The organism is Guptibacillus hwajinpoensis (genome assembly GCF_020524165.1).
Taxonomy (GTDB): Bacteria; Bacillota; Bacilli; order Bacillales; family Guptibacillaceae; genus Guptibacillus; species Guptibacillus hwajinpoensis_D.
On record NZ_JAIVKU010000003.1, the window covers coordinates 403,701 to 461,371 of the forward strand.

At 39.8% G+C, this 57,671-nt stretch carries 53 protein-coding genes (1 of these 53 only partly in view); 27 read left to right on the forward strand and 26 right to left on the reverse strand.

Features of this window, described 5'->3' with window-relative positions; translation table 11 throughout:
- Positions 1-14: 14 nt before the first annotated feature.
- The 3 genes from LC090_RS05290 to LC090_RS05300 are packed head-to-tail and all read left to right on the forward strand — an operon-like array spanning position 15 to position 3,215.
- On the forward strand, positions 15-1,040 hold the full coding sequence (locus LC090_RS05290; protein WP_226655933.1) for a LacI family DNA-binding transcriptional regulator: 1,026 nt from the start codon (positions 15-17) through the stop codon (positions 1,038-1,040).
- 36 nt (positions 1,041-1,076) lie between these two features.
- Complete coding sequence (locus tag LC090_RS05295; RefSeq protein ID WP_226655936.1) at positions 1,077-1,673, forward strand: YesL family protein; 597 nt, start codon at positions 1,077-1,079, stop codon at positions 1,671-1,673.
- Positions 1,674-1,715: 42 nt separating this feature from the next.
- Positions 1,716-3,215 (forward strand): glycoside hydrolase family 32 protein, encoded by a 1,500-nt coding sequence (locus LC090_RS05300; RefSeq protein WP_226655938.1) that lies wholly within the window; start codon positions 1,716-1,718, stop codon positions 3,213-3,215.
- A gap of 116 nt (positions 3,216-3,331) precedes the next feature.
- Here LC090_RS05300 and LC090_RS05305 read toward each other — a convergent pair whose 3' ends face one another.
- Positions 3,332-3,748 (reverse strand): cbb3-type cytochrome c oxidase subunit I, encoded by a 417-nt coding sequence (locus LC090_RS05305; protein ID WP_226655940.1) that lies wholly within the window; start codon positions 3,746-3,748, stop codon positions 3,332-3,334.
- 211 nt (positions 3,749-3,959) lie between these two features.
- Between LC090_RS05305 and rpiA the strand changes: the two genes are divergently transcribed.
- Entirely contained in the window at positions 3,960-4,625 is a 666-nt protein-coding gene (gene rpiA, locus LC090_RS05310; RefSeq protein ID WP_226655943.1) for a ribose 5-phosphate isomerase A, read from the forward strand.
- A 57-nt stretch (positions 4,626-4,682) separates the two neighbouring features.
- Here rpiA and LC090_RS05315 read toward each other — a convergent pair whose 3' ends face one another.
- On the reverse strand, positions 4,683-5,012 hold the full coding sequence (locus tag LC090_RS05315) for a winged helix-turn-helix transcriptional regulator (RefSeq protein ID WP_226655945.1): 330 nt from the start codon (positions 5,010-5,012) through the stop codon (positions 4,683-4,685).
- Positions 5,013-5,142: 130 nt separating this feature from the next.
- Between LC090_RS05315 and LC090_RS05320 the strand changes: the two genes are divergently transcribed.
- Together LC090_RS05320 and LC090_RS05325 are read left to right on the forward strand one after the other, a co-directional pair.
- Positions 5,143-5,637: a lactoylglutathione lyase family protein gene (locus LC090_RS05320; protein WP_226655947.1), complete on the forward strand. Its 495-nt coding sequence runs from the start codon at positions 5,143-5,145 to the stop codon at positions 5,635-5,637.
- A gap of 128 nt (positions 5,638-5,765) precedes the next feature.
- On the forward strand, positions 5,766-7,019 hold the full coding sequence (locus tag LC090_RS05325; protein ID WP_226655950.1) for a VWA domain-containing protein: 1,254 nt from the start codon (positions 5,766-5,768) through the stop codon (positions 7,017-7,019).
- 75 nt (positions 7,020-7,094) lie between these two features.
- Here the strand turns inward: LC090_RS05325 and LC090_RS05330 are convergent, their stop codons facing one another.
- The 6 genes from LC090_RS05330 to LC090_RS05355 form a co-directional block, all read right to left on the reverse strand.
- Positions 7,095-8,303, reverse strand: a complete 1,209-nt coding sequence (locus tag LC090_RS05330; protein WP_226655951.1) for a PLP-dependent aminotransferase family protein — start codon at positions 8,301-8,303, stop codon at positions 7,095-7,097.
- 135 nt (positions 8,304-8,438) lie between these two features.
- Entirely contained in the window at positions 8,439-9,830 is a 1,392-nt protein-coding gene (locus LC090_RS05335; protein WP_226655954.1) for a vWA domain-containing protein, read from the reverse strand.
- Between the two features lie 34 nt (positions 9,831-9,864).
- Complete coding sequence (locus LC090_RS05340; protein ID WP_226655956.1) at positions 9,865-10,284, reverse strand: hypothetical protein; 420 nt, start codon at positions 10,282-10,284, stop codon at positions 9,865-9,867.
- A gap of 48 nt (positions 10,285-10,332) precedes the next feature.
- Positions 10,333-10,842, reverse strand: a complete 510-nt coding sequence (locus LC090_RS05345; RefSeq protein WP_226655959.1) for a membrane lipoprotein lipid attachment site-containing protein — start codon at positions 10,840-10,842, stop codon at positions 10,333-10,335.
- A 33-nt stretch (positions 10,843-10,875) separates the two neighbouring features.
- Positions 10,876-12,960, reverse strand: a complete 2,085-nt coding sequence (locus LC090_RS05350; protein ID WP_226655961.1) for a T7SS effector LXG polymorphic toxin — start codon at positions 12,958-12,960, stop codon at positions 10,876-10,878.
- Between the two features lie 269 nt (positions 12,961-13,229).
- Positions 13,230-14,888 carry a M4 family metallopeptidase gene (locus tag LC090_RS05355; protein WP_226655963.1) on the reverse strand — a complete coding sequence of 553 codons (1,659 nt, stop codon included), beginning with the start codon at positions 14,886-14,888 and terminating at the stop codon, positions 13,230-13,232.
- 235 nt (positions 14,889-15,123) lie between these two features.
- Between LC090_RS05355 and LC090_RS05360 the strand changes: the two genes are divergently transcribed.
- Entirely contained in the window at positions 15,124-16,146 is a 1,023-nt protein-coding gene (locus tag LC090_RS05360; RefSeq protein ID WP_226656599.1) for a serine hydrolase domain-containing protein, read from the forward strand.
- Positions 16,147-16,202: 56 nt separating this feature from the next.
- Here LC090_RS05360 and essA read toward each other — a convergent pair whose 3' ends face one another.
- The 6 genes from essA to LC090_RS05390 are packed head-to-tail and all read right to left on the reverse strand — an operon-like array spanning position 16,203 to position 26,052.
- On the reverse strand, positions 16,203-16,682 hold the full coding sequence (essA, locus tag LC090_RS05365) for a type VII secretion protein EssA (RefSeq protein ID WP_226655966.1): 480 nt from the start codon (positions 16,680-16,682) through the stop codon (positions 16,203-16,205).
- Positions 16,672-19,719, reverse strand: coding sequence for a type VII secretion protein EsaA (esaA, locus tag LC090_RS05370; RefSeq protein ID WP_226655969.1), 3,048 nt, complete (start codon positions 19,717-19,719; stop codon positions 16,672-16,674). Before esaA ends, essA begins: the two co-directional genes overlap by 11 nt.
- Positions 19,716-24,170, reverse strand: coding sequence for a type VII secretion protein EssC (essC, locus tag LC090_RS05375; protein ID WP_226655971.1), 4,455 nt, complete (start codon positions 24,168-24,170; stop codon positions 19,716-19,718). Before essC ends, esaA begins: the two co-directional genes overlap by 4 nt.
- Before the next feature lie 15 nt (positions 24,171-24,185).
- Positions 24,186-25,445 carry a type VII secretion protein EssB gene (gene essB / locus LC090_RS05380; RefSeq protein WP_226655974.1) on the reverse strand — a complete coding sequence of 420 codons (1,260 nt, stop codon included), beginning with the start codon at positions 25,443-25,445 and terminating at the stop codon, positions 24,186-24,188.
- A 14-nt stretch (positions 25,446-25,459) separates the two neighbouring features.
- Complete coding sequence (locus tag LC090_RS05385; RefSeq protein WP_226655975.1) at positions 25,460-25,702, reverse strand: EsaB/YukD family protein; 243 nt, start codon at positions 25,700-25,702, stop codon at positions 25,460-25,462.
- Positions 25,703-25,758: 56 nt separating this feature from the next.
- On the reverse strand, positions 25,759-26,052 hold the full coding sequence (locus LC090_RS05390; RefSeq protein WP_226655977.1) for a WXG100 family type VII secretion target: 294 nt from the start codon (positions 26,050-26,052) through the stop codon (positions 25,759-25,761).
- Positions 26,053-26,475: 423 nt separating this feature from the next.
- Here LC090_RS05390 and LC090_RS05395 point away from each other — a divergent pair, with 423 nt between their 5' ends.
- Positions 26,476-27,348, forward strand: coding sequence for a pirin family protein (locus LC090_RS05395; RefSeq protein WP_226655980.1), 873 nt, complete (start codon positions 26,476-26,478; stop codon positions 27,346-27,348).
- 63 nt (positions 27,349-27,411) lie between these two features.
- Here the strand turns inward: LC090_RS05395 and LC090_RS05400 are convergent, their stop codons facing one another.
- Together LC090_RS05400 and LC090_RS05405 are read right to left on the reverse strand one after the other, a co-directional pair.
- Positions 27,412-28,038 carry an FMN-dependent NADH-azoreductase gene (locus LC090_RS05400; RefSeq protein ID WP_226655983.1) on the reverse strand — a complete coding sequence of 209 codons (627 nt, stop codon included), beginning with the start codon at positions 28,036-28,038 and terminating at the stop codon, positions 27,412-27,414.
- A 58-nt stretch (positions 28,039-28,096) separates the two neighbouring features.
- Positions 28,097-28,531 (reverse strand): MarR family winged helix-turn-helix transcriptional regulator, encoded by a 435-nt coding sequence (locus LC090_RS05405; RefSeq protein WP_226655985.1) that lies wholly within the window; start codon positions 28,529-28,531, stop codon positions 28,097-28,099.
- 246 nt (positions 28,532-28,777) lie between these two features.
- On the opposite strand from LC090_RS05405, the gene LC090_RS05410 reads away from it, so the two are divergent.
- The 3 genes from LC090_RS05410 (at position 28,778) to LC090_RS05420 (ending at position 31,865) form a co-directional block, all read left to right on the forward strand.
- Entirely contained in the window at positions 28,778-30,328 is a 1,551-nt protein-coding gene (locus tag LC090_RS05410) for a sodium:solute symporter family protein (protein WP_226655987.1), read from the forward strand.
- Positions 30,309-30,539 (forward strand): hypothetical protein, encoded by a 231-nt coding sequence (locus LC090_RS05415; RefSeq protein WP_226655990.1) that lies wholly within the window; start codon positions 30,309-30,311, stop codon positions 30,537-30,539. Before LC090_RS05410 ends, LC090_RS05415 begins: the two co-directional genes overlap by 20 nt.
- 165 nt (positions 30,540-30,704) lie before the next feature.
- Positions 30,705-31,865, forward strand: a complete 1,161-nt coding sequence (locus LC090_RS05420) for a TerD domain-containing protein (RefSeq protein WP_226655993.1) — start codon at positions 30,705-30,707, stop codon at positions 31,863-31,865.
- A 48-nt stretch (positions 31,866-31,913) separates the two neighbouring features.
- On the opposite strand, the gene LC090_RS05425 is transcribed toward LC090_RS05420, so the two are convergent.
- Complete coding sequence (locus tag LC090_RS05425) at positions 31,914-32,816, reverse strand: EamA family transporter (RefSeq protein WP_226656602.1); 903 nt, start codon at positions 32,814-32,816, stop codon at positions 31,914-31,916.
- A 425-nt stretch (positions 32,817-33,241) separates the two neighbouring features.
- Between LC090_RS05425 and LC090_RS05430 the strand changes: the two genes are divergently transcribed.
- From LC090_RS05430 to LC090_RS05455, 6 genes are all read left to right on the forward strand, one after another.
- Positions 33,242-34,636 carry a cytochrome ubiquinol oxidase subunit I gene (locus LC090_RS05430; protein WP_226655996.1) on the forward strand — a complete coding sequence of 465 codons (1,395 nt, stop codon included), beginning with the start codon at positions 33,242-33,244 and terminating at the stop codon, positions 34,634-34,636.
- Complete coding sequence (gene cydB, locus LC090_RS05435; protein ID WP_226655999.1) at positions 34,633-35,646, forward strand: cytochrome d ubiquinol oxidase subunit II; 1,014 nt, start codon at positions 34,633-34,635, stop codon at positions 35,644-35,646. Before LC090_RS05430 ends, cydB begins: the two co-directional genes overlap by 4 nt.
- Positions 35,646-37,364 carry a thiol reductant ABC exporter subunit CydD gene (gene cydD / locus LC090_RS05440; protein WP_226656002.1) on the forward strand — a complete coding sequence of 573 codons (1,719 nt, stop codon included), beginning with the start codon at positions 35,646-35,648 and terminating at the stop codon, positions 37,362-37,364. The genes cydB and cydD overlap by 1 nt, the downstream gene beginning before the upstream one ends.
- Positions 37,364-39,115: a thiol reductant ABC exporter subunit CydC gene (gene cydC / locus LC090_RS05445; RefSeq protein WP_226656603.1), complete on the forward strand. Its 1,752-nt coding sequence runs from the start codon at positions 37,364-37,366 to the stop codon at positions 39,113-39,115. Before cydD ends, cydC begins: the two co-directional genes overlap by 1 nt.
- Before the next feature lie 312 nt (positions 39,116-39,427).
- Positions 39,428-40,366 (forward strand): peptidoglycan-binding protein, encoded by a 939-nt coding sequence (locus tag LC090_RS05450; RefSeq protein WP_226656005.1) that lies wholly within the window; start codon positions 39,428-39,430, stop codon positions 40,364-40,366.
- 236 nt (positions 40,367-40,602) lie between these two features.
- Positions 40,603-41,229 (forward strand): YczE/YyaS/YitT family protein, encoded by a 627-nt coding sequence (locus tag LC090_RS05455; protein ID WP_226656604.1) that lies wholly within the window; start codon positions 40,603-40,605, stop codon positions 41,227-41,229.
- Between the two features lie 31 nt (positions 41,230-41,260).
- Here the strand turns inward: LC090_RS05455 and LC090_RS05460 are convergent, their stop codons facing one another.
- From LC090_RS05460 to proB, 4 genes are all read right to left on the reverse strand, one after another.
- A complete protein-coding gene (locus LC090_RS05460; protein WP_226656008.1) occupies positions 41,261-42,601 on the reverse strand; it encodes a DUF2252 domain-containing protein in 1,341 nt (446 codons plus the stop codon).
- A gap of 192 nt (positions 42,602-42,793) precedes the next feature.
- Positions 42,794-43,903 (reverse strand): NADH:flavin oxidoreductase, encoded by a 1,110-nt coding sequence (locus tag LC090_RS05465; RefSeq protein ID WP_226656011.1) that lies wholly within the window; start codon positions 43,901-43,903, stop codon positions 42,794-42,796.
- 163 nt (positions 43,904-44,066) lie between these two features.
- The gene (locus LC090_RS05470; protein WP_226656014.1) at positions 44,067-45,332 is read right to left on the reverse strand and encodes a glutamate-5-semialdehyde dehydrogenase; all 1,266 of its coding nucleotides are present in this window, start codon (positions 45,330-45,332) and stop codon (positions 44,067-44,069) included.
- A 34-nt stretch (positions 45,333-45,366) separates the two neighbouring features.
- Positions 45,367-46,509 (reverse strand): glutamate 5-kinase, encoded by a 1,143-nt coding sequence (proB, locus tag LC090_RS05475; RefSeq protein ID WP_226656017.1) that lies wholly within the window; start codon positions 46,507-46,509, stop codon positions 45,367-45,369.
- Positions 46,510-46,927: 418 nt separating this feature from the next.
- On the opposite strand from proB, the gene LC090_RS05480 reads away from it, so the two are divergent.
- A complete protein-coding gene (locus LC090_RS05480; protein ID WP_226656020.1) occupies positions 46,928-47,488 on the forward strand; it encodes a methyltransferase family protein in 561 nt (186 codons plus the stop codon).
- A gap of 111 nt (positions 47,489-47,599) precedes the next feature.
- Positions 47,600-48,892 (forward strand): DUF2254 domain-containing protein, encoded by a 1,293-nt coding sequence (locus tag LC090_RS05485; protein ID WP_226656025.1) that lies wholly within the window; start codon positions 47,600-47,602, stop codon positions 48,890-48,892.
- A gap of 33 nt (positions 48,893-48,925) precedes the next feature.
- Here LC090_RS05485 and LC090_RS05490 read toward each other — a convergent pair whose 3' ends face one another.
- Both LC090_RS05490 and LC090_RS05495 read right to left on the reverse strand, forming a co-directional pair.
- Positions 48,926-49,531 (reverse strand): hypothetical protein, encoded by a 606-nt coding sequence (locus LC090_RS05490; RefSeq protein ID WP_226656028.1) that lies wholly within the window; start codon positions 49,529-49,531, stop codon positions 48,926-48,928.
- Between the two features lie 12 nt (positions 49,532-49,543).
- Positions 49,544-50,074 (reverse strand): sigma-70 family RNA polymerase sigma factor, encoded by a 531-nt coding sequence (locus LC090_RS05495; protein ID WP_226656030.1) that lies wholly within the window; start codon positions 50,072-50,074, stop codon positions 49,544-49,546.
- A 300-nt stretch (positions 50,075-50,374) separates the two neighbouring features.
- On the opposite strand from LC090_RS05495, the gene LC090_RS05500 reads away from it, so the two are divergent.
- The 4 genes from LC090_RS05500 to LC090_RS05515 all read left to right on the forward strand — a co-directional run bounded on the left by LC090_RS05500 (position 50,375) and on the right by LC090_RS05515 (position 53,270).
- Entirely contained in the window at positions 50,375-51,565 is a 1,191-nt protein-coding gene (locus tag LC090_RS05500) for a DUF418 domain-containing protein (RefSeq protein ID WP_226656032.1), read from the forward strand.
- Entirely contained in the window at positions 51,552-52,106 is a 555-nt protein-coding gene (locus LC090_RS05505; protein WP_226656034.1) for an HD domain-containing protein, read from the forward strand. Before LC090_RS05500 ends, LC090_RS05505 begins: the two co-directional genes overlap by 14 nt.
- Positions 52,107-52,200: 94 nt before the next feature.
- The gene (locus tag LC090_RS05510) at positions 52,201-52,635 is read left to right on the forward strand and encodes a DUF948 domain-containing protein (RefSeq protein WP_226656605.1); all 435 of its coding nucleotides are present in this window, start codon (positions 52,201-52,203) and stop codon (positions 52,633-52,635) included.
- A gap of 2 nt (positions 52,636-52,637) precedes the next feature.
- Positions 52,638-53,270, forward strand: a complete 633-nt coding sequence (locus LC090_RS05515; protein WP_226656037.1) for a YtxH domain-containing protein — start codon at positions 52,638-52,640, stop codon at positions 53,268-53,270.
- A gap of 94 nt (positions 53,271-53,364) precedes the next feature.
- On the opposite strand, the gene LC090_RS21890 is transcribed toward LC090_RS05515, so the two are convergent.
- The gene (locus LC090_RS21890) at positions 53,365-53,493 is read right to left on the reverse strand and encodes a hypothetical protein (RefSeq protein ID WP_255461919.1); all 129 of its coding nucleotides are present in this window, start codon (positions 53,491-53,493) and stop codon (positions 53,365-53,367) included.
- A 283-nt stretch (positions 53,494-53,776) separates the two neighbouring features.
- Here LC090_RS21890 and LC090_RS05520 point away from each other — a divergent pair, with 283 nt between their 5' ends.
- On the forward strand, positions 53,777-54,163 hold the full coding sequence (locus tag LC090_RS05520; protein WP_226656039.1) for a response regulator: 387 nt from the start codon (positions 53,777-53,779) through the stop codon (positions 54,161-54,163).
- Between the two features lie 106 nt (positions 54,164-54,269).
- Positions 54,270-55,061: a TIGR00266 family protein gene (locus LC090_RS05525; RefSeq protein WP_226656041.1), complete on the forward strand. Its 792-nt coding sequence runs from the start codon at positions 54,270-54,272 to the stop codon at positions 55,059-55,061.
- A 74-nt stretch (positions 55,062-55,135) separates the two neighbouring features.
- On the opposite strand, the gene LC090_RS05530 is transcribed toward LC090_RS05525, so the two are convergent.
- Entirely contained in the window at positions 55,136-56,257 is a 1,122-nt protein-coding gene (locus LC090_RS05530) for a DEAD/DEAH box helicase (RefSeq protein ID WP_226656043.1), read from the reverse strand.
- A 219-nt stretch (positions 56,258-56,476) separates the two neighbouring features.
- Between LC090_RS05530 and LC090_RS05535 the strand changes: the two genes are divergently transcribed.
- Positions 56,477-56,725, forward strand: coding sequence for a hypothetical protein (locus tag LC090_RS05535; RefSeq protein ID WP_226656045.1), 249 nt, complete (start codon positions 56,477-56,479; stop codon positions 56,723-56,725).
- A 371-nt stretch (positions 56,726-57,096) separates the two neighbouring features.
- On the opposite strand, the gene LC090_RS05540 is transcribed toward LC090_RS05535, so the two are convergent.
- Positions 57,097-57,561 carry a divergent PAP2 family protein gene (locus LC090_RS05540; protein WP_226656047.1) on the reverse strand — a complete coding sequence of 155 codons (465 nt, stop codon included), beginning with the start codon at positions 57,559-57,561 and terminating at the stop codon, positions 57,097-57,099.
- An 82-nt stretch (positions 57,562-57,643) separates the two neighbouring features.
- On the opposite strand from LC090_RS05540, the gene LC090_RS05545 reads away from it, so the two are divergent.
- A protein-coding gene (locus LC090_RS05545; protein WP_226656049.1) for a hypothetical protein crosses the window boundary here: on the forward strand, positions 57,644-57,671 show its beginning. The gene runs 167 nt beyond the window's last position; only the first 28 of its 195 coding nucleotides appear in the window; it begins with the start codon at positions 57,644-57,646; its stop codon lies beyond the right edge, outside the window.

Genomic DNA, 57,671 nt, shown 5'->3' on the forward strand with positions numbered 1-57,671 from the left:
TAGGTGAAAAAGATATGGGCACCGTTAAAGATGGAAGCAATATGCGTTCAAAAATGAAAGATGTCGCTCAAAAAGCAGGTGTCTCTACGGCCACCGTTTCTCACGTGATAAACGGAACGAGGTATGTTTCTGAAAATACGAAGAAAAAGGTCTATCAGGCTATGCGGGACCTTAACTACAGTCCGAACTTCGTAGCTAGAAGTCTTCGAAGCAGCAGTTCAAAAACGATCGGTTTGATCATTCCTGCTAAAGAAATGGATACCTCGGGCTTTTTCTTTATGTCAATTGCGCACAGCATTGAGAAAAAGCTTAAGGAAATTGGCTATCAGTTAATTCTAAGTAATTCAAATGAAGATATTGAGAATGAGATTCAACAAATCAATATGTTTAAAAACCAAATGATCGATGGGCTAATTATGGCGCCAACTTATGGGGATCATAGCTATTTAAAAGAATTTGAAGATCAGTTACCCATTGTATTCATTGATCGAAAGCCAGAGGGAATTGATTGTGACTGTGTCCTTGTCGATAACTTCAAGGGAACTTATGAGGCGATGAATCATTTTATTCAGAAGGGACACCAAAGAATCGGATATATATCCGGTCCACTTGGCCTAACGACGAGTGATGAACGGCTTAGGGGATATAAGCATGCGTTATTAGAAAACAATCTTCAGGTTGATGAATCAATGATTGTGATCGACGAAGCCTCACTGGAAGCTGGCAAAAATGCGATGGCGTTTTTACTTGAGCAATCGGAGTGCACGGCGGTCATGATCGGGAACAACATTCTAACATTAGGTTCAGTCGTTACGTTAAATAATAGCAAAATTCAAGTACCTGAACAGATGGCTGTGATTGGCTATGATAACTATGAATGGACAGAAGCGACCAATCCACCGTTAACCATTATTAAACAGCCGATTAATGAAATAGGAGAAAAAGCAGCGGAATTGTTGCTCGCTCGTTTAGAAAATCCTCAGAAAGAATCTTCGTGTGTGAGCTTGCCAACAAGCTTAGAAATACGAAGTTCATGTTAGTAGTCTATAAGATGGATACGACGGGAGGAAAGGGAGTTGGGAGATCATAAATACAAGGTATTTTCTTTTTTAGAAAAAGCAGTGGATTTTCTCTTTCTCAGCTTCATATGGGCCATTATGTGCGTTCCAATCATCACGATTTTCCCTTCAACAGCGGCAATGTTTGGCGTGGTACGAACGTGGCAACTTCAAAAAGGGGAAGCGGGTGTTTTCATTACTTTCTTTAAGTTGTTTAAGGAGAATTTCAAACAAAGCTTTGGTTTATCCCTTATTTGGAGTTTAGTTGGACTTTCTTTATACCTTAATTTCCAAATCGTATCTCTATCTGGTTCAGTGCTTGAAGTTGTGATTTTTATCATAAGTGTCTTTCTAAGCATCATTTTCATTGTTGTAACCATATACTTATTTCCTATGATGGTTCATGTGAAAGCAAAGTGGCACGAACTGGTGAGAAATTCATTTTTTCTTGTTGTAGCAAGTCCGTATTCAACGATCATCATTGGTGTTGTCACCCTCGGTACAGTCTGTTTTTTGATAGATAATCCAGCAGGACTATTCTTTATCTCAAGCACGATAGCTTACTTTATTAGTTATTGGTTCCTTAAAGCAATTAGTAAACTACAAATCAATTAATGGTTTCGTTAAAAACTTTGTTGACAGAAAGGGTGCTGAATATTGGATGTTGAACAAGTGATTCCTCGAAGCAACTATTCAGAGAAGCATAGACCTCAGTTTCATTTCACTCCGGAATCAAATTGGATGAACGACCCAAATGGGATGGTTTATTTTAATGGGGAATATCACTTATTCTATCAATACCATCCTAATAGTAGCGTGTGGGGACCGATGCATTGGGGACACGCGGTGAGTAAAGATTTTATCCACTGGGAGCACCTCCCTATCGCGTTAAAGCCCGATCAAAACGGGGCTATTTTCTCAGGAAGTGCGGTTGTCGACTGGGATGATACAACTGGTTTTTTTAATGGGCAAAGTGGTCTCGTAGCAATCTTCACTCACGCGGATACATATCCTGGATCCGAGAGACCACGGCAGCGGCAGAGTCTAGCTTACAGCAGCGATAATGGGAGGAGCTGGACATTTTATAAAGGCAATCCGGTCCTGTCAGAACCTCGGATTCTAGATTTTCGAGATCCTAAAGTTTTTTGGCACAAAGAAACGAATCGTTGGGTGATGGTCATCGCTTCGGGGCAATCCATTAGTATCTACACGTCATTAAATTTAATCGACTGGGAGTTTGCAAGCACGTTTGGAGAGAAAGAAGGATCGCACCAGGGGGTATGGGAATGCCCAGATTTATTTCAACTACCAGTGGACCACGATCCATCCAAACAAAAGTGGGTATTACTCGTTAGCCTTGGCGACAATCCAGACGTTGAGAGCGGTTCAAAAACACAATATTTTATTGGTGAATTTGATGGCGAAACGTTTCGAAATGATCATCACCAAGATCGTGTGTGCTGGCTTGATCATGGTAGAGATAATTACGCAGGCGTCACGTGGTCTGATCTACCAGCTCATGATGGGAGAAGGATTTTGATTGGATGGATGAGCAACTGGCGCTATGCGAATGAAACGCCTACAAAAGGATGGCGAAGCGCGATGACAATTCCTAGAGAATTAGCCCTGAAATCCACTTCGAATGGTATCCAACTTACCCAGCAGCCTGTTGCAGAACTTGAAAAGATTAAAGAGCCTCTCGCTCTGTTTAAAGATCAAAAGGTACAATCAGGAGATAATCTACTACCAAGTATAAGTGGAAACACACTTGCGATAACCATTGATCTTGCTCCTGGTTCATCAGAAGTCGTTGGCTTAAAGGTCTTAAAGTCTGATAAAGAAGAGACTGTTATCGAATATCATACTAAAACAGAAAGGCTATTTTTTGATCGTACTCAATCAGGAGACTCATCTTTTCATGATTCTTTTGCCTGTAAGCAGACAGTAAAGATGGGGCTTATTGGAAAGCGCTTGCAGTTGACCGTGTTAATTGATCGCTCCTCTATTGAGATTTTTGGGAATGGTGGAGAAACCGTTCTGACAAATTTAGTGTTTCCTTCAGAAGATAGCAATGGTCTTGAGTTATACAGTAGCAGTGAAATTTTTATTCATTCACTTGAGGTAAATCGATTGAATTCTGTGTGGTCCAATTCATAATTTGGTTTCAAAAAGATGAGTCAGACTTTTAAAGAGGCTGGGTTTTAGGTAAAGGCCGAGTTTCTAATTGGAAACTCGTTCTTTACCTATGCTTCCTCTAAAACGTCTGAATAGAATTAGAGTGACGTGTTTTCATTTTTTTTTATCAAGTGAGCAATGTCTTCTTCTTTCACATTTAAAAACATGTTAATAACAAACAGGATGACACTTAGGACAAGAAGGTTAGGAAAGATCATGAGCAGAACGGTTAGGGAAGTATTGCCGGCAAGGAAGAAAGATAGCCCAAGCATAAATAGAGGGAATGAACAGTTATAAAGCCAGAAATGAAGTTTGGCTAAACGTGTTTCACTAGCTTTTGGGAATAGAACATAAATAAATCCAAACAAGCCCATTGAAGCCCAACCTAGTAGGTTAATATGAGCGTGAGCACCTGCCAAACTGTGATCCTCCATCATCTCCATCAATAACCCCATACTCACTCCAATTAGGAAATAAAGAGCTGCCAATTTAAGAAACCATACTCCCATTCTCATTGAATCCCTCCTATATAGGTTTGATAGCCCGTTTAAGTATATATCGCTAGAAACAGGATTATGACGAGCATGATGAAGATCTAATCCATCAATTTTACGTGAATAACCTTGTCCTTCAAACTTTTGAGTTCTCGTTTTGTTACAATAAAACCAACAAAAGCTCGCTTTCTTATAGGAAGGTAAACTCTGAAAAAAAGGTCAGGTGTCAAAAATGAACTTGAAACAAAAATGTGCCAAATCAGCGCTAGCATACATAACAGATGAAACCATCATCGGTCTCGGCGGTGGCAGTACAATTGGGTATTTGATTGAATTTATTAAAGAACAAGGCTTAAATGTAAAGGTCATTACTCCTTCGCAAAAAACAAAACTTTTATGTGTAAAGCAGGGTTTGGAGGTGCTGCCAACGTGTGCGGTTGATGAAGTAGATGTGGCTTTTGATGGGTGTGATGAGGTTGATGAGAAGTTGCATGCACTGAAAAGCGGTGGAGGCATTCATACGCAGGAAAAACTCATTGCTAGTATGGCAAAAGACTATATTTTGCTTGTTGATGATTCGAAAGTTGTGCCGGAGTTAACTTATCAGCATCCAGTCGTGCTGGAGATTTTGCAGGATTCACTAGCATTTGTATTAAAGAAATTGGGAGGGATGGGTGGAAAAGCAGAAGTGCGTTCAAGTTCTGCGAAGGATGGCTATACAGTTACCGATTATGGAAACTTTTTAGTTGATGTGTGGTTTGAGGAAGGGCAGGATAGTGTCCAACTTGAAAAAAGTCTGAAAGAAATACCGGGTGTACTTGACGTATCCCTTTTTACGAGGGCTGTTACAAAGGCATTAGTGGCAAGTGCAGAGGGGGTTTACGAGATTTCAAAATAAGATGACCATTGCTGGTGTCTGGTCCTCCTCTAACTAGTAAGGAGGACCAGGCACTTATTATTTTTGATTTTCTGTCCCCCACAAATGCATCTGCTCTAAAATTGGCATCAATGTTTTTCCTTTTTCCGTAATGGAATACTCCACTTTTGGAGGGACGGTACTCTGTTGTTTGCGGTCGATGAAGCCTTCTTCTTCTAGTTCTTTTAACTGCTGACTCATTACTTTATGTGTGACGCCTGGTAGTAACTGACGTAATTCATTATAGCGAAAACTGCCATCCACACTGAGGTGCCACAAGATCACCGTTTTCCATTTGCCACCGATTTTCTTTAATGTATATTCAATCGAGCATTTTAATTTTCCGTTTTGGTCGACTGGAGAAGTCATGTTGGGTCGACTCCTTTCTTACCTTTTGGTTAGTATCGTACAAAAAAGTGCGGTCTTACACGATGGTTTTGTTCTCCGTATAATAAACGTGTGTTGTCAGAACATAATTACTAAGGAGGAGTACAAAACTATGTTACCATATCCAAGAAGTTTTTCTCATATCGGACTATCTGTCCCAAACCTTGAAGAGGCGATTACATTTTATAAAGAAGTATTCGGTTGGTATATTTTAATGGAGCCGTCTGATGTGCAAAATGACGATTCTCCAATCGGTCAAATGTGCCGTGACGTCTTTGGCGACGACTGGGATACATTCCGAATTGCTCACCTCTCAACAGGAGATAAAATTGGTGTTGAAATGTTTGAGTTTCCAGAAAACGAAAAGCCAGAAAACAACTTCGAATATTGGAAGACAGGCATTTTCCATTTCTGTATTCAGGATCCTGATGTTGAAGGAATGGTTGAAAAAATCGTGCAACATGGTGGGAAACAACGTATGCCTATCCGTGAGTACTATCCTGGCGAAAAACCATATCGCATGGTCTATGTAGAAGATCCATTTGGCAACATTTTCGAGATTTATTCTCATAGCTATGAGCTTACTTATTCTGATGGAGCTTACTAATTCATGTTGTGAACCAAGAGAAACATTCTCTTGGTTCTTTTTTTGGATTAGATGTTTCGATATCTCCCTATTTAGACTGTGTTTTCTTGCTATAATTGGACCATAAACCAATTATAGGGAGGAATAAGATGACTGTACAATCACTTGCACTCCAAACGGGTGGCAATGCTCCAATAGCTCAAGAAGGTCAGGTTGAGGTGAAAATGGAATGGTTTCGTTCGTTACACGATGTGGACATCACGTGTTTTTTAGTAGGAGAGAATGGAAAAGTTCCGAATGATGATTACATGGTTTTCTATAATCAATCCGCTGATCCTTCACGCGCAGTTCAGTTTCAGCAGTTGAATGATAAGTCGGTTTCATTTCAGATCAATTTAGACGAACTTCCTTCTCAAATTGAAAAATGCGTTTTTACTGCCACGATTGATGGGGCGAGTACATTTCAAGACGTTGAGGGTTGCACGTTAGTCGCTTCATCTGAAGCAACAGAAATTCGTTATGATGTAACTGACGCTAAAGACGAAAAAGCGCTAGTCGTTGCAGAGTTATATCGTTATAAAGGAACATTTAAGTTGCGGGGAGTAGGAAGAGGTTTTAACGGAGGGTTAAAGCCACTCGCCGAAGCGCATGGTGTAACAGTAGAGGATGAGGAATTGGCTGAAGTAGAGGTCAAGCAGGCGCCTCCTAAAATCAATTTAACGAAAATCGATTTACTGAAGAAGCAAGTTGTGATTTCCTTACAAAAGAAAAACATTGAGCATGAGAAAGCAAGGGTGGCCGTTGTAATTGATGCTTCTGGATCGATGACGAACCTTTTCTCAAAAGGGACCGTTCAGCGAGCATTCGAACGAGCACTAGCTGTTGCAGCCTATATGGATGATGATGGCGTACTCGACGTCTGGTTTTTTGGAGATCGTTCAATGAGAGCGCCAAGTGTAACAGAAAATGACTTTGAAGATTATGTGAAGCGTACATATCCTGCACCAAAGTTCTTTCGAGGGTTAGGAGTCGGTAATAACGAACCGGCTGTTATAAAAGACATTATGAAAAAATACACAAAAGAAGAACCGCGCGACGATATGCCAACCTATGTCATTTTCTTTAGCGACGGAGGGATCTACAAGGATGCCGAGATTTCCTCGCTCCTAAAGAAAGCCTCCAGTAAAAATATCTTCTGGCAATTTATCGGGATTGGGAAAGCGAACTATGGTATCTTACAGAAACTAGATGACTTGCCTGGTAGAGTCGTAGATAACGCTGATTTCTTCCCGTTTGATGATTTAGATAAGGTGAGCGACGAGGAGCTATACAATCGTCTATTTAATGAGTATCCCACCTGGTTAAAAGAAGTGAAAAAGAGAGGGATCATCGTAAATCAATAACTTACGGTACGAATAAAAGAATGTAGGAATTGTATTCTCCCTCTGACTAACGAAGAAGAGCCATAGCGGCTCTTTTTAGTTAGTCCTTTGATAGTCATGCTCCATAGAGGCTGCCTCTTGAAACACCTCAACCAAAATCTTCATCCCGTTCTCAATTTTATCCTGAGTTGAATGCGTGAAATTTAATCGCATTGTATTTTGCTTTGCATCTGCTACATAAAAAGGTGCGCCAGGAACGTAGGCAGCCCCTTTACTTACAGCTGTATTTAATAAAAGGGTCGTATCAATGTCTTTCGGTAATTCTACCCAAAAGAACATCCCACCTTTAGGAACGGTATAGGAAAGACCGGGGAGCTCCGCTTGATCAAGCAAACGCTGCATTACCTTCATTCGATCATAATAGGTGCGTCTTAAGTTTTGAATATGACCGTTCAAATCAAAATCGGTGCAAAGGTGGTAGAGCGCATGATGGGCTAGAGAATTTGAATGCAAATCGGCCGCTTGCTTTGCTTGTGCCATGATGCGTATGATTTGATGAGGTCCTTTAATCCATCCTGTTCGTAACGCAGGCACCACCGTTTTAGAAAAGGTGCTGGTGTAGACGGTGTGCGAGCCATCGTCTAATGCCGAGATTGGTGTGTACGTTTGGCTGCTATCAAATTTGATCTCACCATAAGGATCATCTTCAAAAATAATCACTTTCTTTCGAATGGCCGTTTCTAAGAGATGCTGTCGTCTTTCTAATGACCATACCTTCCCCATTGGATTGGAGAAAGTAGGGACAACGTACACACACTTCGGCATGTACTTTTTCATTTTATAATTTAGATCCTCAGGGACCATTCCATGCTCATCGGTTTCAACCGGGATAATCTTTACTTCATACGATTGAAACACCTGAACAGCTGCAAGATAGGTAGGGTTTTCAGTTAGAACGATGTCACCGGGGTTGAACATGACCCGGGCGAATAAATCGATTGCTTGTTGAGAGCCGGTAGTGAGCATAATATCATCTACGCGTGAAGCGATTCCTTTCTTACCCATTCGATCGACAAGCACTTCACGAAGCGGGGCATAACCTTCTGTCGCGTCGTATTGAAATGCTTTTCCGCCAGACTCAAATGTCTTTGAGAATGCATTTTGTACGGCTTCTACAGGGAAAAGTTCATCATCTGGTAATCCCCCCGCAAATGAAATAACATCTCCTTTATTCGTGATTTTTAGGATATCTCGTACCGCAGATGATTGAAGATGCTGTACTCGCTTAGCAAATCCGTACCTCATGACCAAAACGCCTTCCTTTGTTTTAATATTTAAAATATTGTCATTATAGCATTTTAATGCGTTGAAAGGCTAGTGTAGATAGATCGTCTTCGAACAATAAAAAGCATCTACAAACATAGCAGATGCTTTTTCCAATCAATTCCCGCTCTCTTCTTTCAGTTTTTCCATCTTTTCAACCCAAGCTTGAATATCCTTTCGAATCTGTTCTGCCTGTGCATTTACTTTGTCGCGATTTACTTCTCCAAGCTTTTGATCGAGTTCAAAGAAGGCATTTCTTCTCTCATTATTCCAATCTTTCAATTCGGTTGCTTGTTGTTCTGTGATCCATTCTTTCTCTTCCATGATTCTGATCGATTCATCGATTCGGAAGGCTTCACGTCTTGAAATGGAACGCATTTCTTTAGGCGCTTGTTCTGCTTTCTTGTATTCATCAGATATTTCCCATCCATTGGGAGCCATCGTATGGGCCCAGGCAAGATCACCTATAGAAGGTAGCCATTCGTATTCAATCGTTTGCTTTAAGTCATCTGGACTGTCTGCTTGAAAGTATTCTCCGTTACCTGCAGCAGCCACTTCCTTTAACTGGTTTTCCGCTTCTGCATCCACATCAAAACCGATGATGTTAACTGTGTTGCCATTGGCACTTAACTTTTCACTGGCAGCTACCGGGTCACCATCACAGGTTTCAGCTCCATCACTGACGATGTAAATTGTCGTCGCTGAGTCATAAGATTGACTCATTTTATCTGCTTTTTCAATGGCAGCAGCTAAAGGTGTCCAGCCTTTACTATCAAATGCATTCACGGCTTCCTGAAATTCAGCTTTATCATAGGATCCCATCGGATAGACTTCCTCAATCCCTGAACAGGAGCGTTGCTTATCTTCATCTGCTTCAGAGCCCTTATGTCCGTAAACGACAAGCGAAATGTCACTAGATTTTCCAATCGTTTGAGCAAAGCTTTTGACAGCTTTCTTAGCAGTCGTCATTTTCTGTTCACCGTTGCTCTCTAACAGCATGCTCGAGCTTGCGTCTAGCAAAACAATCGCTTTATTAGGAGCTTCCTGATTCTCTTCCTCTTTCTGAACAGTGGGATCTGGGAGATATGGCTCTTCAAAAGGAGGTTCATAATTCTCTGCCTTGTCAATGGCCGCGGGGTAGTTTGGACTTGAGAGAAGCGTGAGAAGGCCCTGTTGGTATGCTTTCATATCCTTAGCTTCTTTTGATAGTTTTTCTAAAGCATCTGGTAGTTTTGTTGCTAATGCTGAAGGCAATTCGTGATTTGTTTTAAGCTTCGCGGCATCGTCTTCATAGTTCAAATCATTTGTGAGTGTGCCACCTGTCATATTTTTAAGAGAATCCAACGAAACGGATAGATGAATCTCTTCATTGATTATAGGCTGTTTGTTGTTTGATTCCCTGCTTTCTTTCTTAGGAGCAGACGGCTCCTCCTGAGTAGCTTCATTATTTGAGCTACACGCCGTTAGGATAAATATAAGGATGCAAATCATAAACGTTCGATACTTCATTTATTTTCTCCTTATTCAATTTGAGATGGTATAGCTACGATTTTAGAGGGATGTTTTTATAAAAGATAAACCATTTTTTTAAAAGAAATAGGAAATGAAAATATACTAGTGCACAGCCAATAAGAATACTGAAACAGATGAACCACTCAACAATTTGTCCACCTAAAAATATCAATAGAAGGACAAAGGAAAGAAAGATTCCAACAATCGTATAAGAAAGAATGTGATAAAGATACTTGTTCTTCCTCTTTCTCGTTAAATACCAGTCAATCAAAATAGAGACGGGTATCCCGATCAACAGAAAAAATGGTAGCATCAAGTAGGCATATAGCATGATATCTGAGAAAACCAATTTCGCTTTCTCAGAGTCAAAGAAATAAAAAGACGTGTTTAATAGGGTAGACATGCTAATGGCTGATAGGAAGGATGCTAAGATCCGAAAGATAAATGTCATGTTAAAATCCTCTATGTATAAGTGACCGTTTTCGCAGGAAACGATCACTTATGAACTTTCATATTTTTCCTCTAGCTCTTTCCGTTTTTTACTATAGTTCTGTCCGATCTGATCAACCTCATCAGATAATTGTTGAAGCTCTGGGTACAGTTCTTCTGTTTTTTGTTGATCTTCTTCACTAACGGGAGGGATTTGAAGCTCAAGCATGTCGGACTGTAGCTCGAACATGTCTGATAACGTAGTAACCTGATCAAGAAACAGTTGATGAAGTTCCTGAACTTCATTCGTTTCAAGCTTTTTATCAACATTATCAGCCTGGGATTTTACATCCTTTAGCAAGGGAAGAATTTCTTCATCCACGTAAGTTTGAGCTTTTTCTGGCTCCGAATACTTGTCAATCAGCTTTGCTCCCATATCTGAGATTTTTTCGGACTTCTCAAAAAGGGCAATGCGATCTTCATTGTTGTATTCATTGAACTCATCTTCAGCAGATTGCCCATTCGCATTACATCCGCCTACGATAAAAAGTGTAAGTAGTAAGAAAAAGATTTTTTTCATAAGTAAATTCTCCTGATTTAAATTGGTTTGTCCTTATCTTAGCTCTACTGTTCCATCCTTTTTTAAATAGAAAAGCTTTGTGCCGTTAATTTCTTTTCCATCTTTACTAATTTGAAGAAGGACCTGCTTTTCGCCACTAGATGGGACTGGTGCATTGACGATTTTCTCCCACCCTGGAATATTCGTTTGAAGTGTTTTTGAAGAGGTACTTGTGATTAATTCACCCGCACTTTTACCAGTTAAAGGCACTTCAGGAGTTCCTTGTAGCCAGCCATCAATATTGTCGGCTCCAGGAACGCGACCGACAGCCTCACTTATAGCTCGATTACCGGCACTTTCTGCAATCTTTTTTGCGTAATCTCCCATGTTTTGAGTTAACGCATTATGATCGATGGTCGTTTGAGAAAAATAAAGGTCAGGATTGTCAGGAATAATAACGAGGTCTCCTCCAACCACTGTGTAATTAATTGGCTGTTCATCAATGGTCGTCGTATGAATCGTTAAGCCTTCATCATTCTGGATTTGATTAAGATCATACCCACCACCAGGCGTCAGCTCCTGACTTTCTGATAAGCCGTATTTGTTGATTGCTTCCTTTTGCGTCTCGGTTATTTTCGTACTATTGTTTTCATCAACGGTGTCAGTTGCCCAGTTCCATAAATCACTAAAGGTTGTTTCCGCTTTGTCTTTCTTCACGGTTTCACTGAGTTCACCAACATACCAATCATCAATTGAAACAACTCCATCAGGGCTCATTGTGATCATCGCGCGGCGATCCCAATTTTCGCCATCTCCTCCAATATAGACAAGAACCTGTTTCGTACCAGACTTTGGTACTTCTGCTGAAACAATTTCTTTCCAGAAAGGGATTTGCTTCTGAATGGATTCCGATGCCTGTTCTTTTAGTAAATCTCCTGAATTGGCGCCAGTTCCTGGAATGTCTGGCATGTTCCCCATTTTGTTATTTAATGCGGAAGCACCAGGAATTTTCCCCGCGCCTTTTCCAATAAAGTATTCACCAAAGGCACTGGCGGTGGTTTTGCCAATCTGGCCGAAAATCTCCTCAGTTAAGCCATACTCCGTGTTCTGCGTGTAATACCACAAATCTGGTTCATTTCTAAAAATAACGAGACGATCATTGATAATGGCATAATTCATAGGAACGCCGCGCAAATTGAAAGTCTCAATTGCAACGCCATCCATTTCATCTAGCATTGATAAATCCATTTCTTTTCCTTTGGCAACCTGGTGAGTACCATCGACAAATTCTTGAGCATTAGGATGATCTGATCCACTTAGCTCAGCAAGACCAACAAAATCTCGTTCATATCCTTTTAATAGCTTGTAAGAATAAGTAGGCGAGCTTGAGATGAAGCTTTTACCGAACACATTCCAAAAAGTCGTCAAATAACTCCCGAACATCGATAGCATTTCTTGTAACTGCTTCTGCTCTAGTGAGACTTTAAGCTGGTTGTACTGCATCAGATGATCTAATTGGCCGGATTGATAGGTTGAGATGTTGATTTTACCACCGATCATTAAGCCTTTCATTTCATTAATATATTGTGTGATCTGTTGGATGTCTTGCTTCAGTTCATCTAGATGAGACGTTTGACGATGGTCAAATTGTTGCAAATCGTGAATGGTTACACCAATGTCATTTCTAGCATGCTGAACGTGGTTTAGGAAATCCTGATCATTTAGTTTTGGGACTGATACAATATCACTTACAGTTGAAAGGCTAGCATTCACATCATCTACTATACTAATTGTATTTGTCTCTGTATTTATTAAACCATTCATTAAGTTTCCGTCGAGAAAATCTTCACGTATCATCCCATCTTTTGCAGGCTCAAATGCTACCGTTGCTTGCTTTAGGTCATAAAGTTTTTGCTGGTATTGCTTTAATGAGAGTTGGAAGTATTCAACGAGTGGAACATGCCAGTCTTGGTAGAAAAGACGAATGGCTTTTCCACCCTTTCCATCAAAGGCATTCTCTAGACTAATAAAATCGTGAATACTAGTTTCGAGGTTTTGAAATTGCTCCATTTGGGTTTCAAGTTTTGTGGTGTTTTCTTCAATCGCGTTACGCAAAGATTGTGTATGTAACAGCTTCACTGATCTACCGCCCCTTTTTTATGGAATTGTCAGTTTATTTAGTGCTTTTTTACCCTGAAAAAATGGATGTTAACCCATCTTTTTACATTTTGATTTATTTATAAAAACGAGGAGCTGATGTAGTACCGATTCTTTCACTGCAGGGGTTCACTATCTAGTTTAAAGGTTGGTTTAATAGATTGAAACCTCTTTTGTAAAACAGAAGGATGGTCGTATAAAAAAAACAAGCATGAAGAATTTTTCTTCATGCTTGTTCTTTATGAATCTTGCTATTCCATAATTCCTACCGAATCAAATCCACCTTTAGCTGCTTCAACTTCAGCACTACCTTCACCATAGAGGTCAGCGGCTGATTGCACAATAGCTTTACGGGCAGCGCTAAAGTCCGATGTAGGTGTTAGATACTGTGTCAGAGCACGGTAATAAACTTGTCCAAGCTTCTCACGTCCAATGTCTTGGGCAGTTAGGTAAGCAGCGTGATTAATAATGGAAGAATTGATATGGACTCCTCCGTTATCTAGGCTAGCTGGAAGGTCGTAGAATTCATCCATATGAGAAGGATATTTTCCTTCACCATTTCCATATGGCACATAAGCAGCACCCACTGGGTATTTACTAGGATTACTTAAGCTTCTAAGAGAGGTGCGTCCATCCGCAACGGCAGCAGGTGCCATTATATCTTCTCCAATCTCCCAGTCTGAGTCATCGATTAATGCACCAAAGATATCCGAAAAGGCTTCATTTAACGCTCCTGATTGGAAACGGTAAATGAGATTAGCTGAGTTGGACGTGACGCCGTGTGTCATTTCATGTGCAGCAACGTCTAGACCCGCTGAAAGTGGGATGAAAAATTCACCATCGCCGTCGCCATAAACCATGTAAGTTCCGTTCCAGAACGCATTGTTGTAATTATCGCCATAGTGAACGACCGATTGAATCGGCATACCTTTGTCATCAAGTGAATTACGCCCGTGCTCACTTAAATAATAATCATAAACTTGTTCAGAATTATAATGAGCATCAACAGCAGGCTCAGCAAATTCAGATTTAAACGCAGCACTGTTATTTGAAAATAAATCGAGGTAATTTTTTGAGTAATCATAGGTGAGTATTCCTTCTAATCCATTGTGACTATAGTCAGCTAGTTGAAAAATTGAGCCTTCTTTTTCAGCTTTGCTTTTTGTCACGTGGAGAAGGCGATGATCGCCAAGAACTCCTGTGCCTGTTCCGGTTTGGGTTGTATAATGTCCTGCATCCATAATGGCGTTATACTGATCAACAACTTTACCAGAAGTAGCATCAACAAACACAAACCAGTTACCGGGTTCATCACCTAAGAAGTTTACATTCACTTTATAGGTAAGATGATTTTTACCTTCAAAAGGATAGATCACTAACTCAGAAGTAGGAACTTGATCTAAGTTAGAAGGAGCACTTGTAGAAGATTTTGCGACTTGCAAGGCATCTTCTGTTGAAAGGGTAGGAGATGTATCGAATTTACTTACTTCAACTTCTTCATTATAAGCCCCGTTTACGACAGTGATTTCATTGTCCTCATTGTAGTGAACAATAATCTCAGCGCCTTCTACCGGTACACCGTTCTTTGTTTGATTAAATCTAACGTGGGTCATGCCTAACTCATCTTTAACGGAATTGTTCTTTTTTAAGTTTGCTTTAGGATTTTTAATCATCATTCTTTCTTTATTTTGTTGCAGATAATTTAGGGCATCATCGGCAGAAGTGGAAGAACGTTTAACTGCTTGCTTTTCTTTTACAAATAGGGGCACGTTTGCTTTCTCGTTCCATTGCTTAACAACATGACTTTCCACTTGATGAGTAGGCTGTTCAGCTAGAACATTATGATACGGAAGTGAGGCGGTAATTAAAGCAGTTGTCACAACAAGTGGGGCAATGAACTTTTTTCTCAAATAAATTCCTCCTAATATGTAATCTATTAACAATTATAAGATGAAGTAACGTTTATCTCATGAGTCATTGTAATTATCTTAAAATATTGAAAAATTAGAATTTATGGTCATATTGAACTATTGATGAAGCGAGTAACAACTTCACTAATCTCAATTCTCCGAATAGAAAAGGGAATGGGGATTTTTAGTAGAAGGTTAAAGTTTAGTGAAAAAATGAGAAGAGGTGTGAGTGGAGTTGTTTTCTCAAGAAAATGTTCTTGACCAGATAATAAGAGATCATGGTTTTTCAGGTTCTATTTTTGTTAAGAAAGGTGAAAAAGAATACAACCAAGCTTCTGGCTATGCCAATCGTGTAGAAGAGCGATTAAATAAGGTGAATACGAGGTTTGGGATTGCCTCAGGCAGCAAACTGTTTACAGCAATAGGGATTGCTCAATTAGTAGAGAAAGAACGATTATCGTTTGAAACGAAGCTAAGTGACTGTCTGAATGTGGCTTTTCCTCACTTCCATGAGAACATTACGATTCATCAACTGTTAACACATACATCGGGTATTCCGGACTATTTTGATGAGGATGTTATGGAAGACTTCGAAGATCTTTGGAAGAAGACACCAATGTATCTACTAAAAAGTCTTCAGCACTTTCTGCCATTGTTTCAATATGATGAAATGGTAGCACGGCCTGGAGAGGCATTTCATTATAATAACGCGGGTTACATCGTGCTAGGTTTAATTATCGAGCAACAAACTGGAATGAGTTTTCAACGTTATATTGAAGAAAACATCTTTAAGCCTGCCGGCATGAATGATTCAGGTTATTTCTCTTTAGATCGTCTCCCTCAAAACACAGCACTTGGCTATATGGATGAGGATGACGGCTCTTGGCGAACGAATACATATGCTATCCCGATTGTCGGTGGATCTGATGGGGGGGCATATGTGACAGCACCTGATATGGTGAAATTTTGGGAGGCGCTAAACGATTTCCGATTATTAAGTAAGCGTTCTCTAGGTCGATTGCTCACTCCTCATGTGGATGTAAAAGAGGGGGTCAGTTATGGTTACGGGATGTGGATGAACACTCGAAACAAACGAATCGTAAAATACCATGTCATGGGGTATGACCCGGGCGTTAGTTTCCATTCCGCATACTATCCGGATAATGGTTGTAAACTTGCGATTCCTTCTAATCATAGTGATGGAGCTTATCGAGTAATGAAAGAAATGGAAGAGGTGCTACACCTAATCGATACGTAAAACGACAAAAGCAACGGTCCTTGTATAAAATAGGCCGTTGCTTTTTTGATGAGCTGTTAGCTTTTTGATGATGAAAAGCGATTATAAATCGCCAACACGATAATCAGAACGATAAAACATACACCGATTAAAATTCCAATTAAGAACTGAAAAGAGGTTGACGTCGTTTCGTTCTCTTCTGAGTTAGTTGATGTAAAAGCTGCCGTCTCTGATGCAGAGAAAAGGTTGAGGTTTTCAGCTTTATCTTTAATCGTACTGTTTTCATGACTCATTGAAAGAAATAATTTATTTCGAGTAACATCAGGATTAAAAACCTTTTCTCCAGTAAAAGAAATAGTCTGCTGTTCTTCCGATATTTCTTCCATTTCTTTCGTGTTCGATGAATCATGAATTAAGTCAGTATTTTTCTTGAATTTGTTCTTTTTATATTCATTTGGTAATAGCTCATTAATATCTGTGTTTACCTCTGCTGCTACTGGAACGATGTGACAGCAGAGGAAGATCAAAGTGAACAGTGCGATTAATTTAGGCTTCATGAGCCTCATCCTTTTTTATTTGTGTCCATGATCGTTTGTTTAAAGCATATTGAAGAATAATCAGGACAATCAAAATCGCGGATAAAATCATCGCACCTTCGGAGAATAGCGTTTGTGTACTATTCTGGATGGACATATACACGCGAGACATTGGATCAGTAAAGCTGAAATTTGGTGTTGAAAGAGCAAGTAAAGGTGTTACAAACAGTGCGACAAGGCCAACGGTAACGAGCCATCCAATTAAATGGTGACTCATAAAGGCTACCCGAATGAGCGCCGCGCAACTTAATAGTAGTAAGATCGTAAAAATGGTCCATTCCATAGAACGATCGTTTCCTAATGGATAAATCGATAAACTGTAGAGGCTAATCACAAGCCCAACGATACTTGTTAGCATTAAGAATAAAATACTTTGTAACCACCATGGACCGTGCTGGAAATAGTAGCTTGCATAACCAATTAACAAGCTGCTTAAGAGAATAATGAATAAAATCACTACTGGTGGAAGGTTCGTGTCTTTCTTATCTGTAAAGACGCTTCCTGTTACATCAATTGGGGTAGCAAGGAATTCATAAACGTAATCATTTGATTGTCCATCTACAAAGGCATTTCCCATGACATTAAAGACATCATCTCGAATCATAAGGGTTGAAGCTACGTTCGTTTCCCATTTGTTATTTAGTGTGTTAGCATCTGTCTGCACTTCAGCTACTCGAGATTGAAGTTCATCTGTGTAAGAAAGAATTTCAGATTGACTATCTTCAATTGAGTCCATCCATTCATAAAGAGAACCCATCTGACTCTTAACCTGGTCATGATTATTAATAATTTGTGTCCCTTGAGCTGGTTCATCAGGGGTTTGCTGCTGAGACTGCTGCATTTGACTTAAGACGTTGCCAGCTTCTTCTTCAATTCCGTTCAAGCTTTCAAGTAATTTTGTTTGCTGTGTGTCGAGTACGTTTTTATAGTCTGCTAAAAAGACAGTGAAATCATCTTGTAACGTCATGAGGGCGTCGCTCGTTTTAGGAACTTGAGTTCCAATGGCGTCCCATTGACCTTCTTCATTGTTCGTTAGTTCTAACATGCTATTCACTTCTTCACGAAGATCATTGTCCTGTAGAACGGTTTCCTTCACGTTGTTTTTTGAAAGCATGCTATTGAGCGTTGCTTCATATCTGTCTAAATAAGCATAGTACTGAAGAACATCCGTTAAATTCGCTCCTTTTATTGGACGCTGGAAATAAACGGATAGCGTATCTTTTCTAGCTTGTGATAAAGCGGGTGATGCTAAAATCGCATTTTCCTTTTCATTAATTCCAGAGGAAATGCGATAAATTTTATCAGATACCATCACGAGTAAATCTTTCAACTCAGTATTTGATTCTTTTAACACATCCACCTGTTCCATTAACGTTTCTTTTTGAGAAGAGAGCGTTTCGTTTTCTTTCGTTAGCTTCTCAACTTCCATTGTTAACTCTTCAATTTGTTCGAGTAAACTCTTATTCTCTTTTGTTAGGGTGTCGACTAGTTTCTGGAGTTCTTCTAATTCGCCATCTAAAGGGTTGTCGCCGCCTTCTTTAGCAAGTAACTGTTGTTCGGTTTGCTTGATTCGGTCGTTAAGCGTTAATAACGTTGTTGATGCAGTTTGTAGATCTTCTACTTTTGGTTCTTTAAGCGCAATCAACGTTTCTTGTAACGTAACAATTTCCTGAGCAATCGCTAATAGCTCATTCCGTTCTGCACTTAAATCAACTGGCGTTGGACCGTTTGTTTCTCCATCTTCATCGATCACAGGGGGCTCTTCATCCTGTAAGCTTTTTAGAAGTTTCATAAGGTCTTCGGTTGGATCTTCTTTTTCACTTGGATCTTCTGGATCAGCGGGTTCTTCTGGATCTTCAGGGACCTCAGGAAGTTCAGGATCATCAGGAATGATAATCTCATCTCCATCACCGAGCTGATTACTAAGCGTCGCGATTTCACCTTCTAGTTCATTTAAAATCATGGAGTCTTTTAGTTGCTGATAATAGTTAAGAATTCGCTCTTGTAGCGTATAGAAATCGTTAACCTGGCGTTCAACCTGTTCATAACGAAGTTCTTTTAGACCAGCAAACATTTCTTGCTGCTGCATCATCTGATTTTCTACCTGAGACATGTTTTCAAGAACGCTTTCAGATTTTCCTTCGAACAATTCTTTGTTGTTCATAAACATTGGCTGAGGCATTTCAGTAGCCTGTGAAATCGAATTGACTGAATCAGCCTGAATTTGTTCAAGAACTTCTTGCTGTTTCTGCTGATACTCACGATAGTCATTTGTATAAGTAACAAAGTTTGCTAGATTTTCTTGAAAGCCTTCTAGTGTATCGGTTTGATCTGCCGCACGTTCCTCAGCATTCTTTGAGGTTGATTGAAGATTGGCGAGCATTGAGACTTGCTGCTCCATCTGCTCGGCCAGATCTTTGGAACTTGGCGTATAAAAGGAAAGCATCGTTTGCTGGAATGCTTTCTCTTTCTCTACAATTTGATCAAACTCTTGTTGGATGTTCACAAGATCATTTGAAACATAGTTCCAATAAAGAGAAGACATCTTCGTATTGACGCGATTTGTTGCTTGTTCGAGTTCAAGCAATACTTTCTCTTTATTAATGGCGTTTAGTTGATTTTGTACCGTGTATTGTAATTTTGTTTGCTCAGGCTGGTTTTCATCGTACGTTAGAATCTTCTCAGAAAATGTGGAGGGGATGTACACAACGGCATCATACTTTTGGTTGTTTAATCCATTTTCTCCAGCACTCCGTCCAACAACTTCCCAATTGTATTCAGAATCAGATTTAAGAAGGGGAGGAACGTCATTTCCGAACTTAACGACTTCCTCGTCTTCTTCCGTTCCTGTATCTTCATTAATTACAGCGATGGTTTTCGTGGCGCTTTCTTTTGTCTTCATTGGATTCTCTCCAATAGAAGTAAAGTAAATAAGCGGAAGAACTAGAATGATCGCTGTGACAAGAATGAGTTTAAGGACGCTTTTTTTCTCTTTCACGCATGTACCTTCCTTTCTATTTGAACAAGTGGAACTTGGATTTTCTGGGCGTTTTCACTTTGTATATAATAAGCAAAACCGGCTTTGATATCGGGTTCTTTCCGGTCAAAAGGTAGATTAACGAGTGTTTGATCGGATTTCTTCATCAATAAAATAATTTGACGAATTTGCTTCAACTCGACCGTAAGCGGGTCATAGCCCTTCGTTAATTCATTGCTACTACCTGATGCAATAATACTTAAGCCGAGGTGGCTATAGTTTTTCATTAGAGCGGTTATACGATCCTGAAGAAGGTTTCCAATCGTTTGAGAAAATCTTCCATAACCATCAATGAAGAGGAAGACTCTTGTGAATTCAGGCAGCGTATCACCACTATTCATACTCTCTTGGTAGTTCATCTCGCGTGACTTGAATTCAGTTGTCACTTGTTCAATCCATTCTTCAATTTGTTCTTTTGTTTCTAAATAAGTTGTCTTTTCCTCATCTTTTAAATGGAAAAGCCCGCGATCAATTGAATCAAATACGGCAATGTGATTCCCTTCTTGCTGTAAGGCTTGCTGCGTAAGAAGACGCATCATATTGGTTTTACCTTTCTGGGCTTGTCCTAGCACAAGACAATGGGATGTCTGCGTAAAGGACAGAGAAACGGGCTTCACTGTTTCTTCATGCAGTCCAATTGGAAATAAATTTTTGGGTTTAGAAGCTTGAATGTACGTCTTGAATGTTTTAAAAGTAAGGTCATTCGGTAGCATTGGAATCGCTTCAGGTTTATTTGTACCGCGGTATTTCTCTTGTAGCATTTGAACTTCTTCTTTCAATGACGCAAGCTGTTCGTAGTCATCTTCCCCTCTAGCTGGTAGCACGATATGACCGAAGTGTGTCTTCTCCTTCTTCATAATGGCTCTACCAGGAATCGCTTCGGGAGCGAAGGGACTTCTCCCAAGAACAGTGTAAGCTTCTGAGTTATCTAATAAATAATGGACTATTTTTGTTTTAAGATTATTCATAAGCGCCTGACGAACCGAATTTAAACGAGTAGCGCTCAAGATGAGATAAATACCAAGCGACTGGCCGTCTCTCGCAAATTGAGTGAACAGCGGGTCAAGATCCATCAGCTCTTCCTTTACGAGATCATAGTTATCGATTGTGATAAAGATGAGAGGGAGCGGCTTGTCATTTAGACGATTATACATCGTAATAGAGCTCACTTCTTCGCGCTGAAAAAGTCGTTTACGCTTCGTGAATTCTTCCTGAATAAACTTCAACAATTTATTCAGTTTACGCTCCTCATCGATTAAGAAATAATCTCCCGTATGAGGTAAATTCTTAATTGATAATAAACCGCCGTTACCGAAATCGAGTAGATAGAATTGCGCTTCTTCCGGCGTGTTTTTTGCTGCGATGCTCATAAGGATTGTAAGGATGGTCTGTGTTTTCCCAAACCCTGATGATCCAAAGATACCAACGTTTCCATCTTTAATTAATTCATAACCATATGGTGATTGGGATTGCTTTTCTGGTTCATCGAGTAGAGCAAAAGTAACTTTCTTCTTGTTTGATTCAAAATCATGACGATACAATCGCTTCTCGAGTGGAGGAAGCCAGGGACTTGGCAATCTTCTAAGGCCAAGTTCTTGCTGGACATCTACGATTTTATCTACAATGACTTCAATTTCACTTTGCTTCTTTTTCTTGCTTTCTTTTGATGAAGAAAGCTCTGACAGTGGAACGAGACCAAGGTCAGTAACTAAAGCAACCTCATCTTCCATATCTGAGGTATCTTCCATGTACGTCGCTCGGCTATAGGCCGATTGGAATAAATCGTATACCTCGTTATTTCCAACCTGTAAGTAGGCGCGTCCTGTCACGGTTAATGATGCTGCATCACCGTTTTTTAAAATTTCGCGACTATCCTCTACATTCTGTACTTTTAGAGCGACGCGGAAGCGAGCGTTACTCCAGATCTGATTATCAATGACGCCACCTGGTTTTTGCGTGGCGAGGATGAGATGAACGCCTAGACTACGACCGATTCGTGCTGCACTGACAAGTTCTTTAATAAATTCAGGCTCTTCCGTTTTTAACTCCGCAAATTCATCTGAAATTAAAAAGAGATGAGGCATGGGTTCATCTGCTATGCCATTTTTATAAAGAACCGTATAGTCGTTTATGTGACTCACTTCATACTGATCAAAGATGGTTTGTCGTTTCTTTAGTTCGCTTTTAATGGAAGCGAGTGCGCGCGTACTGAAATTTTCACTACCTTCGATATTTGTAATTGTTCCTAGTAGGTGAGGAATTTGTTTAAACGGCTGAGCCATTCCGCCACCCTTATAGTCAATTAATAGGAACGCTACTTCATGTGGATGGTAGTGAACCGCGAGTGAAAGAATGTACGTTTGTAAAAATTCACTCTTACCTGATCCCGTTGTTCCAGCTAGTAAACCGTGGGGACCGTGAGCTTTCTCATGGAGGTTTAATTCCACAATATCCTGTCGTCCTTTAAGTCCTACTGGTGCTGCAAGTGATTTTGATGACTGATTCGTCACCCAGTTAGTTGAAATAGGTAGTTCGTCAATATCCTCTAAATTCAGCATTTGTAAGAAGGACACTTTATCAGGAATTGAGTTCGTAATGCCTCGCTGATGATTTAGCGTCCGAAGCATTCGAGAAAAGCGTTCATTCTCATTTTGTTTGTGATGATCTAGTTCAAATGAGATTTCGGCTGCTTTTTTCTCTTGAATAAGAATATCTCCCTCATTTTTGTTGATATAGCGGATGAGCGTATGGATATTATCGGACAGGCTCTCTTTTGCTTCAGCAACAAAAATCGTTGAAAGGCCAAGATGCGTATGCTCATTTTCTAGATACTCTAAAATGACATGGTCCGAGATTAAGTTGTGATTCGAAACCACAAATACGTAATGTGGTGAAAAACGTAGATTTTCTTTATCTTCTTCTAGATCGCGTTCGCGAATCATTTCATAGATGGAAGAAAGGAGCTGATCTCGGGTTTGCTCGTTATAAATAAACCCTTTTGAAAATGATCCAGGCATTTGAAAGTGCGGTAACCATTTCATCCATTCCCATTCCGCATATTCTTCCTCATGAAAAATAAAGACAAACCGAACATCGTGATAGCTATGAAAAAAAGCGAGCTGTCCAATAATTTGATGTAGTTCATTTTTTACAACCGCTTCTTTTCCAATAAGACCAATTGCACCTTGAAATAAGTTTGCGGTAATGGGAAGAGAGTGCAGTTCATTGTAAACTTGCTTCAGATTCTGAGATTCTTCTAAAAGCTCATCCATTTCTCGTGTCGACATGTCCGCTGAATTAACGGATATGTTATAGCTTGCCGGAACCGTGCCTGTTCCAAGACGAAATTGAAGGAAGTCAGGACTCTCAAGGTTACGCTCCCATAAGCGATCGGTAACCTGCTCCGTTAAATATTTCATGTGTTCAAAACTAGGGAAGTGGAACGTCAGCACTTTACGTTGCTTTTGAGCCAATTCATGCAGTTCATGTCGTTTATCTTCAAGATATCTTTTATAAATTCGTTTCTTCCGTGCTTTTGATTTTTTTTGATGATTTTTATCTTTGAAATATTGCACAGTTGACGTAACGAGTGTGGTTGCAAACATCACTACTGAAATAAGAATAAAGATTCCCCTAGGTATAAGAATGGCGACTAACCCCATCACGATCAGCATCATTAAAGGTGGAAGGATAATCATCCATAGGCTTCGGTTGTTTCGATCTGACTCCTGAGTAGGAAAGGAAAGGTCGATCTTATCCTCCGGTAATTCATACATCATCCTTGGCGTGCGACGATAATTCGGATATTTTTTCTTCATTTCTGAAGAAGGAATCGAAGCCTCTGGGAGAGAGGTTTCGAAGGACACGGAACTAGCTATTTCAATCATATCCTCAGCTAATAATGATACTGTCATCATCTCTAAGAAAAGTACATCGCCGACCTGCAAGGTTGACTTACTATGTAAAAGTGAACCATTATGATAAGCTATTGTCTTACTTGAAGCGGTAGCTGTCCAATGCTTCCTCCCATGGAAAAGGGTCATGCTATCGTTCTCAGGTAGGTGCTTCATTTGAACATCTGATGAAGCTCTCGAAAGAGTAATTTCTCGTTGGTCACCAACATAATATACGTGTTTCGTTGCTTTAGGTGTAATCATGATGGAAATTTCTTCTTCGCCTAACTGAAAGGTAGCACGCTCGTTTAGGATGATTGTCATCATCTCTTGATTATCTTTAAGTAACTGGTAGTTTTGTTCATTGTGCCTAATCGAGTAGACCTGTTCATCCGCTTGGGAAGAAGGGATGGTAAACGAGTGATTGATACTTGTGCCAATTGTAATCGAGTGGTTTGACTCCCTATCTAGTTCCAGCGTTTGATACGTATCACGAAAGAACACCCATATTTGTTCCATTCGTTCACCTCCGATCTACTTCTCTTCGTTTTTCTGTTCATCTTGCTTTTTTTCATCTTGTGCGTCCGCATTATTCGTCTCTTCCTGACTTGCTTTTTCTTGTTCTGCTTCCTGCTGTTTTTTTATTTCGGCTTCATATTCTTCAAATTCTTGCTCTAACTCATTGATCATTTGCTGTTTCTTCTCGCTCTCGAGATCTGAATCTGCTTTAACCTGCTCTTTACGCTTCAAGATGCCATACATTAGTAAGTCGCGATCCTCCAAATACCGAGCGATTTCTAACGCTTGTTCTGCTTCTCCGCGACCGATATGAATCCAATATTCATAATACTTTGGATCAGATTGGAGAGAGATCGTGTTACGTACACTCTCTTTTTGTTCATCCGTTAACGATTCATTAATGATGTAGGAGAGTGCAAGCTGATATTGCGTTACTTTGGGAATGTCATCAATCTCATAAGACTGAAGCGAGTTTACCACTTCACTATATTCATTTGTTAAAAAATTCTCCTGTGCCTGAACGATATTCTCCTGCTTTGGTTGAAGAAGAAATAACGAGTAAAGGGAGTAAAGTAAAGCTGGTAATAAGCAAATAGATACACCTAAAAGAACGTACCGACTTGTTTTCCATTTCTTTTTCTTCACTTTAATAAATTCAGATTCTTTCATATGTAAGTGTTCAATTTGTGATTGAATGATTGGCTGAAGCTCATGAAGGGTTTTGGCTTGAAGCACTTGTTTTAGTTCGATTGATAGTGTAAGCGTGTCAGAATAATAAAGATATTGTTCAAATGATTGCGCTGGATTCATCATTGCGGCAACAGTCGCCCGGGTTTCTTGAAGAACGCGTTCGGGATCTGCTTCATATGGCGGAAGGCTTTCTTTTACACCGTAATGAAGAAAATATGGCGTTAATCCTTGATCCAGCACCAGATTATCTGGACAAACCATTAAGTTCAAACGCGTATAGCGATGATCCTTCACTTTTTGGACTAGTTGGTACGCACTTGCAAGACGATGACTCTCACTCATTTCCTTCAATCGGTTTGGAAGCGTAGAAATTGAAGGCGATAGCTTATGCCGGATGCTTACTTCATCCTCATTCATATCGATTGTTTTGGGAATTCCGCTATCAATTTCACTTAGGAAATGTATTTCTGTTAATTCATCAAACTTAATTTTCTCTTTCTGAAAAAGAAAAGTGATCGCTTCTTTTTTATGTATGATTTTTGCATCTATTTGGCTTTCAAGATAAGGTTCCACTTGAGTTGACATGGCAGTGATCTCCTTCAAAGTATTTCAATACGATCTCCTGTCATAATCCCAGCATCAATCAAACGTTCATTAGCGGCTACAACTTTTTGCTTATTCACCAGGCGAATCCATTGAGACTGATTAGGAGGAGTATCGATTTGTTCTGTTTGGCATACGATTTCTATAAGCTTCTTCACTGAATGGTAGTTTGATAGCCTGAGATCAAGAAAGCGACCTTGTTTGTAATGATGAAGATCGACAGTTACTTCAATGTACATGTTGTTCACCTCATAAGGAAGGAGCGCCTAAGCGCTCCCGATCAATTCATTATCGCTTATCCGCGAATTTGGTTAGCAATTTGTGCATCAGCATCTTCAAGAGATTTAGCCGTGCTTGCTAGTTGTGTAGAAATGTCAGAAAGGAGACGCTGCATGTCCACGAAAGATGGACGTAGAGATTGATATTGGTCGCTAAAAGCCTGACTTGCTGCACCTTCCCACATACCTTCTAACTCGGCAATCATTTTGTCCAAATTCCCGATTTGTTCCTCTACTTTACTTTCTTCTGTTTGATAACGTTGAGACATCGTAATAAGTTCTTCTGGTGTTACGCGAATTTGACCTGCCATTCATAATCACTCCTCTTAAATTAGTAATGCGTGCATTAATCCTATAAATATGCATGAGTCTTTCCTATATATAATTAGCATAATTTGTAATAACTTGATAGGTTTAATGCACCAATTGTCAAAAAATGATACTTATATACTATGACATAATACCCCTTAATTCCCAATAAATAAACATAAAAAATGTAAAATATGGATTGATGATATAAGATATGGAAATTTAGGGTGTCATTCCTATGAAGTATGAGATGGATATGTTGTATAAACTTAAGCGTTATGAGTTTAGCGAGTTTTGTGTAGACGAACTGCTCGTTAAATTAATCTAGCGCCAACTATCTTTTCTAGAAAGCTCGATCCTAATAGATGCTATAGCAACTAAAAAGTGTTATTCTTACAATAGTAATAGAAAAGGAGTGGAGATACTTGACTTCATCAAATCAACTCTTTCAAAGAAGCGTGAAAGATCATTGGTATGTGTCATATGAAGAAGGTCAATTCCCTGCTGTTCAGAAAGGTTGGGTACTGCCTCCGGATCGGTCAGCTGATTTTGACCCGTTTATTCTGATGGCAGAGGATTGGTTTAAAAGAGGAACTTTTTCTGACCATCCTCATCGCGGCTTTCAAACGATTACGTATGTCATTGATGGGAGATTAGAGCATATTGATAATGGCGGGGCTAGAGAAATTCTTGAGCCTGGTGATGTTCAGTATATGAATGCTGGAGGTGGAGCAAGGCATGCAGAAGAAGGCGTAGAGGATGATATAGCTCACACGCTTCAGCTGTGGCTGAATTTACCTAAGGATTTAAAAACTTCAGAATCAAGTTATCAGAATGTGTATGGGGAAAATGCACCATTAGTGAATGTTGATGGGGGAACCATAAGGGTTTATTCAGGCAATCAGTTGGGGGAAGAAGGACCGCTTCGCTCATTAGTCCCAATTACGTTAGCAGAGATTACCCTTGAAGAAGGCGTTTCTTACACGCATCATCTTCCTGAAGATCATAATGCTTTTCTTTACATTCTATCGGGTGAAGTGGATTTAGGAGTAGAGAAAGTGAATCTTAAAAAACATGGTGTTGCCACGTTAACTTATGAAGAAGAAGGAAATGCAAATCAATCAAGTCAACTGATGATTACTTCAAAAAGCCGACGTACTAGGATTTTAGTCTATTCTGGTGCTCCACTTAAAGAAGATATTGTTCAATATGGACCATTTGTTATGAATTCAATGGAAGAGATAAAAGAGGCATACCGTGATTTTCATAATGGGAAGTTTGGACCTCCTGCTGTTTAATCGGATTTAATAGAGAAGCCCCCTACCGAGAGAAACGATAGGGGGCTTTTCTAATAGGAAAGATTAAAAGCCAACTGCTAGTGATGTTGCTTTATTAAGACCATCTTCAATAATTTCCTCAGCGCGCTCAGGGTATTGGTTATGCCCTTCTATAATGATACTTGTTGTATCCTCAATGCCCCAGAAATTCATAAGCGTTTTAACATAATTAACGGCCATTTCAGAAGCCTGAGCAGGACCTTCGGAATACACGCCCCCTCTGGCATTTAATAGGGCAACTTTTTTCTCAGGCAATAATCCAACTGGACCTTCAGCGGTGTAACGGAACGTTTTACCTGCCTGACCCAAATAGTCAAAATACGTATGCAGAACAGCTGGAATTGTAAAATTCCATAGTGGAAATGCAATGACAATCTTGTCTGCTTCGAGGAATTGATTTAAATAATGGTTTACTTGTTCAGTTGCAACAATTTCCTCTTCCGTTAACTCTAGTTGTTTAGAGAACTTGAACATCCCATTAATTTGATTGGTATTATAATAAGGAAGATTTTCTTTAAATAGATCAAGTTCTGTAACCGTATCGTTAGGATGAGCTTTCTGGTAGCTTTCTAAAAACGTATGATAAAGCTTTACACTCACCGATTGATCAATCGGACGTGAATTCGCTTTGATGAATAAAACATTAGCCATAATATAAAACCTCCATCATTTTGTTGTTATAGCAACTATTAGACGAGAAACATCCAGTTTATCTGGAGTTTTGTACATTCTCATTAATTTTAGAAAGAATCCTTTCAAATTCTCGGAGCTCATCTTTGGAAAGGCCTTTGCATACAATCTTATCGAACTCCTCTGAAATAGGAAGGACCTTTTCTCCGAGCTCTTTACCAGCGGAAGTAAGGTAAAGTTGTAGAGAACGACGATCGTTGGAAGGAGTAATCCGTTTTATAAATCCCTTTTTCTCAAGATTTGTTGCCATTCTTGCGATATTTGTTTTATCCTTACCAAGTTTTTGAGCTAGTTGATTCTGAGTTAATCCGTCTTTTTCCCAGAGAAGCAGCATAATTAAATTTTGCTCAGGTGCCAGGTTAAATCCTTCTAGCTTTTGTTTAATAAAGCTAGTTAGGTTGAGATCCGTTTTATGAATTTGAATACTAATATATTCTTGAAATGATAACTTCACTTGAGAACTCTCCCTTTTAGTTGCTACACATACTATTTACTTGATTAAGTATAAAAATAGTTGCTGAAAAAGTCAATGGATGAAATGAAACGAGCTTATTTCATTTACAACAAGTTAACGTTGTTATAAAAACTCACAATATTTGAAAATATTGGTGAAAGTTTGTTACATAATTTAACAAATCAGTTGAAGGGATTAATGTAATGCTTTAACGTATGACGTAATTCAATGATTTGGAGGAATCATATGTTATCATCCAGTGTTGGTTATTTGTTGCTTTTAGTATTTGGAGTGTTTTTTACAGGTATTACGTTTTTCATGCAGCGAAAGCGAAAACAGGCCATGACGGCGGAGCAGTATAGTACAGCTGGTCGTAGCGTAGGAGTCGGGTTAACAAGCGCCTCCATTATTGCAGCTTGGACGTGGGCAGCGACTTTAATGATGTCTTCTTCCACAGGATATCAGTATGGGATTAGCGGACCTTATTGGTATGCTGCCGGTGCGTGTATTCAAGTGCTATTGTTTGCGATTGTCGCCATTCAATTAAAGCGAAGGGCGCCAAACGCACATACGTTTCTAGAATTTATTGGTCAGCGTTTTGATAAGAAAAACCACCGACTCATTATGGTCTTTGCTCTTATGACCAACATTCTCGTAACAGCAATGGTAATCCTTGGTGGCGCGATTGCGCTCAATTCCCTGACAGGTATGAATTTGTTTGTTGCAGCATTCCTGATTCCCCTTACTTTCACGATTTACACCATGATAGGCGGTTTGAAAGCTTCCTTTGTGGCTGATTACTTTAACACGGTAATGATTTTTCTCATTCTCACCATTTTCGCAGTAGCGATCTACGTGAAATTTGGAACCACCCCCATCTATGAAGGACTTCAAGATCTTCCATCTTCCACATCTATGCTCACCATGGCATCTATTCCAGGACTCTTTTTCGGTATGATTAATATAATAGGTAACTTCGGTGCTGTCTTCGTTGACCAGGCATACTGGCAGCGAGCCATTGCTAGTAAAGATACTGCCACTTCACGAGCATACATCTATGGTGGGATTGCCTGGTTCTCGATTCCTTTTGCAATTGCCACTTTTCTAGGGGTAAGTGCAGCTGGTCTCGGTGTGCCCATTAGTACACCAGACTCCGTTGCGCCTGAGATGGCTTCCTATCTTCTTGGTAGTGTAGGGTCCATTCTTTTTCTCGCAATGCTCTTTATGGCTGTCATGTCGACTGGAGCAGCAGAGTTGACGGCGATTACGAATATCATCGTAACAGACATTTACCGTCATTCGATTAATCCAAAAGCTAGCAGTCAAAAATTACTTAACGTATCCCGAAAAGTAACATTAAGCTTTGGACTAATGATGGGGCTACTGTCTATTCTCCTTTTCTACGTTGGAATTAGTTTAGGATTTGTGTACATGGCAATGGGTATTTTTGTAAGTGGTGCAGTTATTCCAGTTACACTAGGTTTACTCTGGAAAAAAGCGACCAATGAAGGGACATTTTATGGAGCATTGTCTGGTTTTATCCTTGGTGTGACAGCCTGGGTTACGTCTGCCTATGTTATGTTCGGGGAAGTGAGTGTTGATTCGCTAGGACAACTTGAATCAATGTTTTTCGGAAACATTACTGTCTTTATTGTAAGTGGTGTTATTGCCGTCGGGCACGGGCTAATGGCCAATGAAGAATTTGACTTTGATTCATTGAAAGATAAATTCAAAAGCTTTGATGATGAAGAGCTCGAAAGGGAGGAGGAGATTCAACTTGAACGAACAGCTCGATAAGGATGCGAAACTTTGTGTCAGATGGGCTATAGGATTAACCACTCTTTTCATTATTATTTTTCCAGGCGTCATGTTTATCACTGGCTATCAATATAGCTTGAGCTTTTTTAAAGGATGGACGTATCTCTCCCTAGGTTGGCTAATTATCGCAGGACTGTTTATTGCGATTCGCCCTATTCTAGAAATGATCAATGGAGGGGATGAGTCTTAAAGTCCTTTTGAATATATGAAGGGTTTGAATAGATGTGTTTATAGATAGTGTTCACTCAATTGTTGGGTGAATGCTTTTTCTTTTCTAGAAAGTAAACTCACTCTCCTGCTTACCAATATAAGGTATAATGATAGGGGGAAATATAGATGATGGGGAGGGCATCGAATGAATGTTAGTAGAGGTCAAAAGGTTCCGATTACAAAAGGGAGAAGTGTATCGGACCTTATTGTAACGCTAGATTGGCAGCATAATGATCAAGAGATCGAAGTAGATGCAGCTGCGTTTCTCTTAAATGAAACAGGAAAATGTAGTGGGGATGAGAGTTTTTTGTTTTATGGTCAGCCGGTAAGTGTTGATCAAAGTGTGAAGCAAGTCATACAGGGGAATGATCGAAATGAAACGCACATTTCCTTTAATAGGTTGTCTTCTGCTGTTAGGAAAATCGCATTTACATTAACGATTCACGAAGGGGAAGAAAGAGGGCAGAATTTTGGTCAAGTGTCTTCTTTGTCGCTTCGTATTACGGATAAATCGACTGGAGAGAATCTCGTTTCATTTACTTTTGGGAAAGAATTAACGAGAGAGACGGCAATTGTTGTAGGAGAGCTTTATATACATAATGGAGATTGGAAGTTTAGCGCGGTTGGGAGTGGTTTCTTTGGCGGGCTAGCAGCGCTTTGTGAGAATTTTGGTATTGAGGTGGAAAGTAGCGAACAACAGGTAGAAAAGCCGGAAGTCACCCCAAACCCGCCCATACAGTCACCACAGGAAGCGGTAGTTCCTCTAACGGTTACGTTAAAGAAAAAAGAGGCAATCTCCATTAGGAAGTCAGAGAAAGTGGTCGCGACGCTTGAATGGAAAAGCAAGAAAGATTTAGACTTGTATTGCTTCTATGTTCTGAAAGATGGAACAGAAGGAAAAGTGTACTACCGGACGCCCGGCCATGCGCATAAAGAACCCTATATTACATTAGATGGGGATGCACAGGGAGCAGGAAAGGAAACGGTAGTTGTACATAAACCATCAGAGCTAAAGTACGTATTATTTTCTGCGTATAGTGCGGTATCAAATGGAATAGGGAGCTTTAAATCAATGAAGGCAAAAGCGGTAGTTGATAATCAAATGGGACAAAAAGTGACGTCTCCACTTTTTGAAAAGAATAACTTCGCCTATTGGGTTGCGATTGCGAAAATTGATTTTACTGATCCTCGTGATATGAGTGTTAGTCATGTGGAGAAGTATTCGAAAAGTGGAACGGAGCGCTCACCACTTTTATATCAAGATGGGTCGTTTGAAATGAACGTTGGACCAATGGAGTTTAAATAGAAGATTATAAACGAAAACACCTCATCTCCACTAGATGAGGTGTTTTCGTTATTGTTGTTCAATTACTTTTCTGCGAGTGATGCTTAGGTTTTCGCTAAAAAGAGTTGGTAGTGTCATTCCAATAATAATGATGACAATTCCTGCTACTTGCAGGATAGATACAGTTTCACTTAATAAAATGACGGAAACCATGACAGCGATGGGAAGCTCAATGGCACTAAGGATGGAGGATTTACCTAAGCCAACCTTTGGGATCGCGATTGAAAATAAGAAAACAGGTATGATCATCCCAAATAAGCCTAATGCAATTCCGTATAACCATAATCCTTCTAGAAAGAGTGTCCCATTCCAGATGATTTCTGGAGATTGAAAAACTGCTGACACCAGGAATGCGAAAAACGACACGATCACTAATCGGTTTGACGTATTCATTTTGGCATTCGCTTTTCCATTAAAGTATAGGAAAAGTGAGTAACAAAGTGCCGCTCCAAGTCCCCATAACCATCCTTGAAATGGAATGTTGGATAAATCAGCATCAATAAGCCCTGCAGCAGGAATCGTTCCACCGATTAGAATAACAAGAGATAGTATTTCCATCCTTGTAGGTAATTGACGCTTCGTGATACTTGAGATTAGCATGCCGATCCATGTGAATTGAAAGAGCAACACTACAGCAAGAGATGCGGGTAAATAATTGAGCGATTGTCCATAGAGGATATTCGTTAAGCCCGTAAAGACCCCCGCTAATATAAGGATCTTCATCCCACTGAAATTTAGTTTCTGACGATTTGTTATTAAAAAGATGAGCACCGCGATAACAAAGCCGATAAAAAATTGGCTCGTAACGGCTTCAGATGCAGTAAAGCCACTGCCCATTGCTAATTTAATAATAGTTGAAACAACCCCATAACTGCTCGCTCCAATAATGACAAGCAGGGGATATAAATACATTTTCATTGAACGTTTGCCTCCAGTTAACTCTAGTTGCATTGCATGATGTAATCTATGAAAGCGCTTTTGATTTGAAAAACACAAAATCAAATATAACGTATATGCGTTACTTAAAGCAAGTATGAAGTGCCTGTCACTACCCGAATAATGTTTTATTTTGTCGAATAGAAACTCTTTTTTTCTTCAGTCTGTGACATCCCTCACATTTCTCCTTCTTTCTGATTCAACTGTCGAAATTCGCACACAGGACAGACAAAAACCGTTCAAATTCATTCCGTCCCTCCTTTTAACGTCTGAGGTAATCTAAGGAAGAAGCGGAAAGCGACTTTTGTCATAGGAGTAATGATCTAAACCGTGATGGTTCACACACTCCTTTTATTGTGCACGTGTGAACAATCACTTGAAAGAATGAAGGGGGATCTGGTATGAGTGAATTATTTTTAGCAAGACTACAATTCGGATCAACAACGATTTTTCACTTCTTGTTTGTTCCGTTGTCTATTGGGCTTGTCTTTCTCGTAGCGGTCATGGAGACGCTTTATGTTGTGAAAGGAGAAGACGTGTATAAACGCATGGCGAAGTTCTGGGGCCATTTGTTTCTCATTAACTTTGCTGTAGGGGTTGTAACAGGGATTATCCAGGAATTTCAATTTGGGATGAACTGGTCTGAGTATTCTCGTTTTGTAGGGGACGTGTTTGGAGCACCGCTTGCGATTGAAGCGTTGCTTGCATTTTTTATGGAATCAACATTTATTGGTCTCTGGATATTTGGATGGGATCGATTATCCAAAAAACTTCATCTGTTGTGTATTTGGCTCGTTTCGCTTGGTACTTTAATGTCAGCGTTGTGGATTCTTGCAGCGAATTCATTTATGCAGGAACCAGTAGGATTTGTTGTTCGGAACGGACGAGCAGAGATGAATGATTTCTTCGCTCTTCTTACAAATCCACAGCTATTCGTCGAGTTCCCTCACGTTATCTTTGGGGCGCTCGCTACAGGTGCTTTTTTTATCGGGGGTGTTAGCGCCTACAAAATTCTTCGTAAACAGGAAGTAGCGTTTTTTAAAAAGTCGTTTAATATTGCGATGATCGTTGCTTTTATTTCTGGAATGGGCGTGGCGTTTAGTGGTCATGCACAGGCAAAGCATTTGATGGAATCTCAGCCTATGAAGATGGCGGCTAGTGAAGCGTTATGGGATGACAGTGGCGATCCAGCAGCCTGGACGGCATTCGCATTGGTTGACTCAAAAAACCAAGAAAACTCTTTTGAAATTAACATCCCATATGCACTTAGTTACCTTGCTTATGAAGAATTCAGTGGTGAAGTACCAGGCATGAAGACCTTGCAGAAAGAGTATGAAGAAAAGTACGGAGAGGGGAATTATATTCCTCCAGTAAAAACGACTTTCTGGAGTTTCCGTGTCATGGTAGGCGCTGGGATGCTGATGATATTCACTTCATTTCTCGGACTTTTACTAAATTTCTACAAAAAGCTTGAGAGTAGTGATTTTTATCTTAAAGGAATGGTATGGCTCATATCGTTTCCTTTTATAGCGAATTCAGCCGGATGGATTATGACGGAAATCGGAAGGCAACCGTGGACGGTATTTGGATTAATGACAACTTCGGCATCGGTATCTCCAAACGTATCAAAGGCGTCATTATTGTTCTCTTTCCTATCGTTTACAACGATTTATACAATTCTGGCTATTTTACTCGTTTACTTATTCGTTCGTGAAATTAAAAAGGGATCAGAACATACCGCTCATGAGGACAAAGAAGTGGCAGTTGATCCGTTTGATCAGGGGGCCTATTTATGATTGCACTTAATGAACTGTGGTTTATTCTCGTAGCTGTGTTGTTTGTTGGCTTCTTCTTTCTTGAAGGGTTTGATTTCGGTGTAGGAATGGCCAGTCGCTTTCTTGGTAGGAATGAGTTAGAGCGTCGGATAATGGTAAATACAATCGGCCCCTTCTGGGATGCGAATGAAGTGTGGTTATTAACGGGCGGCGGTGCGATCTTTGCGGCCTTTCCACACTGGTATGCGACGATGTTCAGCGGTTATTATATCCCGTTCGTTTTTGTCCTTCTCGCACTTATTGGTCGTGGGGTAGCTTTTGAATTCCGAGGAAAGGTTGATACACCTAAGTGGATCCGATCCTGGGACTGGGTTGTTTTCATTGGAAGTATCATGCCTCCATTTTTATTCGGGGTTCTCTTTACAAGTATCTTAAGAGGAATGCCCATTGATGGACAAATGAATATCCATGCCGGGTTTAGTGATTATGTGAATGGATACACGGTGCTCGGTGGAATTACAGTGACAATGCTCTGTTTCTTACATGGACTCGTGTTTCTTACACTTAAAACAGTAGGAGAGCTTCAGAAGCGTGCGCGAGAATTAGCAAGCCAAGTGATCTATGGAGTTCTGGTTTCATTAGTTGCTTTTGTTGGACTCTCGTATGTTGAAACGGATATATTCAGTAATCGTGGGCTTGTGAGTCTTACATTTATTTTATTGATTGTACTAAGCTATGTTTTCGCGATTGTCTTTTTAAAACACCATCGCGATGGATGGGCGTTTGGTATGACTGGAGCGGGAATTGCCTTAACGGTTTCTACTATATTTACTGCATTATTTCCACGCGTAATGATTAGCTCGATCGACGCAGCTTACAATTTAACTGTGTATAACGCTTCTTCAGGAAACTATTCATTAAAAGTGATGACGATCGTAGCACTTACGCTTCTGCCCTTCGTCCTTGGTTATCAAATTTGGAGCTACTATGTTTTTAGGAAACGAGTAGATGGTAAGGATATGATTTACTAATGGGAAAAATTCTTTTTCTATTACCAAATGTTAAAAAAGTTCTGTTGTTCCTAATGCTTTTCACAGTTTTACAAGGGGTTGCGACGATCATGCAGGCAAAGTGGCTCGCTGAAGTGGTAACGAGACTTTTTGAGGGAGAGCAGATCAAGCAACTTTCATTCATTATTTCGATTTTCCTGACTGCCTTTATAACGAGGCACCTCATTAAACTTGTCCTATCGAAAACGATCGATCACTATGCTGCTCAAGTCGCTTCTTCCTTGAAAAAAGACGCTCTTGAGAAATGTTTTGCATTAGGACCACGTTATGCAGGAAAGTTTGGGACTGGTAATCTCGTGACGCTATTCATTGATGGAGCGAAACAATTCCGCTTGTATGTGGCGTTATTTCTTCCTAAATTAGCAGGAATGCTTGTTGTTCCCCCGCTTGTACTGATCTATATTTGGACGTTAGATAGAACGTCAGCAATTATTTTATTACTGACACTACCAATTTTAATCGGCTTCCTTGCTTTACTTGGTCTTGCTGCAAAAAAGAAGGCAGACAAGCAGTGGAGCACGCATCGCATATTATCCAATCATTTTGTTGATTCACTTCGTGGTCTTGAAACGTTGAAGTACCTTGGCTTAAGTCGGAAACATGCTAGAAGTATTAAGGAAGTGAGTGAAAAGTATCGGAAATCGACAATGGGTACGTTACGAGTAGCTTTCCTTTCTTCCTTTGCTCTCGATTTTTTTACAATGTTAGGAATAGCTACAGTCGCTGTTTTTCTTGGATTGCGTCTTGTTGAAGGTGAAATCACCCTTATGCCAGCCCTTACAATTCTAATTCTTGCTCCGGAAATTTTCCTTCCAGTTCGTGAGTTAGGGAACGACTACCACGCTACATTAAATGGACAAGAAGCAGGAAGAAAGCTACTTGAAATGATTCATACTCCAGATTTTCAACAGGAAAAAGCAATTGTTCCGCAGTGGTCTGCTCAAGATAAGTTAGCGTTTCATTACCTAACAGTTAACCATGAAGGGCAAGAAAAAAACTCGTTGCATCGCGTTTCCTTTTCGGTGAAAGGAAAGAAAAAGATTGGAATCGTTGGCGAAAGTGGCTCTGGTAAGACGACCTTAATTGATGTTTTGGGAGGATTTCTTGAAGGAGATGAAGGAAGCATTGAAATAAATGGAGAGGTGATGACTCATTTAAAGAAAACGGAATGGCAGAAGCAGTTATACTATATGCCGCAACACCCTCATCTCTTTCATGATACGCTAGCGAACAATATTCGTTTCTATCAGCCCGATGCTTCTATGGAAGCAGTTGAACGGGCAGTAGAAGCAGCTGGGTTAAAAGAGGTTGTTGCTCTTCTTCCTAATGGGTTAAATGAGAAAATCGGAGAGGGGGGAAGAGAGTTAAGCGGAGGGCAAGCAAAGCGGGTTGCCCTGGCGCGTGCTTTTCTAGAAGAGCGTTCCATCCTCCTTCTTGATGAACCAACAGCGCAGCTCGATGTGGAAACAGAATATGAGATTAAGAAAAAGATACTTCCTTTATTTAAGGATAAACTAGTTTTTATGGCCACCCACAGGTTGCATTGGATGATGGAAATGGATTTCATTCTTATGCTTGAAAAAGGTGAAATAGTTGAAAGTGGTACGCACCAAGAGTTAATGGCACGAAGAGGAAGCTATTATCATATGGTGTGTTTGCAGATGGAGGGTGTCTCATGATGGAGAAGGAAGGATGGATCGTTCCATATTTAAAAGAAAATGCAAAACTTTTCACGATTGTCGTCATTCTTGGCTTATTGACCGCCTTTTCAGCAGCCTTTCTTATGTTTACATCGGGGTTTCTTATTTCTAAAGCTGCCACTAGGCCGGAAAATCTTCTCTTAATCTATGTACCTATTGTTGCAGTCAGGACATTTGGTATTTTACGTGCTGTGTCAAGGTATAGTGAGAAGTTACTAAGTCACCATGTTATCTTAAAGATCCTTTCCGAGATGCGTTCACGACTATATAGAACGATTGAGCCGAGAATTCTAAAGGAAGGAGCCGGGATGAAGACCGGTAATCTTCTTGGTGTGATGGCGGAGGATATTGAATACTTGCAGGATGTTTATGTTAAAACGGTTTTCCCTTCCATTATTGGTGTTCTTTTATATGCGGGTGCGATCGGAATGCTTGGTTCGTTTTCATGGCCATTTGCAGGAATAATGGCACTCTATGGATTTGTTCTTGTGATTCTTTTCCCTATAATATCTTTATTGATGACACGTCAAACCATCACGAAGCTTAAAAGTCGGCGAAGCTCTCAATATAGTTCACTAACAGACGGAATCGTTGGAATGGGTGATTGGGTTTTTAGCGGTCAACAGAAAACGTTTCTTCAACGCTTTGAAGCGGAGGATTTGGTCATTTGTAAAGAAGAGCATCGCCGCTCTACTTTTGTTTCGTATCGAAACTTCATGGCGCAATGTGTGGTAGGAGTGATTGTCTGTGCCATGCTTATTTGGACAGGGAATCAGAGTATGGAAGGAGATGTGGCGCGGACGTTAATTGCAGCATTCGTATTGATTGTTTTTCCATTAACGGAGGCTTTTCTGCCACTTTCTGATGCGATAAGTGAACTTCCCGGATATGAAGATTCAATCAATCGATTAAACGAGTTGTCCGTAGCGCCACCTTCGACTATAAATGATGACGAAGAGAATAGTGGCTGGAGTAAAAGTGGTATTAGCTGTATTCAGGTTGGTTATCAATCTAAAGATGGACAGCAAATTCTACATGGAATTAACCTTGACCTACCTCAGGGAACGAAGCTCGCTATTCTTGGGCCAAGTGGATCTGGAAAAACGACTCTACTAAAGATTTTTCAAGGAATATATTCCCCTTCAGAAGGTAGTTTAACAAGAAATGGGATAGAGCATGTAGGGAAAGAAACGCAAAGTCCTTCAGTGAGTGTACTAAACCAACAGCCTTACCTTTTTGATACCTCGGTGTTAAATAATATTCGACTTGGCAAACCATCTGCGACAGATGAAGAAGTGTATGAGGCTGCAAAAACCGTTCATCTTCATGATTTTATTCTTTCATTGCCTGAAGGTTACCAAACTTCTATGCAAGAAGCCGGAATGAGGTTCTCTGGGGGAGAGCGTCAGCGTGTTGCCTTAGCTCGTCTTCTATTACAAGACACTTCCATTGTTTTGTTAGATGAACCTACAGTCGGTCTTGATCCAGAGACAGAACAAGCCTTGGTCTCCACAATCTTTCAAGTTCTAGAGAAGAAAACGATTGTATGGGCAACACATCATCTTGTAGGGATGAAGAGAATGGATCACATTGTGTTTATGGATGAAGGTAGAATTGCTATGGAAGGAAAGCATGAGGAACTGCTCAAGACGAGTGATCGTTACAGAAAACTTTATGAACTAGATGTGCCTTTTCAATTAAAAAAAGAAAGTGTGAGTAGAATAGGATAAAAGACCTAAATAGAGTATTTTGTTCGTTTCTTTGAAAAGGTTTCGTTTAATTTCGTTCTTTTTGAAGAACCGAAAATACGGGTTTTTACTAGTTTATTGACATAATTGTAATAAAACCCTGACGTAAATAGGCATATAGTACTATATTGTGCAAAGTTTATAAAAACCGTATTAATCTGTCATATTTATGTAACCGACTTGTTATTGGACTTAAATCGCTGTGTTATATTTGCCTGTTATCATGTGGAACATGGGTGATTGAGAGATAAACAAACCAACACCAATATTAAAACTCTCAGGAGGAATGTATACATGGTAGCTCGTAAAAACATTGTAAGAAACGTGGTTACATCCACAGCACTAGCTGGAATGATGTTTGCTAGTCCGGTAGTTTCAGAGGCGGCACTAGGAGATCAAACACTTTCTTATGGTGAAAAACACGGCGACGTTGTCGAGTTACAGGATGTACTGTCTGCCAAAGGGTATTTCAACTATGATGAATCTACAGGATACTACGGATCAATTACTGAAGGTGCTGTAAAGCAATTCCAAAAAGAACATGGTCTTGCTGTTGACGGTATCGCAGGTCCAAATACATTTTCAGCAATGCAAAGCGTAAATAATGGACAAGCTATGCGTACGCTAGTTCAAGGTGATCGCGGTCATCAAGTACAAGCGCTACAAGAAGAGCTTGGTGGTTATTATAACTATACAGTAGACGGAATCTATGGTCCGATCACTGAACAAGCCGTTCGTGCGTTCCAAGCTGATAACGGTCTATCAGTAGATGGGATTGCCGGTAAAAACACTTGGTCTGTACTAAACGGTGGTAGTGCACCTGCTCCTAAAGCACCAGCAAAGAAAGAAGCTACTAATAAGGAAGCAGTTCAAACATCTACTACTTCTAATTCCACGCCTGCTAAAGAATCAAACACTGAAAGTAAGTCTTCACAGGCAAGTGGACAAGAAATTCAAATGGAAGCAACAGCTTACACTGCATTCTGTACAGGATGCTCTGGTGTAACAGCTACTGGTATTGATTTGAGAGCTAATCCAAATCAAAAAGTAATCGCTGTTGACCCTGATGTAATTCCACTAGGTTCGAAAGTATATGTAGAAGGTTACGGAGAAGCAGTTGCTGGTGATACTGGCGGTGCAATCCAGGGTAACCGAGTTGATTTATTCATGGCTGACCAACAAGATGCATTAGATTTTGGTCGCAAGACAGTTACTGTAACAGTTCTTAACTAATGAAATGAAATAGAAGATCGCTGCCTGATGACATCATCAGGCAGTTTTTTTGTCTTTAATTTTTATTTTTCCTTTGAAAGGATCATTTCGCATCAACTTAGACATAGTAAAAACCTAGTAAACAACGTACTTTATTTCCTAGTTTACCGAGTGGTTTTTATGTTTTCCTTCCTATGATATAGTTTCAAAGGTTTGAAATTGTGTTGTTTGAGAGGTGCTTTTCAGTGCGAAATAAAATGATTCGGTGGAGTTTTTTCTTCGTAGGCCTGGCTGTACTTGGTCTGGGCATTGCCATGACGATTAAAGGAAAAGCTTTCGGAATTGGTCCGTGGGACGTGTTTCATTATGGATTATTTAAGCAGTTTGGCTTAACGATAGGAAGCTGGTCTATTATTACTGGATTTATAATACTTACTTTAACATCGATCTATACAAAAAAACTGCCGCAGTTAGGCGCTTTCCTAAACATGCTTGTTCTTGGTTTATTTATTGATTTTTTCCTATATTTTCTCCCGGATCCAGTCACGCTGCTTGCTCAGGGAATCGTATTTATAGTCGGTATTGTTGTGCTAGGATATGGCATCGGTTTATATGTAACGTCTGGGCTTGGAGCAGGACCGCGGGATGGAATCATGTTGCTCATTGTTGAAAAAACGGGGTGGCGAATCGATTGGGTAAGAAATGGGATTGAAATCGCAGTATTACTTCTAGGTTGGTTACTTGGAGGGCCAGTTGGCATTGGGAGCATTGTGATTGCTTTTATGCTAGGTAAAATCATTCAATTTTCGATGCCACAATGTAAAACATTGCTAGAAACTAGTTTAAGTTATCAAAAGCCAATGTCATCAAATGAATCTGTTTAATAAAAGCCTGCCGAATTCGGCAGGCTTTTATTTAGATATAGTTTTTCTCTTTACACCATTCAAGGAAAAGAACATAGTCATTTTTTACACATTTCTGATAATGTGTCGCCCATTCATCCACTTCATTACGTAAGTTTTTCCAGTCGTCAATCACGCGAAGAATTTCTGTTTCGCTATGGTAGGTTAAATAGTGATGATCAATATCAGAATCAGCTCGAGCATGAATTTTAGCAGAAATTTGTCCCATCGTCTTAACGGTTTGTTTAAGATCTTTATATTCTTTCATATGTTTCGGCTCTATTTCTTTTGTAAAAGGGGATTTTTCTCTTACATAAAATTCTTTATCTCCAATTGTAACGTAACCGAGATGAGGGTCTTGTTTATGATGCATGGCTTGTTGAGTTTTAATGACTCTTAAACCTTCATGCTTATTCGTATCCCAAAATGCCTGGTCATAAGGGAAAAAATAAGCCGGAATAGGCGTCCGTGCTTCCTTAACTTCAAGAATAAGATCAGTTAAATGGTCTTTGGCACTTTCACCATGAACAAGGATAAGGTAGCGACTCAACCCAGTAGAACCAATCCCTGCCCCTTTTTTCTGAACAATATCTTTTATTTCATAGTGTCTCAGGCTTTCGTCAACCTCTTCTTTGAGTGTTTCCGTGTATGCTTCCCATGCTTTTTTAACCTGAGTCTTTTCAGCTTCGCCAATCGCACTTAATTTCTCTCCAGTACGAATGAACTTTCTTTCCCCATCGCTGTTAATTCGCGTTTGCTTATTAAGTGAGTGCATAGGGGAACGATCATCTAGTTTTTTTATACGTTTCTGAATCGGGCCCTTTGTGTTTTTCTCAGTGAATTGAAATTCAACAGGTTTTTCTTCTCCATTTTCAAAAGCTTGAAGTTGCTTCACATAATTCTTAATATACGTACTTACTAGTTTTGATTGGTGACTTTCTGAATAACCTAAGTCTTCCGCATAAAGTCGAATACTAACGGTCATTCTAAGTAAATCATACAGATAAGAACCGAGATATCCCTCATCAAAATCATCTACATCGAAGACATTCTCACCATCAGCATTGCGAAAAGCACTAAAGTTATCGAAGTGAAGATCGCCCATTAACCAGGTTGGTTTGTCATCTGGTGTATGGTAACGAAAAGGTATTTGTGTAACATCATAATAATACAAATATGCGCTGCCACGAAAGAAGCTAAAAGGACTTTCGCTCATCTTACTATATTTCGTTTTACGTTCAGATTTCGTAAGTTTCATTAACGTAGAATCAAATTGTTCAATAATCATTTGTAACGTTTGTTTTCGCAGATAGTTTCTAGTGTTTTTGATGTGTTCCGTTGAGACGGATGTCATGTTGCTTCCTCCTTCGTTCGTCATAATTCTAGTGTACTTTAGTTGAAGGTCCGAACAAAATAAAAGAGGTTATAAGAGTCTTTGGGTTTGTATGGATACCGAGTTACAATCATTAGTCGTATTGTTGAAAGTGGATTAAAAGAATAATTTAAGAGATCCCACTCCATTGCAAGGAGTGAGATCTCTTAGTCGTTAGTCTCTTATAATATCTTCTTTGATTTCATGTTCTTTAATATAAGCAAGAGGAAGGAGAGTACTCTCAAAATCAAACACGTTTAATTCTTCTCCGTTAAACAGGCGATTTGGGTAATCAGGGTTAGCAAGAGCACTTGTACCAAGACTAACAAAATCCGCTTCGTTCTGTACGATAAGGTTACTTGCTTTATCAGGATCGCCTAGCTGTCCATTTGCAATGACAGGTATGGAGCTAGAGGCTTTTGCAGCAGCCGCTAATGATTTAGTACCGTCTCCAAAAGCAGGTTTAGTTCCATCAGGCTCTGTTACGTGAATATAATCAAGTTCTTTTGCTAATGTTGAAAAGATGAGCGCTGCTGATTTTTCTCCTTCAGGCCATTTATAGGCTGGGTCAGCAACTTTGATTTGAGATAAACGAATGCCCACAGTAAAGTCCTTTCCAACTTCATTTCGAACATCTTCAATCACTTCAACTAAAAGCTTTAGACGATTTTCAAGCGATCCACCATATTCATCTTCACGCTCGTTTAAATTGTCTGTTAAAAATTGGTCGAGCAGATAGCCGTTTGCGCCATGAATTTCAACACCATCAAATCCTGCTTCTCGTGCATGGCGAGCTGCTTTCTTAAATGAATGCTTTATTTCCTTTATTTCATCTAAAGAAAGAGGCTTTGGTGTTTTGAAAGAGCCTGATCCTCCATAAAATCCAAGCTGCTCTCCTTTTGGTGGGATAGTTGAAGGAGCTACTGTGACATCTGTGTAGGCATTCCCCTGACTTTGGCCACCTGCATGCATCAGTTGAGCAATGATTGAAGTTCCGTATTGATGCACGGATGAAGTTACGTTTTTCCACGTTTCTATATGATTATGGTTGGTTAAACCAGGCTGATTTAAATAGCCCTGGCTGTATAGTTCATCTATATAGATGCCTTCAGTGATAACAGCACTGAAACCACCTTTTGCAAAACGTTCATAATAATCGCGCATGGTCGTGGTTGCACTTCCGTCATCTGTTGCGGTAATGCGAGTCATAGGTGCAACGATAAACCGATTTTTTAGTGAAAGCTTTCCGAGTTTTGCTGATGTAAATAATTTGTTGTGGTTCATTCCTGTCATCCTCTCTACGATCTCATTCATGGTTATCATTATAAAGCGAAACCCTGGAATAAACGAAAGTTATGCTCAATTTAAAAGATAGTGTCGATCGGAAGGGGGATTAGCTCTATCAAAAAAAACCACCCTTTTATTAAAAGGGTGGTGGAGAATAACATTATCTAGTTTGACCAGTACCTGTCATGCAATATTTGATCGTAGTTAAAGCAGGTAATCCCATAGGACCTCTTGCATGTAACTTTTGTGTTGAAATACCGATTTCTGCTCCAAAGCCCAGGGCAGATCCATCTGTAAAGCGCGTTGATGCATTATGGTAAACAGCCGCCGCATCGACTAGGTTGCGGAATAAAGAAGCTGATTTTGCATCTTCTGTAATAATCGCTTCAGAGTGCTTTGTGCCATATTGTTCAATATGATCGATCGCTTCTTGTGTATTTTCGACCGTTTTGATTGCAATTTCAAGACCAAGGTATTCGTTGCTCCAGTCTTCTTCATCAGCGAGTACAGCGTCTTTAAACGTGTTTACAATATGTTCATCTCCGTGAACTTTAATGTTATTGTCAGCCAATGCTTTTTCGAGAATATCTTGGTTTTCTGCAAGCCATTTTTCATGAACGATAAGAGTTTCCACTGCGTTACAAACCGCAGGACGATCGGTTTTCGCATTAATTAAAATGTTTATCGCTTTTTCAACTTCCGCAGATTCGTCGAAATAGATGTGGCAATTCCCTACACCTGTCTCGAGTACTGGTACAGTTGCATTGTTTACGACTGTATTGATGAGAGCACCGCCTCCACGAGGAATGAGAACATCGATATGTTCTTTCATCGTAAAGAGCTGACTCGTTGCTTCTCGATCGGTTGTGGCGATGAGCTGAACAGCTTCTACAGGAATTTTTGTTTTTGGAAGTGCTGCATGAATAACGCGAACAATCCCTTTATTTGAATTAAGAGCGTTGGATCCACCTTTTAGTACAATCGCATTTCCTGATTTGAGTGCAAGACCAGTGGCATCAACGGTTACGTTTGGTCGTGCTTCATAGATCATACCGATAACGCCCAGTGGAACGCGCACTTGTTCTACTTGCATACCATTATCAAGTGACCAGTCCGAAATCACTTCGCCTACTGGGTCCTCAAGCTCTGCGACTTCACGAAGGCCGTTTGCAAAGTCTTTCACACGCTCTTCTGATAAACTTAAGCGATCCATGAATGCTTCTGTAAATCCTTTTTCTTTTCCGCGCTCAAGATCTTTCTTATTCTCGTTTAAAATATAGTCTGTTTCTTTCTCAAGTTCGTCTGCAATAATGAGTAATGCTTGATTCTTTTCCTCAGTTGTAAGCAGGGAGAGGGTTTTAGAAGCCCCTTGTGCCTGCTTTGCTTGTTCTTTTACATTTACTTTAATTGGATCTAGAGTAGTCATCAAACGCCTCCTATATTTTTTTATTCTTATTTTATTACGAGCCGAGTGGAATAGCTAGCTGATCGTGATAAACAAAATCATTAATATGAACGGCTTCTTTCACTGAAATATCGATAAGCTCAGATATTTCTTCAGTGGAAAGTCCTTTAATCATTTTCAAATGCTTAGAAGAGTAGTTGGTAACACCGAGACCAATTTCTTCTCCATCCATGTCTGTTAGTTTCACAACAGCTCCTGGCTTAAAGTGTCCATGTACGTAGTGCACACCTACAGGTTGTAAGCTACGTTCATGTTCAGAGATTTCAGAGCTTGCTTTATCAGTCACGATTACTTCACCTTCAGGACCTGAATTAAAGGCAATCCATTGTTTCTTATTATCAAGCTCAGCTTGACCTTCAGGTGTGAAGTACGTTCCTGTAGCGGTTTGGTGAACTGCATTATAGATGATACCTTTTGTTGTGGCGTTACCTAAGAAAGAAGGTGTACCTGATGCCATTGCAATTTTAACTGCATCAATTTTGGATCTCATGCCACCGGTACCGACAGAGCTACCAGGTTCTCCAGCGGATTCTTCAATTTCTGGTGTGATTTCAGTCACATGTTCTAAAAGTTTCGCATCCGGATTCTTTCTTGGATCATCACTATAAAGACCGTCTATATCAGATAGAATGATAAGCTGATCAGCACTTACAAGTGCAGCGACTTTAGCTGAAAGGGTATCATTGTCTCCAAATTTCAAACGTTCAACTGTTACTGTGTCATTTTCATTGACGATTGGAACAATTCCTCTTTCTAATAGAACATTAATCGTGTTGCGTGCGTTATTGTATCTTTTGCGATCAGAAAAGTCACTGCGCGTAATCAGAATTTGTGAAGCAGTATAGCCGTGAGATATGAAGCGTTCTGAATATGCTTCCATTAACAGCCCCTGACCGATTGATGCAGCGGCCTGCTTTTCTGAAAGTGATGTTGGCCGTTCAAGGCATCCAAGGCGGCGGTAACCAGCGGCTACTGCTCCTGATGAAACAAGAAGAACTTCATGACCTTCATCTTTTAACATCACAATATCGTCTACTAGTCGTTCTAGTTTTCTGCGGCTAATGTCACCTAGTCTACTCGTTAATGAGCTGCTTCCGATTTTAATTACGATTCGTTTCTTTTCGTCGTTTAGATTCATTATTTCACTCCTATATAACTTGCCGTTAAATGTGTGATTGCTTTAATCAATTGACTCTACGAGTATAACAAACCGGCATATCGTGACAACATCACATGCCCAAATAGTCCGAATACGAGGAGAATAACTACGAATACGGACGATGCTCGCTCTAAACTCGTTTCACATAAGCTTAGAAGATGAGAGGCTTCCTTATGACGGTATATAAGGACTGAAAAACAATAATAATTTACATTTTAATCCATTTTATTCGTTTCGTTGTATGGAAAAGTTTAGAGCATTCGCCTTTATGTAAGGGCTTACATAGTGGTGATGTGTATAAAAGATGAGTTTTATGCAAATGGAACACACACCTATCAGACAGTAATGAAGGAACTCTGGTATACTGCTGATAAAAGGGTGTTGAAAGGGGGATGGCATGTTCTTAATCGACGTATTTTTTGTTTTATTGACTGTTTTATGGATAAGTGAATTTGTAATGAAACGTGGTAAAAAGAATACGGAATCGACTTCTTCTGAAAAGCGATCTTTTATTTGGATTCTCATCATGATTAGTTTGTCCATTATAGGCTCTCTTCTTTTTAGTGAATTTGGAAGATTCGTCTTTAGAGAATCGCTCTTGACTCAATTGCTAGGTGTGATCCTATATGGCAGTGGGATTGGATTAAGGTATTGGGGAATTCAAGAGCTAGGGCAGTTTTTTTCAAGAAATGTGGTCGTGGAGCGAAAAGTGGATCTTGTTAGCTCTGGCCCTTATCGTTTATTGCGTCATCCTCTTTATACAGGATTACTTCTTACTTTAGTGGGGTTACCAATTTACCTGGGTACGTGGGGAGGGATGCTGTTATCTATTCTTTTGCTTGTTCCTGCCCTTCTTTACCGAATTTATATTGAAGAAAGAATGCTCTATGCTTCTGTTGGGGAAACTTATCTCGAATGGGGAAAGGAAAGGTATCGTTTAGTACCGTTTATCTATTAAACAAGGATGAGACCTAGTGGGAATATGATCCATTTTAATAAGTAGGGATTAGGATGAGTAAAAGAGGGAACAGGGGTTAGATGACATAATAGTGAAAGAGGACTTCGACAAATGAATTATTCTAAAACTTCGATTAACCTGCGTAATAGCTTCTGGTTTCTGCCAGTCGTTTATGGCCTTATTTCTTTGGCAGTAGTGGGGTTAAGCACGTGGATTGATCTTATGTACATTTCTCAGCTTAATGGAACATTACCTAAGTTGTTTCTTGCCACAGAAAAAATTGCACAGTCACTTTACGGTCCGCTCGTTACAGCCATTTTAACAATGACGACGATTTCATTCTCCTCCATCATGGTCGTCCTAACGACTTATTCATCACAATTTTCTCCAAGAACCTTACAAGATTTTATTTCAGATCGTTTTACTCAACATGTGCTTGGGGTCTTTGTGGCAGGATTTGTCTTTTCATTAGTGAATATGCTTCTTTTAACAGGAAAAGACGGCCGAGTTATTTTATCGCCACTTTTAACTGTGGTCCTTGCGATAACTTGTTTATTGTTCTTCATCTTATTTATTCATCATTCTGCCACGTTTGTTCAGGTAAACAATTTAATTGAAAAGATCACGAGAAGATCCCTCTTTCTTGTTGAAACGAAAAGTGAACTTTACGAAGGTGAGACGTTCGAAAAGTGGGATCGCTGGGAAGAAAGTGAATTGAGAGAAGAAGATGGTATGCCGATTTATAGTAATAAGATGGGCTATATTCAGAAAATCCCTTACTCAAAGTTAGTTGATCTCGCCACTCAAAATGAAAGCATTATTCGACTTAATGCTGATGTAGGGAATTATGTGAAGGAAGGTTCTAGAATCGCGACAGTTTGGATGAAAGGTTCTTCCACGTTTTCTTCTAACAGTTTTTTAAATTCAATTGCGATTGGAACGGAACGAATTAATGATCAGGATTTAGAGTTTTCTATTCAAAAGCTCGTAGATATTGCGCTAAGAGCGATCTCACCATCAGTGAATGATCCGCATACAGCAGTTAACTGTACGAACCGCATTGGTACGATCCTTTCAAAAATCGGTCATACGTATGATCCTAAAGAAGCTTTTTTTGATAAAGAAAGAAACCTTCGCGTTCTATCAACGCCAAAACCATTCTTTCAATATCTTTATAAGTCGTTCTATCAAATACGTCATTACGGTAAAGATGATGTATCGATGTTAAACGGTATACTTGAGGCGCTAATTTTAACCGCAGACGGACAACGTAAGGAAATAAAAGCAGATGTACAGCGGTTCCATCAATACTTATTAACAAGCCTTGATCTTAACGAACTTCCTGATCTTGACCGTGAGTTTCTTCTTCACACATCAGAAGTATTAAATGAAGTATGTAAATAGCTAGTAAGGCATCCGATGAAATATCGGATGCCTTTATTTTTGTTGTTCCACCTTAGCAAGTGACCCGTTTGGTAATGTGAATTCTTCAAGGATACTACTTTTTTGATTGCGAATGACGAAATTGAGGGGAAGACCTGTATCCGGTTCAATCCATAGACTAAACGTCATTTTCTCAAAATAACCTTCTGTAATTCTTCCTTGAGCGAGAATGGCAGGTTGTTCCTTGTAAACAGCTTCTCGATTGCTGATCTTCCAGTTATCGTAGTTAGCTAAGTAAGACAGGGCAATCGAGCGGATTTTCTCTTCATCGCTAGGATTCTTGATAAGTGATGCGGATTGCCACAGATTGTTATATAATTCTTCTTCAGTCATCGAGTGAACGTTGGCCGATTGGTTATCTTGTAAAATGCCACTTTCAGATGCAGCAAAAAAAACGGTACCGACTAGCAGGATGAGAAGTGTAAGATAAGTGAGGAGTGCTGGGAATTTTTTTTGCATTCCTTTACTAAAATGATCATTGATTTTCGAAGAAGTATCTCTATTAACAGCTTTCCAAACCTCATTTTTATGCATACGGGTAAAGGTTACTGCTTTTGTATCAATCATTCTGGCACGGAGATTTTTTAGCTGTTTTTCCATAGGAACCTCCCCTTAGTACATTTCTTTAAGAAGCATTCTTGCACGTCGCAACCTCGTTTTTACCGAGTTTTCCTTAATGGAAAGTAGTTCACTGATTTCTTGTACTTTTAAGTCTTCAAAATAATGAAGAAAGATAACCTCTCTATACTTAGTAGGGAGCTTAAGAATGTTTAGTGCAAGCTCCTTATTTTCTTCAGACCCGATGAGTACCATGTCGGGTTCCGAAGCATTTTGTTTAAATGTATTTAACAGAGATTGAGCAAAGATGATGTTACGATATCCCCAACTCTTAAGAACATCTTTGCATTTATTTGCGGTAATGGTTAATACCCAGGATTTTAGAGAAGCTTCCATATTAAAAGTGTCTAGTTTCGTATAGCAAGTAATAAATACTTCTTGAGCAATATCTTCTGCTTTTCCTTTATCTTTCAAATAACTAAAAGCAAGCCAAACAACACTTTCGCCATATTCATCCATAATTGTTTCAAGGACCGCTTCCTTATTGGTAAGATCAAGATAGTTGGTTGGTTCTTTGTTCCCCAAGGTTGCGTCTTCCTCCTTCGGCCCTTCAAACAAAAGACGAGTAACATGCACGAAGGGTTTCATAATATATTTCCATAATTTGTGTATGTTTCTATTATAGAATAGATTTAACTGATCTTGGTAGATTTTCCTTTAATTATATAAAAATAATTTATAAGCTCGTTTGTCGGGGAGTGAATATGAGAACAGATTGAGCGAATTGGAGACATAGATGGCTTAAGAAGGCTTAAGAAGGATATTGTTCACCTCATGTGGAACGAGTGGGTATGAGGAGTAAATTAGAATGAAAAGAGGAATAAATTGACTAAATCAACGGCAGTTCCTACACCTACAAAGGAGAGGATTCTCTCCATTGATGCAATGCGTGGTCTTGCTTTACTAGGTATTTTTTTTGTGAATATGGTAGATTTTCATTCGCCCTGGATGTACATCGATCAGCTGAGCTACTGGGGGGATCAATGGAACCAATTCGCTATGAATATAATCGATGTAATGGCACAAGCAAGCTTTTATCCTTTATTTTCGTTTTTGTTCGGATATGGTTTTATTATTCTAAACAATCGTTTAACTGCTCGTAGTGCCCCGTTTCTTCCGATTATGGTGAGACGTTTGGTATTCTTATGTCTTTTTGGTGTCATCCATTTTGTTTTGATTTGGCACGGCGATATTTTATTTACGTATAGTCTGTGTGGCTTTCTATTACTAGCCTTTATCAAATTAAACGGTAAGCAACTATTGCAAATCGGACTGGGTTTATGGCTGTTTTATGCCATTATTTTCTTTTTAATATTGTTGCCTTATGGTAGCGAGGAATTTACATCACATCAGCCTGTAGCGATTCAACAGTCACTTCTTGTATACGGGTCAGGTAGCTATGTAGAAATATTAAATCAACGTCTGAGCGATTGGACTTACGTGAATGGTGGAATAAATGGGATTTTGCTCATATTCTCGATCTTTCCCTACTTTCTAATCGGTGCGGCGTTTGCGAAAAAAGGGTGGTTTAACGGGGAACCGAACAACTTGCCAATCGTGAGAAAGTTTTTATTTGTCGGAGCAATTGGTTTTGTTGTTAAACTATCGCCTTTTCTGTTTGATTCTTATGCCTTTTCACATCTTCAAGATAGTCTAGGAGGACCGCTTCTTTCACTTTTTTATATGTCGGTCATTTCGCTCATTTATTATTCAGGAAAAACGCTAAAGCCTCTCGAATGGGTTGGGAAAATGGCGCTAACAAATTACCTCTTGCAGTCAATTATTAGTACGCTACTTTTCTATCACTATGGTTTAGGTTTATATGGAGATATCGAAGTGACAACGGGTATATTGCTACTAATAGGCATCTTTTTAGTGCAAATTGTTCTTAGTCGATGGTGGTTACTTAAATTTCGATACGGTCCGATTGAATGGATATGGAGAATGGGTACATATCGAACGCGTTTTCCATTAAAAAGAAATCAGAAAGGGGAGGTTGTCTATGAAACTGATTGAAAAAGCAGTTGCATTTTCTGCGATCGCTCACGATGGACAGTATCGAAAGGGAATATCCTTACCTTACTTTTCTCATCCGGTAACAGTCGGGTTCTACTTATTAGAAGCAGGCGCATCAGAAGAAGCCATTGCAGCGGGAATCCTTCATGATGTTGTCGAAGATACTGCAATAACTTATGAAGTGGTTAAAGAAGAATTTGGTCAAGTCATTGCTGATTTAGTTCAAGCATGTTCGGAGCCTGATAAAAGTCTCAGCTGGGAAGAAAGAAAAACTCATACGATAAGCACGTTAAGGAAAGCGTCATTTCGTGTTAAGCAAATTGCTTGTGCAGATAAACTTCACAACTTAACGACCATTAAATCCGATTACGAAAAAGAAGGAGAACAAGTCTGGGAGCGATTTAATCGTGGTAAAGAAAAGCAGTGCTGGTATTATGAATCAGTCTATAGAAGTTTAGTAGCTAATCTTTCAGTAACAGAATCTAACTTCCCTTTGTTTTCAAAGCTAAAGGACATGATTCATGCGGTTTTTGGGGATTAACGTAATGTATGTCATCTGAATTTGATGATTACATTTCCTACTTCGGGGTATTGGTAATTATATTCGAATAGAAGTAGGAGGTAGTTAAGTGGAAATGATACTTTATTTAGCTGTAGCTCTTATCGCGATTGTTTTCGCAGTACTTAGTATCTTTTTAATTAAAGTATTAAAGTCGACGGAAAAAACACTTTCCAACACGGCAGAAATGATTGATTCCCTACAGGGGCAAATTGATGGGCTGTCAAAAGAAACAACGATGATGCTTCACAAAACGAATGTACTCGCAGATGAAGTACAATCAAAAGTCGGAAAATTCTCCCCAGTTTTCCAATCCGTCCAAGAAACAGGTGCTTCCCTCCAAAATTTAACGCGTTCTTTTGCCAAATTAAGCAATTCGGTTGAAAAAGGCGTAGAAGCCAGGCAGGGAAAAGCGGCTGAAGCGGCGAATTGGGGAAGTACTGCTCTGGCTATGTGGGAGAAGTATCGAATCAAAAAATCAAACATTCAATCTGTTAAGGAGGAAGGATAAAGATGAAAGAATCGAAATCAAACCATGATGTAAAGGTTGAACACGAACCAGCACCAGAAGGGTATTCATCCTCAACAAGAGAAGTGATTCGCATTGATTCTTCAGACCCGATTAAGTCAGAAAGTCAGTTTAAAGGTCCAGCGATTGCTGCTCTAGCTGGAAGTGTCGTGGGAGCTGCAGCAGGCGTATTGCTTGCTCCAAAAGCCGGGAAAGACCTGCGAAATGATATTAGTGGCGGCGTTACAAAAGCGAAAGATAAGAGTGTTGAAGTGACTAGTAATGTGAAAAACAAATCGAATGCGTTTGCACAATCGGTTAAAACAAAGTCGAACGACATCGTGAGCAAAGTGAAAAATCGTAAAACTGATTCCGCTCCGTCAGAAGAGGAAGCGCTTGTTAGCGGATATTCGATCAAGCGAGCAGCTGAACTTGACGAGACAGAGGTACCGACATCAACCGTGGTGAATCACGATATCGAAAAGATCATTGTGGAAACGGAAGGTGCCGAGACATTTGACGATGTCATTCAACGTGATGTTGAACGAACGCTTGAAAGAGATCCGGACCATCCTGAAACCTTGGATGAAGCAGCTGAGTTAGAACTGAAAAGAACGTATAAGAAAGACTCAAAGTAAAAACCGCCTGATGGCGGTTTTTTTAGACATTAGACAAAGGAAAAGCAGAGGAGGCCCCTCTGCTTTTTTCTTTGTCTTTGTCTGAATATGAAAATTAGGACGGGTGGATCGAGTTTACTTTTGTAGCTTCTCGGACAACGCTTCTTGCTTTGGATGCTTCAAGTTGTTCTTTCTTCGCTTTGTTCTCGATTTCTTTAATGGTCTGAATGGTTGGACCAGTCATGGTTTTTAAACCCTCCTAATTTTAATCTAATTATCATTTCCCCACATGCAAAAGATAAAACGCCTTAATCGCAAAAAGTTATAAAATGGTAAAAAAGCACCTGTGTTTTCGATAAAACGCTTTCATTTCTTAATGATGAACAATAAGTAAGGCGAAAATGTGCGAGATTTGTAATCTCATGACTAGTTTCGACGAAGTTATTTTCTTTCGTGAATAGATGATGCACAATAATGATAAGAAGTCGCATGATCTGAGACTATATCGCAAAAAAGGTGGGCATACGATGAAGAAAATATTAATTGTGGACGACCAGTATGGCATTCGAGTGTTGTTAAGCGAACTATTTAAGAAAGAAGGGTACCAAACGCTACAAGCTGCGAACGGAATGACAGCCATTGAGCTTGTGAAACAGGAATGTCCGGATCTTGTAATCCTCGATTTGAAAATGCCCGGTATGGACGGATTAGAAGTGTTTAAAACGCTGAAAAAATTTAACGAAGAAGTTCAGGTTATCTTTATGACGGCCTATGGTGAATTACAGCTTGTACAAGAATTTATGAAGCTTGGTGCCATCACACACTTTGCAAAACCGTTTGATATCGAAGAAGTGTGTCGAACTGTTAAACGTGTTATACCTCTTGATACGAAAGAGGTCGTACGCACCAAATAATCTTTTACCTGCTTTCACTAGAGAGCAGGTTTTTTCTATCATGATTGAAACCTATTCCTTTCCGAATCGTATTTTAATCAATGATCGAAAGAAGGGGAGTCATAGAATGAACAATCACGAAATTGACTTTAAACTATACGGGGATGATATGCAATTTGTCGAAGTTGAACTGGATCCAGGAGAGACAGTTGTAGCTGAAGCGGGCAGTCTTATGATGATGGAAGATCACATTGAAATGGAAACGATTTTTGGCGATGGAAGCGAACGACAGAGTGGCTTAGTAGGGAAGTTGTTTAGTGCTGGAAAACGAGTTCTTACAGGCGAAAGTCTCTTCATGACGGCTTTTACAAATGAAGGAAAGGAGAAAAAGCACGTATCCTTTGCTTCGCCTTATCCGGGAAAAATTATTCCGATGGATTTAAGTGAATGGGATGGAAAAATCATTTGTCAAAAAGATGCTTTTCTCGCCGCTGCGAAAGGTGTATCGGTTGGGATAGAATTACAAAAGAAGTTAGGAACCGGTTTCTTTGGCGGAGAAGGGTTTATTATGCAAAAGCTTGAAGGGGACGGTTTGGCATTCGTTCACGCTGGTGGCACCATACATAAAAAAGAGCTTCAGCCAGGTGAAACGCTTCGCCTTGATACCGGTTGTTTAGTAGCTATGACAGGAAATGTCACTTATAATATTGAGTTTGTAAAAGGGGTGAAAACAGCTTTGTTTGGTGGAGAAGGGTTGTTTTTTGCAACCCTTAAAGGGCCAGGGACGGTTTGGGTTCAATCTCTTCCATTTAGTCGCTTAGCAAGTCGCGTATTCGCTGCAATGCCCCAAACTCCGGGTGGTAGTAAAGGGGAAGGGAGTATGGCAAAAGGACTTTTTGATATGTTTAATGGAGATTAATCCTCATTTAAATAAAGCAACCTTCCATCATTAGGTGATGGAAGGTTGCTTTATTTAAATTATGGCGGGAAGCCTTATTTGCGCTTACGAGATTTAGGAGCTGGTGCATTCTTTCTCGTTAATTCGAGATCTAGTTTTTGTGTGATTTTCTCTAGGTATTTTTCTTCGCCGGGAAGCAGGAGTGTCACAACGGAACCCTCTTTCCCCATTCGTCCTGTTCGTCCAGAACGGTGAAGATATGTTCTTGCATCCTCAGATAAATCATAGTGGAAAACATGTGTAATGTTATCAATATCCAGGCCTCTTGAAGCAAGGTCAGTTGTGAGCAATAGTTGAATTTGATCATTGCGAAAACGATTAAGCACATTTTTTCTTTCTGTTTTATTCGTTGAACTGTCTAATACGTCGAAAGAAATTTTCTTAGTTGCAAGAATATCCTTTAGACGTGAAAGGTAGTTGCTGTTATTCACAAAGGCCAGAGCTTTAACCCCGTCTTTACGTGCAAGTTTTCGAAGTAATTCAGGTTTCTCGCGACGGTTGGTTACATAATAACTGTGATCGATGGCTTTTTTTGCTTCAGCGGTAGCTTTAATGCTTAACACAGTCGGATTATCGGACAGCTTTTTCGCCTGCATGAGGACTTTATCACTAAGAGTAGCTGAGAAGAAGAGGAGCTGACAGTCTCTTAGAGCAGACTGACAGATGTAAGAGACATCTTCCATCGTAGAAGGGTGTAGCACCTGATCGGCTTCATCGGCTACGATGCTTCTTACTTCATTCATTTTAAGTTTCTTCATCTCTATTAGTTCTGCGATTCGGTTTGGCGTTCCTACAATTAGCTGTGGATGTTTTTTCAGCTTGTCCAATTGGCGTTTGATTGCAGCTCCTCCTATCATGGATGCTGCAGTCATTTCACTACCTTGTAAAAACTGCTGTGCTACTTCAAATACTTGCATGGCAAGTTCTCGAGTTGGCGCCAGTACGATTGCCTGCGTGTTTTTCTTAGTTGGATCAAGTTTCTGTATAATCGGTAATAGAAAGGCTAGCGTCTTACCAGTTCCAGTAGGTGCTTCAACAAGTAAATCCTCTCCATTCATGATACGAGGAATAGCTTGTTCTTGGACAGCAGAAAAAGTTGTAAAACCAGAGGATTTCCAGTTTTGGTTAAGGAATGGGTGTTGATCAAACATAGTCATAGGGTTACTCCTTTATTATCATATACGTTCCACCTGAAATGCAGGATTGTTTCATCAAGCTTGTTTCGGTTATCTTAGCCATATTTATTTTAACATAGTCAGGATTTTCTCATAATGCGATCGCAATCTTCTTCGTTTCGCCCTCATACTGGGGCATGTCTTAATGTTTTGTTGGATTCTGAGAGGGAATAACCAATCTAGAGGGAGGGGACAACGGACATGAATGGATACTTACTTAGAAAAATGGCAGTGTATACATTACTTACCGGAATCATCGCCGCAATCTTTATTGGGATTACGCTCGGAGACAATTTACCGAATTACGCTACGATCGAAGAACCTTATCCAATGCGTTGGCTAATTGGAATTGGTGCATTTGGCATCAGTGGCATCATTTCATCCATTCTTTATACAGGTGGCGTAATAGCGGATATTATTGCTCAAAAAAACGAACAAATTTCTCCATAAAATTGATAAAGAGCGCATCGCCTCGATGCGCTCTTTCTTTATATATAACGATCGTTATTTATTAACAGTAACTCCTTCATTGCCGCGGTAAACATACCATAGAGATCTGTTGATCTCTCAAACAACGAAAGCCCTACCTCTCTTCCATCCTTACGGCTCCGAAGCCGCGCCAGTGTGAGTGAGGAGGATCAACAGCAATTGTAGTATGGCCATTAACTTGATACAAGCCAATTAGAATCATGCTGTTCATACCTTTCCAGTTATGAATTTTAGTTCTCCTTATTTTAAAGGAGCTAGTTGTTAATATCGGGTTTTTGATACCCCAACTACACATTATACACGTAAAACTGAAGTTGTCAAACGGAAATCTGTTATTTTTTTGAAAAGTATCCGAAAAATCCAAGTGCAATGCCGAGTAAGGCACCACCTCCAACCTCGGCAGGCTGATGACCGAGCAGTTCATTCAGTTCGACATCACGTCTTGCATGAAAGAGATCGGGATAATGCCCTGATAAGAGTTCGATGTCCTCATCAAGGTCATTCACAAGCCGGGCAATTTCACCAGTGTGTCTTCTAATCCCTTGCGCATCGTACATCACAATCACACCGAAAACGACTGCAAGAGCTGTTTCAATGGAGTGTTTTCCCGTTTTTAAAGCAGTATAAGTAGCTAATGCAGATACACCTGCTGAATGAGAGCTTGGCATGCCGCCTGTCTGAAAGAGAGGGCGCCAGTCCCAATTACCTGATGTTGCTTTGTGTGTCAGAATCTTTAACCCCTGCGCTAGAACAATTGCTGAAAGTGCTAGGTTCATTCCTTTATTCATTATTCTCACCTCATTGTTATTCTGGCAAAAAAACACATGTTTATGAAAGCCACCGGAAAAAATAAGAATAACAATGAAGGGAGGGATGGTTTTGAACATTACTCAGCATGAAGCAGAGG

Bases quoted from the DNA above. Each gene is read 5' to 3' on its own strand.
- LC090_RS21890 (WP_255461919.1), bottom strand. From the start codon at position 53,493: ATGACTGGTCCAACCATTCAGACCATTAAAGAAATCGAGAACAAAGCG.
- LC090_RS05385 (WP_226655975.1), bottom strand. From the start codon at position 25,702: ATGTACATTGAAGTAACTGTCGATCTTCATCATTACAAACAAGGTCGC.
- LC090_RS05520 (WP_226656039.1), top strand. From the start codon at position 53,777: ATGAAGAAAATATTAATTGTGGACGACCAGTATGGCATTCGAGTGTTG.
- LC090_RS05485 (WP_226656025.1), top strand. From the start codon at position 47,600: ATGAATTATTCTAAAACTTCGATTAACCTGCGTAATAGCTTCTGGTTT.
- LC090_RS05390 (WP_226655977.1), bottom strand. From the start codon at position 26,052: ATGGCAGGTCAAATTCGCGTAACACCAGAAGAACTTATTACGATGTCT.
- LC090_RS05525 (WP_226656041.1), top strand. From the start codon at position 54,270: ATGAACAATCACGAAATTGACTTTAAACTATACGGGGATGATATGCAA.
- LC090_RS05340 (WP_226655956.1), bottom strand. From the start codon at position 10,284: ATGACATTTATCTTTCGGATCTTAGCATCCTTCCTATCAGCCATTAGC.
- essC (WP_226655971.1), bottom strand. From the start codon at position 24,170: ATGGAACAAATATGGGTGTTCTTTCGTGATACGTATCAAACGCTGGAA.
- LC090_RS05315 (WP_226655945.1), bottom strand. From the start codon at position 5,012: ATGACTTCTCCAGTCGACCAAAACGGAAAATTAAAATGCTCGATTGAA.
- LC090_RS05320 (WP_226655947.1), top strand. From the start codon at position 5,143: ATGTTACCATATCCAAGAAGTTTTTCTCATATCGGACTATCTGTCCCA.
- cydD (WP_226656002.1), top strand. From the start codon at position 35,646: ATGGGAAAAATTCTTTTTCTATTACCAAATGTTAAAAAAGTTCTGTTG.
- LC090_RS05330 (WP_226655951.1), bottom strand. From the start codon at position 8,303: ATGAGGTACGGATTTGCTAAGCGAGTACAGCATCTTCAATCATCTGCG.
- LC090_RS05460 (WP_226656008.1), bottom strand. From the start codon at position 42,601: ATGACATCCGTCTCAACGGAACACATCAAAAACACTAGAAACTATCTG.
- LC090_RS05450 (WP_226656005.1), top strand. From the start codon at position 39,428: ATGGTAGCTCGTAAAAACATTGTAAGAAACGTGGTTACATCCACAGCA.
- LC090_RS05290 (WP_226655933.1), top strand. From the start codon at position 15: ATGGGCACCGTTAAAGATGGAAGCAATATGCGTTCAAAAATGAAAGAT.
- cydC (WP_226656603.1), top strand. From the start codon at position 37,364: ATGGAGAAGGAAGGATGGATCGTTCCATATTTAAAAGAAAATGCAAAA.
- LC090_RS05400 (WP_226655983.1), bottom strand. From the start codon at position 28,038: ATGGCTAATGTTTTATTCATCAAAGCGAATTCACGTCCGATTGATCAA.
- LC090_RS05510 (WP_226656605.1), top strand. From the start codon at position 52,201: ATGATACTTTATTTAGCTGTAGCTCTTATCGCGATTGTTTTCGCAGTA.
- cydB (WP_226655999.1), top strand. From the start codon at position 34,633: ATGATTGCACTTAATGAACTGTGGTTTATTCTCGTAGCTGTGTTGTTT.
- LC090_RS05465 (WP_226656011.1), bottom strand. From the start codon at position 43,903: ATGAACCACAACAAATTATTTACATCAGCAAAACTCGGAAAGCTTTCA.
- LC090_RS05305 (WP_226655940.1), bottom strand. From the start codon at position 3,748: ATGAGAATGGGAGTATGGTTTCTTAAATTGGCAGCTCTTTATTTCCTA.
- LC090_RS05535 (WP_226656045.1), top strand. From the start codon at position 56,477: ATGAATGGATACTTACTTAGAAAAATGGCAGTGTATACATTACTTACC.
- proB (WP_226656017.1), bottom strand. From the start codon at position 46,509: ATGAATCTAAACGACGAAAAGAAACGAATCGTAATTAAAATCGGAAGC.
- LC090_RS05480 (WP_226656020.1), top strand. From the start codon at position 46,928: ATGTTCTTAATCGACGTATTTTTTGTTTTATTGACTGTTTTATGGATA.
- essB (WP_226655974.1), bottom strand. From the start codon at position 25,445: ATGTCAACTCAAGTGGAACCTTATCTTGAAAGCCAAATAGATGCAAAA.
- rpiA (WP_226655943.1), top strand. From the start codon at position 3,960: ATGAACTTGAAACAAAAATGTGCCAAATCAGCGCTAGCATACATAACA.
- essA (WP_226655966.1), bottom strand. From the start codon at position 16,682: ATGAAGCCTAAATTAATCGCACTGTTCACTTTGATCTTCCTCTGCTGT.
- LC090_RS05505 (WP_226656034.1), top strand. From the start codon at position 51,552: ATGAAACTGATTGAAAAAGCAGTTGCATTTTCTGCGATCGCTCACGAT.
- LC090_RS05335 (WP_226655954.1), bottom strand. From the start codon at position 9,830: ATGAAGTATCGAACGTTTATGATTTGCATCCTTATATTTATCCTAACG.
- LC090_RS05455 (WP_226656604.1), top strand. From the start codon at position 40,603: ATGATTCGGTGGAGTTTTTTCTTCGTAGGCCTGGCTGTACTTGGTCTG.
- LC090_RS05470 (WP_226656014.1), bottom strand. From the start codon at position 45,332: ATGACTACTCTAGATCCAATTAAAGTAAATGTAAAAGAACAAGCAAAG.
- LC090_RS05530 (WP_226656043.1), bottom strand. From the start codon at position 56,257: ATGACTATGTTTGATCAACACCCATTCCTTAACCAAAACTGGAAATCC.
- LC090_RS05490 (WP_226656028.1), bottom strand. From the start codon at position 49,531: ATGGAAAAACAGCTAAAAAATCTCCGTGCCAGAATGATTGATACAAAA.
- LC090_RS05410 (WP_226655987.1), top strand. From the start codon at position 28,778: ATGTTATCATCCAGTGTTGGTTATTTGTTGCTTTTAGTATTTGGAGTG.
- LC090_RS05515 (WP_226656037.1), top strand. From the start codon at position 52,638: ATGAAAGAATCGAAATCAAACCATGATGTAAAGGTTGAACACGAACCA.
- LC090_RS05345 (WP_226655959.1), bottom strand. From the start codon at position 10,842: ATGAAAAAAATCTTTTTCTTACTACTTACACTTTTTATCGTAGGCGGA.
- LC090_RS05420 (WP_226655993.1), top strand. From the start codon at position 30,705: ATGAATGTTAGTAGAGGTCAAAAGGTTCCGATTACAAAAGGGAGAAGT.
- LC090_RS05325 (WP_226655950.1), top strand. From the start codon at position 5,766: ATGACTGTACAATCACTTGCACTCCAAACGGGTGGCAATGCTCCAATA.
- LC090_RS05425 (WP_226656602.1), bottom strand. From the start codon at position 32,816: ATGTATTTATATCCCCTGCTTGTCATTATTGGAGCGAGCAGTTATGGG.
- LC090_RS05430 (WP_226655996.1), top strand. From the start codon at position 33,242: ATGAGTGAATTATTTTTAGCAAGACTACAATTCGGATCAACAACGATT.